The organism is Alishewanella jeotgali KCTC 22429 (assembly GCF_000245735.1).
GTDB lineage: Bacteria > Pseudomonadota > Gammaproteobacteria > Enterobacterales > Alteromonadaceae > Alishewanella > Alishewanella jeotgali.
Window position 1 is genome coordinate 1 of the sequence record NZ_AHTH01000047.1, and the last position, 47640, is coordinate 47640.

Consider the following 47640-nt stretch of genomic DNA (forward strand, 5'->3'; position numbering starts at 1 on the left):
ATAAAAAAGCGATAAAAAGGCCAGCAAGGCCATTTTCTTGATGTTTTGCGCTACCGCCGCCAGTAAACACTGCATCTGCACTTTCGCCAGACCACGGAACCGTGCATAGCGATGGCCATGATGCTGTTTTGCGTCTGCGAAGCTGCGTTCAACCGTCTCTTTTCGTCGGTTGTAAATCTTCTTACCCCACGGACAGCAGCCGCAAACCACTCACATGCTCTTTATCCTCTTCCCAGACATGCCGGGTTATCGTTTTCTTATACTGCTTGTTCTTCGTGCAGTCCTGACGTAGCGGGCAATCCTGACACACTTTAGGGTTAGATTGATAATGCCGGTAGCCCTGACGGTCTGTCGTGCTGTAAGTCAGGATTTCACCTTGGGGGCAACGATAGGTATCGGTTGTTTTATCGTAGGTAAATTGCTTCTTCTTAATCGGATTAGCGGTGACATTGGGACGACGGTAGGCAATAACCGGTGCAATTTGCCGCTCCCGGATTAAATGGCAAAGCGGTGCAGTAAAGTAGCCCGCATCCAAACCAACGGCTATCGGACTAAACTTAAAGCGCTCAAGCTGACGGTCTAATCTGGCCAGATAGGGCTGGCTATCATGCACATTCCCCGGCGTCACGAAGGTATCCGTGATGATGCCGTGGCGGCCATCCACGGTGCGATGGTCCAAGGTAGAAGAAGCCCTGTGGTTTGCCTTCCCGCGTCATAAAGCCACTGTCAGGGTCGGTTGTGCTGACCTTTTGATTTTTGGTTTCGGGCTCCTTCGAGTCATCTTGCTTCAGTGGCGCTTTGCCATGGGCTAACCGGTCCTCTTCAACCGCCTTGTTGAGCTCAGCGATATACGCCGATGCACTGACCGCCACCTCTTTGTTCACCGCCTTGCGCTTATTGGCATTGGCTTTTAAATGTGTGCTGTCAGTGTAAAGCGTGTGACCACCAATCAGACGCTGCTCATACGCCTGTTCAACTATCCGGTCGAAGATACGCTGAAACACATCCGTGCCGTTAAAACGACGAATACGATTCTGGCTCAGCGTGGAGGCATCAGGCACTTTCTCGGTTAATCCCATCCGCAAAAACCAGCGATAAGCCACATTAACCTGAATTTCCTGTACCAGACGACGCTCACTGGGAATGCCAAACAGATAGCCGAGGATCATCATCTTAAACAAACGGACAGGGTCAATCGGCGGACGGCCATTATCTTTGCAGTAGAGATGTTCGACTTCAGCACGAATGAACTCGAAATCAATGGCGGCATCGACCTTGCGAACCAAATGGTTCTTCGGTACCAGCTCTTCGAGCGTGACCATTTCTAACTGATATTGTTGAGGAGAGGGAGTTTTGAGCATGTTGGTTAGCCTTCAAATCAACTAACCCTATTAGATCAAAGTCCTGGATCGGCGTCCAGGACTTTGTCAGCAGTCTGAGCCGGGTAAACCCGGCTCTTAATCTGTACTTTGGTAACGAAAAAGCACTTAGACGTTAAAGCGGAAATGCATCACATCGCCATCTTTAACAATGTAATCTTTACCTTCCAGACGCCATTTCCCGGCTTCTTTGGCACCGGCTTCACCGTTGTACTGTACGAAGTCATCGTAAGACACCACTTCTGCACGGATAAAGCCTTTTTCAAAGTCAGTATGGATCACGCCAGCAGCTTGTGGTGCTGTGGCTCCGACAGCAACAGTCCAGGCCCGTACTTCTTTGACACCGGCCGTAAAGTAGGTGTGCAGGTTTAACAGTGAGTAACCACCGCGGATCACACGGTTCAGGCCTGGCTCTTCCAGCCCCATATCGGCCATAAACTCGGCTTTTTCTTCATCATCCAGCTCGGCGATTTCTGATTCGATAGCGGCGCAAACCGGTACTACGATGGCACCTTCTTTGGCTGCGATGCCGCGCACTACGTCCAGATGCGGGTTATTGTCAAAACCGTCTTCCAGTACGTTGGCGATATACATGGTTGGCTTAATGGTTAAGAAGTTCATATAGGCAATCAGCGCCTTTTCTTCTTTATCCAGCTCCAGCTGACGCAGCGTTAAACCGTTTTCCAGGTGGGCTTTTACTTTTTCCAGCACTGCCAGCTCGGCTTTGGCGTCTTTATCGCCGCCTTTGGCTTTTTTCTGTACCCGTAAAATCGCACGTTCGGCACTGTCCATATCCGACAGCACCAGTTCCATATTAATGGTATCGATATCGTCAGCCGGGTCAATTTTTCCGGCAACATGGATAATATTTTCATCGTCAAAGCAGCGCACCACATGGCCGATAGCATCGGTTTCGCGGATATTGGCCAGGAATTTATTGCCTAAACCCTCGCCTTTAGACGCGCCCTTTACCAGGCCGGCGATATCGACGAATTCCATGGTGGTGGGGATTACGCGTTGTGGGTTAACGATTTGCGCCAGTTTATCCAACCGCAGATCCGGTACCGGGACCACGCCGGTGTTTGGTTCAATGGTACAGAACGGGAAGTTAGCTGCTTCGATACCAGCCTTAGTTAAGGCGTTGAATAAAGTAGATTTGCCGACGTTAGGTAAACCTACGATGCCACATTTAAAACCCATGAATGTATCCTTTAATCTGCGGTGGGGCCAGCTTAGCTGGCCTGAAAGCTGTGTAAACGGCTCTGGGCTTTTACCAGACCGTCGCGTGCCAGTATAGCAAAGCAGGCAACAGCTTCCTCTATGCTCTGGTCGATCAGTTTTTGTTCGCTGGCAGGAGCCTTACCCAGTACAAAGCCAGTAACCTGATCTTTGTGGCCCGGATGGCCGATGCCTAAGCGCAAACGATAGAAATTCGGATTATTGCCCAGTTTGCTGGTGATATCGCGCAGGCCGTTATGGCCGGCATGGCCACCGGCGAACTTGAATTTAGCACTGCCCGGCGGTAACGCCAGTTCATCATGCACTACCAGAATTTGCTCCGGCGCCAGTTTATAAAACTGTGCCATAGCCAGTACGGCTTTGCCGCTTAAATTCATATAGGTAGTTGGCACCAGGAGTTTGTATTCCTGCCCGGCCAGCATAAATTTGCCGGTCAGACCAAAAAATTTGGCTTCGGGTTTCAGGTTACAGTGATAGGTGCGGGCAAGTTGCTCTACAAACCAGACACCGGCATTGTGCCGGGTGTATTGATATTCGGGGCCCGGATTACCCAGGCCCACGATTAACTGTACAGCAGGCTGAACAGTATCAGACATTACTCAGCGGCAGCGTCTTCAGCTTTACCAGCTGGCTTATTCACAGAAACCACTGGCAGGTCATGACCTTCGCCTTTGGTTAACTGAACAAACTTAACGCCTTTTGGTGCTTTGATATCAGACAGGTGCAGGGTAACGCCTACAGCGACATCAGCCAGGTCAACTTCGATAAACTCTGGCAGATCCTGTGGTAAACAGGTGATTTCAACTTCGTTCAGACCGTGAACAACAACACCGCCTTTCTTCGCAGCAGCATCTTCGTTCAGGAAGTGTACCGGAACAGTAGTGTGCAGCTCATGGCCAGCTTCTACGCGTTGGAAGTCAACGTGCAGAATTTTTGGCTTGAACGGGTGACGTTGCATTGCTTTCACGATAGCTTTAACTTCTTCACCGCCAACGCTGATAGTCAGGATGTGAGAGTAGAAAGCTTCGAAGCTTTGTGCTTTTAACAGCTTAGCGTGATCTAAAGTGATAGACAGTGCTGGCTTATGACCACCGTAGATGATCGCTGGCACTTGGTCAGCATGACGCAGGCGGCGGCTCGCACCTTTCCCCAAGTCGTTGCGGACTTCTGCATTTAACGTGAAAATTGCATCAGACATGATGTACTCCAAAAATTAGAATTTGTTACGGCTTGCGACCAGCCATAACCTGTTGCCCCTTTAAAAGGCGCGACATCTTACCACCAGCGTCGTTCTGCTGCAAACAAAAGTGTTTTGTCTACAATTTCTGAATTACTAATTTACTTAACAACTTGCTTACGTTACATTTGAGAAAAATAAGGAGGTTGTAGCAATGTGGAAAGCAATTTTGGGGTGTGTGGTGTTGGCTGTGATGTTCAATCTGCAAGCAGCAGCACCTGATATTGGCGAGATCCCGGAAAACCATTTGGGAGCCACCCTCGATGGGAAAGATGTACTGTTGGAAAATTATCAAGGTAAAGTCGTGGTGATCTCCTTTTGGGCGTCCTGGTGTGCACCTTGCTTAAAAGAATTGCCGGTATTAAATAGCATTCAGCAGGATGTTGGTCAGGATCTGATGCAAGTGATCGCCGTTAATCACAAGGAAGATCGTAAACGGTATCGCAGATTGCATAAAGTCATGTCAGAGAGTTTAACGTCTTTGGTGTTTACCCACGACCAACGAGGCCGTATTGGTGATGCTTATGGTGTGGAAGCTTTGCCGACATTATATGTAATAGATAAAACGGGTAAGGTGGCATACCATAAGGTTGGCTTTGGCGAATCTTCTATAGATTCTATCGTTGATATCTTGAATGTCGAATTAGTCAAATAAGCTTCGCTAAGGATGCAACGCCATACTTAGAGAAAACCAATAAAAAAGGCAGGATAACCTGCCTTTTTCAACTTTAGCTTGCGGCTTAATCAAACATCGCCGAAATCGATTCTTCGTTACTGATACGACGGATACACTCTGCGATTAGGTCACTTAACGTCAGCTGCCGTACTTTAGGAATGGCACGCATCGCCGCAGACAGTGGGATAGTATCGGTGACGATCAGCTCATCAATCACTGACTCACTGATAATTTCCGGCGCCCGGCCTGAGAAGACCGCGTGGGTAGCATAGGCAAATACCCGCTTGGCGCCTTGTTCTTTCAGCGCTTCCGCTGCTTTACACAGGGTACCGCCGGTATCAATCATATCGTCAACAATAATACAGTCACGGTCTTTGACGTCACCGATAATATGCATTACCTGGGATACGTTGGCTTTTGGCCGGCGCTTATCGATAATCGCTAAGTCGGCGTCATTCAGCAGTTTAGCTACCGCACGGGCGCGCACTACACCACCGATATCCGGCGATACGACCACCGGTGCTTCAAGGGCTTTTTTGCGCATATCGTCCAGCAGTACCGGCGTCGCGAATACATTGTCTACCGGCACATCAAAGAAGCCCTGAATTTGCTCAGCATGCAAGTCGACCGTTAATACCCGGTCCACGCCAACGCTGGATAAAAAGTCGGCGACTACTTTGGCGGTAATAGGTACCCGGGCTGAACGTACCCGACGATCCTGACGGGCATAACCAAAGTAAGGAATCACTGCTGTGATCCGGCCGGCTGACGCGCGACGTAAGGCGTCAACAATGACAATCAGTTCCATCAGATTGTCGTTAGTAGGGGCACAGGTAGACTGGATAATAAAGACGTCTGAACCGCGTACATTTTCGTTGATTTGCACACTGACTTCGCCATCACTGAAGCGACCGACAGCGGCATCTCCCAGTTTGATGTAAAGACGGCTGGCGATTTTGTTGGCAAGATCTGGTATGGCGTTACCAGCGAAAACCTTCATGTCGGGCACGGTAGGATCCTCAGGGCAGTTGTGAGTCCGGTTTAATCATAAAAGCCGCTGTCGAGTATAGTTGCTGCCGGAAAAAATACTCCGGCAACGGCTAAACTGAATGGCGGCTCGAGTTGCTGTAAACGGTATCAGTTAAGGCCGCAAATAAAGGCGACGTATTAACCCCTCTGGCGATAAAGCCCCGACAGTTTGCCGGCAGGTTCGCTAGGGCATGCTGAGCACTGGCCGCGTCCGGAAATTCGGCGAACACACTGGCGCCAGTACCCGTCATTCGACACGGCGCATATTCTAGCAACCACTGTAAGGTTATTGCAACAATCGGATACAGCCGTTCGACCAGCGGCTGGCAGTCATTCTGCCATGGGCTGCTAAGTAGCTCTGTCAGGCCGATCTTAGGTGTATCTCTTTTTAAATCAGGATGTTGGAATATTGCTGCCGTACTGATATGACAAGCAGGTGTGACGACCAAATAAGTCTTTTCCGGCAGTGAAACCGGCTGTAAGTGCTCACCAACCCCTTCGGCAAAGGCCGTTTGGCCGTGCACAAAGACCGGCACGTCGGCACCCAGTTTCAGACCCAGTGCCGCCAGTTCTGCGGTAGTTAATTGCAGCTGCCATAACAGGTTAAGTGCATGCAAGGTGGTAGCCGCATCCGACGAGCCACCGCCCAGGCCGCCGCCCATAGGCAGGTGTTTTTCCAGCCGGATCTGACAACCGGCCGAGGCGCCCGCCAAAGGTTTTAATAACATGGCTGCGCGGTATATCAGATTATCCTGCCCGGCCAGCTCGGCGATATCACAGGTTAAGCTAATTTCACCACTCTGGTTCGGGGTAAAGTGCAGTACATCGCCGGTATCGAGCATTTGAAACAGCGTTTGCAGATTATGATAGCCATCATCGCGGCGGTCGGTGATATGCAAAAATAAATTCAGCTTGGCCACAGCGGGTAAGGTCAGGGTCATAGCTGCCAGCTCCGGATCACCAACCTGACCTGGGTATCGGCACTGTGCAGCTGCAATTGCCGGGGTAAAGATAAGGCATCATCAAAAAAACTGCGGTAGGTCAGTTGCCAGCGAATGCCGGTGCTGTCAGTCAGGGTAAAACTTACCAGGCGGCCAGCAGCGTCGTATTTCAGGTCAGTTGCCGAGTCACCCGGCAGGCCGCGTAACCATAGCGCCATATCGTGCAGCGGAATCGACCAGCCAGCCAGTTGCCACAGTAAATTACTGGCATCAGCCGCCTGATAGCGCTCGCCACGCACCAACAGTTCGGTCAGCTCGCTACTGGCCGTCAATTCAAACAGGCTGATACCCAGCATATTGGCCAACCGTGCCTGATAAGCAGTGGCATCCTGTTGCTGCCAGCGCAAATTGCCATTGACGGTTTCGGCCGGAGATTTAATACCAACCGAGGCCTGTACGGTAAAATTCTCGAGTGCCGCTAATTGTTGCTGCCGCTGTGGCTGCGGTAATACTTCGGCTTTGCCGGCTAGCGACTTAGTGCTGCTACAGGCGCTGCTCAGCACTAATACGGCCAGCAATACCAGACTTTTCAGATATAAACTCAAGCTGTGATCCTTTGCTTATCTGCTTTTGCTTTTCTTAGTTCGGGCTTTTTCGTACAATTCGCCCCCTATCCCGATATGATACAGGTGAACACCATTTTTGCACTAGGCATTAATCACAAAACGGCACCGGTGGCGCTGCGCGAGAAACTCGCCTTTGCACCCGAGCAGGTGCCGGATGCATTGCACCAGCTTGCCAGCAAGCTGGAGATTAGCGATGCGGTGATTTTGTCCACCTGTAACCGTACCGAACTGTATTTTAGTGGTGCTGCCGAGCAGGCTGAGCAGGTACTGCACTGGCTGGCCGGCTTCCATCAGTTACAGCTGACAGAACTGCAACAGCATCTGTATCTGTATCAACAGCAGGACGCAGTGAATCATTTAATGCGGGTGGCTGCCGGCTTAGATTCACTGGTGTTAGGTGAGCCGCAGATCCTGGGGCAGGTGAAGCAGGCCTATAATCAGTCACGTCAGGCCGGCACCATTAACCCACAATTTGAACGGCTGTTTCAGAAAACCTTCGCCGTCGCCAAGGCCGTACGTACTGAAACGGAGATCGGCGCTAACGCCGTCTCAGTCGCTTTCGCTGCCGTCAGCCTGGCAAAACAGATTTTCGGTAAGTTAGAAAAGGTACGGGTGTTGCTGATTGGTGCCGGCGAGACCATTGAACTGGTGGCCCGGCATTTAACGGAGCAGGGGGCAACCAGTCTTAGTGTGGCTAACCGCACCTATGAACGTGCCGAAGCTCTGGCGCGACAATTTAATGCGCAGGTGTTAACCCTGTCGCAGGTACCGGCCCGCTTGCATGAAGCCGATATCGTGATTTCTTCTACCGCCAGCACCTTGCCGATTGTTGGTAAAGGTATGGTTGAGCAGGCATTGAAGCAGCGGAAGCATAAGCCGATGTTTCTGGTCGATTTGGCGGTACCGCGGGATATCGAAGAGCAGGTTACGGAGCTGGAAGATGCCTATCTTTATACCGTAGACGATCTGCAAACCATAGTGGCGGAAAACCTGAATAACCGCCAGCAGGCGGCAGAGCAGGCCGGGGTGCTGGTACAAAGTGGCAGCGCTGAATTTATGCAGTGGCTGCAGTTACAGGATAAGGCCGATTGGCTACGTGATTACCGGCAGCGCTGCGAAGAAGTAAAAACCGAGTTATTAAGCCGGGCGCAAAAGCAACTGGCCGCCGGCCAGGAACCGGAAAAAGTGATGGCGGAACTGGCGAATAAACTTAGCAACCGCCTGATGCACAGCCCCACCCGGACTATCCGGCATTTATTACAGTCTGAGCAGCCAGAGTCGACAGAGCTGGTCAAACTCCTTATTGATTTATAAACAGGTTTTAATCCTAAAATGAAAGAATCGGTATACCGCAAGCTGGAAGGTTTGGTTGAGCGTTACGAAGAGGTCCAGGCGCTGTTAAGCGACGCCTCGGTGATTAGCGATCAAAAGCGCTTTCGCGAATTGTCCAAAGAATTCAGCCAGCTGGAAGAGTTAAGCAAGGCATTCCGTAGTTATCAGCAAGCGCAGGAAGACTTGCTGATGGCCGAAGAAATGCAAAAAGACAGCGATCCTGAGATGCGCGAAATGGCGCAGGAAGAATATAAGCTGGCGAAAAGCCGCATTGAGCAGCTGGATACGGATTTGCAGATCCTGCTGCTGCCTAAGGATCCGAACGATAATAACAGCTGCTTTCTGGAGATCCGCGCCGGTGCCGGTGGTGACGAGGCGGCGATTTTTGCCGGCGATCTGTTCCGCATGTATAGCCGTTTTGCCGAGCGGCAGCGCTGGCGGGTGGAAATTGTCAGTGCCAATGAAGGCGAGCACGGTGGCTTTAAAGAGGTGATCGCCAGTGTGCAAGGCGAGGGCGTTTTCGGCACCCTGAAATTTGAATCCGGTGGTCACCGGGTGCAACGGGTACCCGCCACCGAATCGCAGGGCCGGGTACATACCTCGGCCTGTACTGTGGCCATTATGCCGGAAATCCCGGAAAGCGAAGCCATTGAGATCAATCCGGCCGATCTGAAAATTGATACCTACCGAGCCTCTGGCGCCGGTGGTCAGCACGTAAACCGTACCGACTCTGCTATCCGCATTACCCACTTACCCTCTGGCATAGTCGTTGAATGTCAGGATGAGCGCTCACAGCATAAAAACCGTGCCCGTGCGATGAGTGTGCTGGCGTCGCGCTTACAGGCGGCAGAAGATGAAAAGCGTCGGCTGGAAGAGCAAAGCACCCGCCGCTCATTAGTGGGCAGTGGCGACCGTTCAGAGCGGATCCGCACCTATAACTTCCCGCAAGGCCGTTTGACCGATCACCGGATCAACCTGACCATCTACCGCTTAAATGAAGTGATGGAAGGGGAGTTAGAGCAGGTGATTGAACCGCTGAAACACGAGCATCAGGCTGATCTGCTGGCGATGCTGGCTGATGAAAACCGCTGATGACCTTGCAGCAATGCGTGCAGCTACTGAGTCAGCAACTCGGGAGTCTGAGCGATAATCCGGCACAGGAAGCACGTTTATTGCTGTGCCATCTGCTGGGCTGCAAGCCCGGCTATCTGTATACCTACCCGGAGCGGGAAATCACTGCCGCTGAGCAGCAACAACTGCAACCGTTGGTGCAGCGGCGGCTGCAGGGAGAGCCTCTGGCCTATATCTTTGGGCATTGGCCCTTCTATGGTCTGGAGCTGGCTGTGGCACTCTGTACTCTGATCCCGCGGCCGGATACCGAAATATTGGTTGATCAGGCGCTGGCTCTGGATTTGCCACCACAGGCGCAGGTGTTAGATCTGGGTACCGGTACCGGCGCTATCGCTTTGGCACTGGCCGTCAACCGGCCACACTGGCAGCTAACCGGCGTTGATCTTAATCCGGATGCCGTTGCGCTGGCACAGCGTAATGCCGCTGCGCTGCAAAGCCGTAATAGTCGTTTTTTGCAAAGCAGCTGGTTTAGCGCCCTTAGCGGCCAGCGCTATGATCTTATCGTTAGTAATCCACCGTACATAGAAGCAGCCGATCCGCATCTGGCGGCACTGAGCTTTGAACCTCTGTCAGCCTTGGTGGCGGCAGAGCAGGGTCTGGCGGATCTGGCACAGATTATTGCCAGCGCGCCGGCATATTTACAGCCCGGTGGCTGGCTCTGGCTGGAGCACGGTTATAACCAGGCTGAGCAGGTACAGCAGTTACTCAGCGTTGGCGGATTCTCTCAGGTCAGTTCAGTGCGCGATTATGGTGGTAACTGGCGCATCAGTGGCGGTCAGTTCCTGCCTCGCGATAACTGAATAAAAATGTTAAATATTTTGACCTGACAAAAAATCCGGCTTATAACAGTAAGATAAGGTTGCCGGGAGCGTGTCATGTCCGATGAATTTTTGTTTGCTGCTGAGCCTGAAGAGCCGCATCAGGTCAGTAATGGTTGCTGGAAAGTCCTGATTGTTGACGATGAACCTGAGGTTCATGCCGTCACCCGGTTGGCGTTAAATGACTTTAGTTTTCAGCACAAAAAGCTGGAATTTATCAGCGCCTACTCCGGTGCCGAAGCCAAAAAAGTCCTGGCAGCTCAGCCCGATATCGCGGTGGTGCTGCTGGATGTGGTGATGGAAACCGACGATGCCGGTTTACTGGTCGCCAGCTATATCCGCGAAACCCTGCATAACCATTTTGTGCGCATTATTCTGCGTACCGGCCAACCTGGTCAGGCACCGGAACGGCAGGTGATTGTTAATTACGATATTAATGATTATAAATCCAAAACCGAGCTGACCGCACAAAAGCTGTTTACCGTGATGATGTCGAGCTTAAGGTCCTACCGCGATATTATTTCACTGGAGCAAAGCCGGCAGGGGCTGGAGAAAATTATTAAAGCCTCGGTCGACCTGTTCTCATCGCACTCAATGGAGCAGTTTATTGACGGTGTGCTACAACAGCTCACCTCAGTGCTCGGTTGTGATGAAGATGCCCTTATCGTTAGCTCGTCTCTGGTCGCCGGCAATATTCAAACTACCGACCCGCACGATCTGGTGGTGTTTGCCGGTCAGGGCGAGTTTGAAAGTAAAGAAGGAAAGCCCATTAAGGATGTGCTGGACCCAAGCTTACTGGAAGCCTTTGAGGCGGCGTTAACCACCAAGGATATTGTTTATCGCGATAACTATCTGGTGGCCTATTGCTGCAGTAAATTCACCCAGGGCTCTCTGCTTTATGTCTCAGGCTTGCCCGGCCCGGTTAATGAAACCCAGAAAAAGCTGATTGAACTGTTTGCGCAGAATGTCCAGGTGGCATATGAAAATGTGCAGCTGCAACATGAGGTGGAAGATACCCAGCGCGAAATCGTCTATCGCTTAAGTGAAGCGGTAGAAGTGCGTTCGGTCGAAACTGGCAATCATGTGCGGCGTATCGCCTTTATTTGTTACGAGCTGGCGAAAGCCTATGGCTTGTCAGAGCTGGATGCCGAAAAACTGATGTTTGCCTCGCCGTTGCATGATGTCGGTAAAGTTGGCATCCCGGATACTATTCTAAATAAGCCGGCACATCTGACTGACAAAGAGTGGCAGGTGATGCAAACTCACGCCAGTATTGGTTTTAATATTCTGAAAGATTCCAAGCGATCTATTGTACAAGCCGGCGCTATCATTGCCCGGGACCACCATGAAAAATGGGATGGCAGTGGTTATCCTGATGGCAAAAAAGGTGAAGAAATTCATATTTATGCCCGGATCGCCGCCCTGGCTGATGTTTATGATGCGCTGCGCCACCGCCGCTGTTATAAAAATGCATGGACATTGCAGCAGGTACTGGCCGAAATTGAGCAACAAGCTGGCAAGCAATTTGAACCCAAACTGGTGGAAGCGTTCAAGTCGATAGTGCCCAAGCTGGAAGCAATTTTACAAAAATACCCGGATGCGCATGACGCAGACGGGGTATAATCCGCAGCGAGTTAACCGAAACACGTGCAGCCGGTGCCGCTATCACTGGCCCGGCTGACACGCCGCATTTAGGATAGTTGTTATGTATATGGCGTTTAAACACCTGCATCTGTTACTGGTTGCGCTTAGCGTAGCCTTGCTTTGTCTGCGCTTTGCGCTGCGCGTCAGAGAGTCTGGTTTGTTACAGCAAAAATTCCTGAAAATTGCCCCGCATGTGGTGGATACGTTTTTATTATTATCAGCCGTCGCGCTGATGTTTACCATTCAGCAGTACCCCTTTGTTGATGCCTGGCTGACAGAAAAAGTACTGGCGCTGCTTGCCTATATCGCGCTGGGCTACTCGGCGTTAAAAGGCCGTACTGCGGCAATCCGCTGGTTGTCGTTCTTAGGTGCTTTAGGTTGGTTGGGGCTGATGGTGCGGGTTGCGCTGAGTAAAACACCGTTGTTTTTACCTCTTTAATGTTAATAGCGAACAGGTTGAATTATGTTGAATAAGGTGGTCCAGGTTGCCGGCATTGATGTCGCCAACGATAAGCCCTTTGTATTGTTTGGCGGTATGAATGTGCTGGAATCCCGTGACTTGGCACTGACCATTGCCGAGCATTATGTGCGGGTGTGCGAGAAATTACAGATCCCCTATGTGTTTAAAGCCTCCTTTGATAAGGCAAACCGCTCGTCGGTGCACTCTTATCGTGGTCCGGGTTTGGAAGAAGGGCTGCGGATTTTCGAAGAAATTAAGCACACCTTCAAGGTACCTTTGATTACCGATGTGCATGAGCCTTATCAGGCGGCGCCGGTGGCCGAGGTCGTCGATGTGATCCAGCTACCGGCTTTTCTGGCGCGGCAGACCGACTTAGTGGTCGCGATGGCAAAAACCGGTGCCGTGATTAACGTTAAAAAGCCACAATTTCTGGCACCGCATGAAATGCGGCATATTCTGAAAAAATTTCAGGAAGCCGGTAATGAGCAGGTCATTCTGTGTGAGCGTGGCTCTTGCTTTGGTTATAACAACCTGGTGGTCGATATGCTGGGTATGGACGAGATGAAGCAATATGCGCCGGTAATTTTTGACGCCACCCATGCGCTGCAAAAGCCGGGTGGTCGCGAAGATTCGGCTGATGGCCGGCGGGCGCAGGCAGCGCAGCTGGCACGCTCGGGTATGGCATTAGGCCTGGCCGGACTCTTTATTGAAGCGCATCCGGATCCAAATCAGGCAAAATGTGATGGCCCCTGTGCCTTGCCGTTGGCTAAGCTGGAGCCCTACCTGCAACAGATGCAGGCGCTGGATCAATTAGTAAAAGCTTTTGCCCCCCTCGATACTGCAGCGACAACATAACTCTCAGAAACATAGCGAACTGGGGCTTAAATCCCTTGTTCGCTATGTTTAATAAAAGCAACGACTTGTTCATAATCGCTCTGTAGTTGCAGTAAAACTTCACGAAGTGCACTCCAGTCTGCTGTTTCTGCAGCCTTTTCCAGCTGTAAGGCTTTTTCTGCCAGTTGCGTTGCCCCAACGCTCTTGGCCATTGCTTTTAACTGATGTGCCAGCGAGCGAGTTGCAGTGCGATCATGCTGCAACTGTTGCTGCTGTAAGTTAGCCATTAAGGGGGTGGCCTGGGCAAGAAAATAGTTTAAATACTCTCGATGCTTAATTGGGTCATCTCCAAGGAAACTGCTCAAAGTTGTGAGACAAATGGCTGGAGGTGACACCTTAGCCGATGCACCGGTCACTGTTGGTGTATCGACAGCGGTGATAGCCGGTAAAGGCAGCCAACGCTGCATAACACTCTGTAATGTAACCAGTTCCAACGGCTTTGTAATATAGGCGTCCATGCCGATGCTTAAACATTTTTGTTCTTCGCCCTTCAAGGCGTTAGCTGTAATAGCAATGATACGCGTGAAATCGGCGTCATCTGGCCGTTGTAAACCCTCTTTTCTAATCGCCTTTGCCAAATCATAACCACTGAGGTTAGGCATATGCAGATCGGTTAGTACCAGAGGGTAATGATACTGCCGCCACTTCTCCAAGGCTATTGCGCCATCATCTGCAACTTCAACGGCGTAACCTAAAGCATTTAGTTGTTCAACGATAACGCGTTGGTTCATCAAGTTATCTTCGGCCAGCAGTACCAGTTGTCGCGCCTGACGTGCAGTTTCAATAGCAGGGGCTCGGTGTGCTGTAGATTGATAGTGATGTTGTATCGGTTGCTGTTGAACTTTGCGCCCTGAGATTACCAATAAGGCATCAAGTAGCTGACTGCGGCACAGAGGTGAGCTATGCAAATAGAACAGATTATCGAAATGGGTATCTGATAGCTCAATTTGGTTGGTGATAACAACAAATTTAACCTGTTGTAGTTTCGGATGCGTAATCAGGCTACTCACGTCTTTCGGGGAAATCTGTTCGTAGGTTGCATCCAGTAACCACACTGCCTGTTGTTTGGCCGGCAAAGCTTTAAAATGCTCAGCTCTATTCAACAGAGCCTCAACACTGTTAGCAATATCCAGCTCAGCACCCGAATAAAGCAAATAATCGCACAGGTGTTGCTGATTATCACTGTCCTGAGTAAATAAACAAATGAAAATGCCACGCAGACTATCTTTACTAAGATAGCTGACTTCATCCGAGCGGCGCATCGGCAGTCGCACACTAAACTCGGTACCATGGCCCGGCTCACTATGAACATTGATTTCACCATACATTAGCGCGGTCAGACGCTGACATATCGACAAGCCAAGACCGGTACCACCGAATTTCCGGGTGACCGAGCCCTCAGCTTGATTAAATGGGTGAAATACATAATTAATCTGCCGTTGCGTCATGCCCCGGCCATTATCAGATACCCGCAGTTGTACCTGAGTAAACTCCAAATTCTCTTCAACCAGTTCCGCACTTACGATTACAACCCCTGTTTTCTCTGGTGTTGTTTCGGTAAATTTGATCGCGTTGCCAGCTAAATTATAGAGAATTTGCCGTAAGCGCACAGGATCGCCAATTAAGCCGTCAGGTAGCCGCGGGTCAATATAAAGTTTCAGATCGATCTGTTGTTGGTAGGCAACAGAAACCAAAATCCTGCCAACCGCTTCAATAATTTCAACTAGCGATACTGGTAGCTTTTCTAACTCGAGCTTACCGGCTTCAATCTTCGAAAAGTCTAAAATATCATCCAGAATTCGCAACAACGAGAACGACGACTCGCGAATGGTGTCTGTCATTCTGAATTGTGAGGTGGAGAGCTCAGTTTTACGCAACAAATCTACAGTACCGATGATACCATTCATTGGAGTACGAATTTCATGGCTCATCGTTGCCAAGAATGTAGACTTGGCTTCGTTGGCCTTTTCTGCCGTTAACTTAGCCGTTTCTAACGCATCGGTGCGCTCTTTAATGCGGTGTTCAACTTCCTGTTTGAGTTGTTCTATACTTTCCTCAGAGCTTTGCAGTGCTTGTCTGCTTTGCTGTAGCTTTCTAAATAAAATATTGATTTTATTTGCTAACAAGCCGATGTCGTCTTGTTGGTGACTATCAATGCTGCCAGTGTATTGATTACGCTCCAGAGCATCCTGACACCCTCTAAGCAAGGGTTGTAAGCGGTGCCTGATAGACTGTGAAACGGCATAGCTTATACCCAAGACTAAGAGTAAGCCGACAAACAAGCTGATGCCAAATGAAAAAATTAGGGGTATCAGATCCTGTTCAGGTAATTGCTGTACGTAGATCAATACTTTATTCGGGTGTTCTGGTAATACCCTGCTAACTTGTAGGATATCTTGTGTGATTAGCGCCTGATTCTGTAGCGTAGGGCTGGGTACAAAATTTGGTAAGTTGTCGGTGTTGTATAACAGCTCGAAACCCTGACTACTCTGCTGGTACAGATATAAGGCTCTATTAGGCTCATTATTACGGGTTTGCAGTAATAATTGCTGGATACTAGTTGGTTGTTCTTGATGCAACGCCGGCGTGATTGCTTGCACCAGAATCTGAGTATCTGCTGTTAAACGTTGTAACAGTTCTTGAGCACGTTGTTGTATCGGGATGCTAATCCAGTTAAACATTAATGCCTGAAGCAGCAAACAAAGCAGCAACACTGCGGATAAACGAAGATAAACTGGTTTAGTGAAACTATTTCTATCCATGTTCTTTCCGGAAAAATCTAAGCTCTTTGCAGGCTTATGTAAAGGGAACTCGCGCTATATTAACAATATTTCTAACCCAAAAGCAGTATTAATTTTTATTCGGAATGGTTGAAAAAGTTGCGCTTTGGCTAATGAATAAGCTGTCGGAGGGCTTTTCTAAAATATCTGTTGACTTGAGATCGCAAAATCCGTTTAATACGCGGCATTGCCCAGATAGCTCAGTCGGTAGAGCAGCGGATTGAAAATCCGCGTGTCGGTGGTTCGATTCCGCCTCTGGGCACCATCATTTTAGGATATGGTGCTAACGATATCCCAAAGCGTGTCGCAGCCGCTTTAGCTCAGTTGGTAGAGCAACTGACTTGTAATCAGTAGGTCATCCGTTCGACTCGGATAAGCGGCACCAACTTGTTTTGCCCAGATAGCTCAGTCGGTAGAGCAGCGGATTGAAAATCCGCGTGTCGGTGGTTCGATTCCGCCTCTGGGCACCACTAATGTAAAACGCCAGCCTAGAGCTGGCGTTTTGCTTTTTAACTCCCAAGGCGTCATCTTCGATTACTCGGCACATCCTGTGCCTCGCCCTGCGGGCCAGAGACTAAGAAGCAAAAATTCCCGTTCAGTGAAATAGGCAACAGGTTACTTCTTTGTTAAGCTCAGTGCGTTTTGCCAATAATCACAAGAATATCGGAGTCCACCTAAATGAAATATGCCGTTACCCTGCTGGCTGCTGCGGTACTGACCGCTTGCGGCGGCCCGAAGCAAGAAGTGAAACCGGAGCAAACCGTGACTGTTACCCAACAGCAACAACAGTTGAATTACCCTGTTACCGCCAAAGGCGACGTGGTAGACACCTATTTTGGTACTCAGGTGGCCGATCCATACCGCTGGCTGGAAGATGATCGCAGCAGCGAAACAGAAGCCTGGGTGAAGGCGCAAAACCAGACTACCTTTGATTATTTAAAGCAGATCCCGTTTCGTGACCAAATCCGCGACAAACTGCAACAAGCCTGGAACTATGAGCGGGTAGGGGCGCCGTTTAAAGAGGGCGATTACACCTACTTCTATAAAAACGACGGCCTGCAGAACCAATTTGTACTGTACCGCCAGAAAGACGGTGGTGAGGTAGAGGTATTCCTGGATCCGAACACCTTTAGCGCCGATGGCACAACGTCGCTGGCCGATATCCGCTTCTCGCGTGATGGCAAACTAGCGGCTTACGCTATTTCAGAAGGCGGTAGCGACTGGCGTAAAGTTATAGTAATCGACACCGAAACCAAGCAGCAAATTGGCGATACCCTGACCGATATTAAATTCTCCGGTATTGCCTGGGTCGGTAACGACGGCTTCTTCTACTCCAGCTATGACAAACCGGATGGTAGCGAGCTGTCAGCCATGACCGATCAGCATAAGCTGTACTACCATAAGCTGGGCACACCACAAAGCGCAGATAAAGTAATTTTTGGTGCTACTGACGAGCAGAAGCACCGTTATGTTGGCGCCAGTGTGACTGAGGATGACCGCTATTTGTTAGTGTCAGCGGCGGTATCAACCTCTGGCAACAAGCTGTTTATCAAAGATTTAACTCAGCCGGATAGTAGTTTTGTTACCATTTTGGACGATACCAGCTCAGATACCGATCTGGTGGACAATGTTGGTGATACGCTGATCCTGGTGACCAATCGCAATGCCCCTAACCGCAAGGTGGTAAAGGTATCGGCTAAGGCGCCACAGCCAGAAAACTGGCAGGATCTGATCCCGGAGACCGAACATGTACTGCGTATCAGCAGCGGTGCTGGCTTCCTGTTTGCCAACTATATCGTCGATGCCATTGCTAAGGTAAAACAGTATGACTACGACGGTAAGTTAGTGCGTGATATTGAGTTACCTGGTGTCGGTAGTGTCGGTGGTTTCGGCGGTAAAAAAGACGCCGATACGCTGTATTTTAGCTTTGCCAACTATATTACACCGGGCTCTATTTATGCCTTTGAGCCAAAGGCCGGCGCATCGAGCCTGTATAACCAGCCGAAAGTGAACTTCGACCCCAGCCGCTATGTATCAGAGCAGGTATTCTATACCTCGAAAGACGGCACCAGGGTACCGATGATTATCAGCTATCGCAAAGACTTAAAACGCGATGGCAGCAACCCAACCATTCTGTACGGCTATGGTGGCTTTAATATCAGCTTAACACCGTCATTCAGCGTGGCAAACGCCGTATGGATGGAGCTGGGCGGGATCTATGCCGTGGCCAATATCCGTGGCGGTGGCGAATACGGTAAAGAATGGCACCGTGCCGGTACCCAGCTGCAAAAGCAAAATGTATTTGATGACTTTATTGCCGCAGCCGAGTACCTGCAGACCGAAAAGTACACCTCACCGGCCAAAACCGCGGTACGCGGTGGCTCGAATGGCGGCTTACTGGTAGGTGCGGTAATGACTCAGCGGCCAGAGCTGTTTGGCGTCGCTATTCCGCAAGTTGGTGTACTGGATATGCTACGTTACCATACCTTTACTGCCGGCGCTGGTTGGGCATACGACTACGGTACCTCTGAGCAATCTGAGGACATGTTCAAATACTTACTGGGTTATTCACCGGTGCATAACGTGAAAGCTGGCGTTACCTATCCGGCTACGATGATCACGACGGCGGATCACGATGACCGCGTAGTGCCGGCGCACTCCTTTAAGTTTGCTGCCGAACTGCAGGACAAAGCCAGCAAGGCGACGCCGCAGTTGATCCGGATTGATGTCAAAGCCGGTCACGGTGCCGGTATGCCGGTATCGATGGTGATTGATCAGGCCGCCGATATTTACAGCTTTACGCTGTTTAATATGGGTTACAGCAGCCTGCCGCAATAAGTGGCAGTAAAAGTACAAGGGCGCCTGCGGGCGCCTTTTTTCGCGGCGAAAGAATTGCCAAAAAACGGCAGAAAGAGTAAGCTGCGTGCCCTTTTTAATTTATGGTTTCGCCACCACCTCTAATAGTGATCTAGCAGGTTTGGGAGTATCCAGATGGCAAAAGCAGTGATTTTAGTGCTCGACAGTTTCGGCATTGGCAGCGCGCCGGATGCGGATAAGTTTGGCGATAGCGGCGCCAATACCTTTGCCAGTATTGCCCGGGTGTTTGCAGAAAAAAAACAGCGCCCGTTGGCTATTCCTAACCTGACGGCACTGGGGCTGGCAAAGGCCGCCACCAGCGCTACACCCGGTTTATCGCTGGCAGTACCACCAGCTACCCGCATTAACGGCGCCTTTGGTTATGCCCGTGAACTCAGTAGCGGTAAAGATACGCCAAGCGGCCACTGGGAAATTGCCGGGGTACCGGTGTTATTCGACTGGGGCTATTTTACCGAGAAGACCAACAGTTTCCCGCCGCAGCTTATCGAGGAGCTGTGCCGCCGCACTGGTGTCAGCGGTATTCTGGGTAACTGCCATGCTTCGGGGACCGATATTCTGGTCAAACTCGGCGATGAGCATATAAAAACCGGCATGCCGATCTGCTATACGTCGGCTGACAGTGTGTTTCAGGTTGCCGCCCATGAAGAGCATTTTGGTTTAACCCGCTTGCTGGAGTTTTGCCAGGTCGCGCGTGAGCTGCTGGACCCCTACAACATTGGCCGGGTGATTGCCCGCCCCTTTACCGGTGACAGCGCCCAAAGCTATGCCCGCACCGGTAATCGCCGTGACTATTCGGTATTACCACCGGCCCCGACAGTACTGGATAAACTGGTTGCTGCCGGCGGCCAGGTAATCAGTATCGGCAAAATTGCTGATATCTATGCGCATCAGGGCATTAGTAAAAGCCTGAAAGCCACCGGCCTGCCAGCCTTAGTGGATACCACCTTAGCGCAGATGGCAACGCAAAGTGCGCAGAGTATTATTTTTACCAACCTGGTCGATTTTGACCAAAACTTTGGCCATCGCCGTGATCCCCTTGGTTATGGCGAAGCCTTAGAGTATTTCGACAGCCGCCTGCCGGAAATTTTACAGGCCTGCGACGATGACACCCTGGTATTACTGACTGCCGATCATGGTTGTGACCCAACCTGGCCGGGCACTGAGCACACCCGTGAATATGTACCTGTGCTGCTGTTCCGTAAGGGCATTGGCGAGGTGGATTTAGGCGAGCGACAAAGCTTTGCCGATATGGGCCAGACCCTGGCTGACTTTTTCGGGCTGGATGCACTGGCATACGGCGACTCCTTTTTAGCACAATTACAGTAAGAGAACTTATGGCTACTCCACATATTAATGCGCCGGAAGGCGCCTTTGCTGAAACCGTTTTAATGCCTGGCGACCCGCTGCGTGCCAAGCATATTGCCGATACGTTTTTGCAAGATGCGGTATGCGTTAATACCGTGCGCAATATGTTCGGTTACACCGGCACCTATCAGGGTAAAAAAGTCAGTGTGCTGGGCTCTGGCATGGGCGTGCCGTCAATGTCGATTTATGCCACTGAGTTAGTAAAATTCTACGGTGTAAAAAACATTATCCGCATTGGCTCCTGTGGTGCTTTGCCGCTGGATGTTAAAGTGCGGGATGTCGTCATTGGTATGGGGGCCAGCACCGACTCGATGGTTAACCGCAACCGCCTCGGTGGCCTGGACTTTGCGGCGATGGCCAGCTTTAGCCTGCTGGAAAAGGCGGTTGCCGCCGCCCGCGCTAAAGATATCAATGTGAAAGTGGGTAATGTGTTTACCTCTGATCTGTTCTACAACCCAAGTGAAACCCTGTTTGATACGCTGGAAAAATACGGCGTACTGGCGGTGGAAATGGAAGCCGCTGGTCTTTATGGCGTAGCCGCCGAATATGGCATTAATGCGTTAGCGATTTTCACGGTAAGCGACCATATCCGTACCGGCGAAGCGTTAAGCGCCGAGCTGCGCCAAACCAGCTTTAACGAGATGGTTGAAGTGGCACTGGGCTGTTTGTAATTCAAAGGGAATACGCGTTATGTCACTGACTACCAATAAAATGTTTTATGTGTCGTGGGAAGCCTTTCACCGCGCCACCAAAGAGCTGGCACGCCAGTTACTGGGCCAGAACTTTACCGCTATAGTGGCAGTAAGCCGCGGTGGCCTGGTACCGGCGGCGATTATCGCCCGCGAGCTGAATATCCGGGTGCTGGATAGCATCTGTGTGGCGAGTTACCAGCACGACAAGCAGGGCAGCCTGAGCGTGCTAAAAGATGCCTCGCTGGCAGACTCTGAGCAGCTGCTGATCGTCGATGATCTGGTCGATACCGGTGAAACGGCCAAAGCGCTGCGCGAGCGTTTTCCTAAAGCGCGCTTTGTGACGGTGTATGCCAAGCCGCAGGGTAAACCGCTGGTGGATAACTATGTTACCGATATCGAGCAAGATACCTGGATCCAGCTGCCATGGGATATGGAACTGGCCTACAGCAAGCCGCTGGCAGAGGAAGTATGAGCCCGCAAAGCGTAACGCTAACGCTGCCGGATTGGATTAACGACGTGGTCGACTGGCAGCGCAGCTATCAGCACGATGACGAGAAAATGGCGTTAGCCATTGAGCTGTCGCGGCAAAACGTACTGCGTGGCACTGGCGGCCCCTTTGGCAGCGCTATTTTTGACTGCGACAGCGGTAAGCTGTTAAGTGTTGGCGTAAATCGGGTGATGCCGCTGCATAACTCCAGCGCCCATGGTGAGATGGTCGCCATTATGCTGGCCGAGCAGGCGCTGCAAAGCTTTAGCCTGAATGCCGACGGCGTTAAACGCGAGCTGTTTACCTCTTGCGAGCCCTGCGCCATGTGCTTAGGCGGCACCCTGTGGAGCGGCGTAAAGCGTTTAGTTTGCGCCGCCACCGCCGAAGACGCCCGCGCTATTGGCTTTGACGAAGGCCCGGTATTTGAACCCAGCTATCAGTATCTGCGCGACGCCGGCGTCGAAGTCGTGCGCCAGGTACAACGCAGCGCCGCCGCCCAGGTACTAAAAGACTACCTAAACCACGGCGGCACCATCTACAACGGTTAACCGCTCTCCGTTTCAGCTCCCAGCTTCCCGTCTCCGGTACGCTCGCCGTACCGGAGACGCGATCTCAATTAGCACGCCAAGCTAGTATCGTTATAACAGCTGCGATAACGGGCTTTTTACCCCACCCGCACCACGATTAATGACATGCGTATAAATTTGGGTAGTACGCACATCGGCGTGACCTAGTTGCTCCTGTACAGTGCGGATATCTGCACCTGATTCTAATAAATGAGTGGCAAAGGAATGACGCAGCGTATGGCAGGTTACATTTTTAGAGATAGCGGCTTTACGAGAGGCTATTTTAATTTCCCGCCTTACGCAGCTCTCGTCCAAATGGTGACGGCGTAACAACTTTGAATCAGGATCAATACTCAGTTGCATGGAAGGAAACAAATACTGCCAGCCAAATTGCCTGGGAGCCGAAGGATTTTTGCGAGCTAACGCGAAAGGCAGCCAAACACCGGAATAGTCCGGATTGGCGAGATCTGCCTGAAAATATTGTAAGACAAACTGACTTTGCTGTTTAAGTGTTGGAACCAACTCTGGTGCCAAGGTTACGCGACGATTCTTATTGCCTTTACCTTGCCATACCATGACCGACAAGTAATCGTAATCAATATCCTGCACTCGTAACCTTACCGCCTCCATTAAACGTAAACCGCTACCATACATCAACTGGGCTAATAGTTTATAGCGCGGTTCAATAACTCTTAATAACGCTGTTACTTCAGATCGAGTGAGCACTACCGGCAATTTAGGGGAAATTTGTGAGCGATTAAAATTCAGGTTTAATGACAGTGGTTGCTGTAATACCTTGTTATATAAAAACTTAGTGCATTAAGTGCTGTGGCTTGTGTTCTGGGCGCAACATTACGCTGATTACTTAAGTATGACAGGAATTTCTCAACATCCTCATCACCAAGCTTAGACGGATGCTGCTTTTTGTTATAGAGGATATACATCTTAATCCAGTACAGGTAAGCCTCAACGGTCCTTTTGGCGTAGCGGTGGGTGTACATAAACTCAGCAATATATTGTAAAAAGGGAGAAGACATTTCCCGCTCCTTAAAATAAATTTAAATGTATTTATATACAGTGGTTGGTAAATTTATTGTTATCAAGTGAATCTCAAGGTTAAACCCTGCTTTCCCCAATACAATTTAATAGCGACAAAAAAAATCTGTTGATTTACGGTATGTTATTAGATAGGGTTAAATCATTTACAAAAGATAGAAGGGCGTTTACATGGCTGGAAAGCGTGGGCGTTCCAAACTACAAAGCTGTTGAACTTGCCGGGCGGAGCCCGGAGAAGCCCTTACTCCGTTCATTTTTTCAATCGTAGAACTGGATAAATAACCAGTGTCTGTCTACGCTTTTTTCTATGAGCAAATGGAGCATTCAACGCCTGCTGCAGGAGCACCTTGAGGGTTATCGGCAGCAATACGGCATGACGTTACATCAACATAAGGCAGCGCAAAGCCTGATGGCGTGTCGCACGGCGCGGATGGGCAGCCATGCCCAGTATTGCGAAGCCGGACACCTACAGGGCGTGTATTACAACAGCTGCCACCACAGAGCCTGCCCGCAATGTCAGGCGTTAAGCCGCGAGCGCTGGCTTGTATCCCGAGAGAGCATGCTGCTCGATAGCGTGCATCACCACTGGATTTTCACCTTACCGCACCAGCTAAACCCGTTATGGCAATTCAACCGAGACTGGTTTCAAGATGCGTTGTTTAGCGTGGTGAGTGCCACATTAAAGCAGCTGACAGCCGATCCGGTCTATCTTGGTGCGAAACCCGCCTTCCTGCTGGCACTGCACAGTTGGGGCCGTAAACTGGATTTGCATGTTCGGCGTCAACTATCTTGGCCGGTTCGCGTCAATTATGATGGCCGGTTAGGTTTTCGCATTTTATCTGGCTCCAGCCTGTTTTAACTGATGTTGTTTTCGATAGCTTTCCCCTTCTAATTCTATAATTGTCGCGTGGTGGATCAGCCGATCTATGGCCGCTACCGTCATCATGCTGTCCGGGAAGATCTGATCCCATGCACTAAACGGCTGATTGGCTGTAATGATCAGGCTGCCGCTTTCATATCGATGCGCGATAAACTCAAACAGCACCTGAGTTTCTGCATCGGTTTTTTTCACATAACCAATGTCATCAATGATGATCACCTGATACTTATCCAGCTTGCTCATCTCGCTCATCAGATCCAATTCGCGCTTGGCTTGTTGTAACTGCTGTACCAGACCGATAGCCGGAAACAGTTTGCAGCGTATGCCTTGTTCTATCAGCCGGTAACCCAGTGCATTGGCCAAGTGGGTTTTGCCGGTGCCACTGGGGCCTATCAGCAGGATGTTATCGGCATGATGCGCCCAGGACAGCTCTTGATGCAACTTAGCGATCAGCGCTTGATTTGCCCGGCTGAGCACGCTGTTATCCAGAGTGCTTAAGGTTTTTCCCGGTGCCAGCCTCCCTTCGCGTACCCAGCTTTGTGTACGCCGTGTAAAGCGCTCAGAGAGCTCGTATTCGCATAATGCCGCAAGGTAGTCACTGTGCGACCAGCCTTTTTCTACCGCGGTTTGCCAGAGTTTTTCATAGTGTCTGACGAACGCCGGCAGCCGTAATTCTTTGAGCAGTAATGCAACGGAGGAAGTCAAAATGGCACCTCCACATCGTGTTTCGCCTGGGCCTTCAATGACGTTAGCAGCGCATCATAACTTTGCAGGCTGTGCTGCTGACTCTTCAACTCAGGCGCACGTTGTGGTGTAAAGAAGCGCGCCTGGATAGCCTGGGTACTCTCAAATTGCCCCGCTCTGGCCTGCTGCAGCAGGGCTTCACCCAGCGCGTGTTCGCTATCATATTCACAGGCCAACCGTAGTACCGTGACGATCCATTTACAGGCCTCCTGTGCCGGTAAGGCATCATCCACTAACTGCCACAGCTCACGGTAATTGTCGTCAGGTAAGATGTTATCCCGCAGCTGCGAGAAACGAAACGCCTGCGGTTTAGCGGCCAGTGAGCGGATAATATGCCGGTAGTTGATACAACGTGCACGGCTTTGGCCGGGGGCCGGGTAAATTCGTGGCAAGGTCAGCGCCACTTGCTGGCCCACATAGAGCACCAGTTTGTCATGATACAGTCGTACCTGCAGGCGCTCGCCAATCAGTCGTGATGGCACGCTGTACACCACCCGGCGCACTTCAATGGTGGCACTACGGGTGACTTTAATGCTCAGTAAGGTGTAATCAGCAGCACCATACTCTGGTAAGGCCTGCAGGGCTTGCTGCTCTTCTAAAAAGCGGCTGCGTGAGCGCTGGTTTAGCTTGCCGACGATTTGATCAATAAAGGCCTGGTAGGCTTCGATACTGTCAAAGTCACTGTGGCCGCGAAGGAGCAGGTGCTGCGCCAGACGGCGTTTAAATGAGCCATTAGCGCATTCCACCACGCCATTCTCATGCGATTGCCCTAAATTATTCCTTGTCGGCGTCATGTTGTAATGCTCGCACAAGTCCTGATAGGCATCTGTCCAAACGTTTTGTGTATTGTTTCTGGCGGCACTGAGGCTATCGGTGCGGTGCTCCACCGGACAGCCACCGGCCTGCGTCAGCGCACGCTGTAAGCCGGTAGATAAGGCAGAATAACTCTCACCCCCCTGAACCACCGTCACTGAACGCCAGCCGCTATAAGCGAGTCGGAACTGATACAGTAAATGGGCAAAGGGCTGCTGCTTAATGGTAACCGGGCTATCAGGATGAGTGAAATCGGAGAAACCCTGTAAACCGGCTGGGGCTTGCTGGCGGAAGATAACCTCTTTCTCCGGGCCATGTAGCGCTTTCCACTGCTTAACCCGCCGCTGCAGGGTGCGCAAAATGCGCTGGTCATATTGGTCTGGGTAGTGCGCCTGCAAATGCTCCAGCAAAGTAATGGGCGTGAGCTCGGGCTTGGCGTTTAACAGCACAACCAATTCGGTTTCCCATACAGCTTCCAGTAGATCTTCGCGGGTGCGCCAATCTCTATCAGCTTTAACGCGGGGTAAGGTGTTGGACTGCTCAATACGTCGGGCAGTTCGGGTGGAAATGGCAGACTTCGCAGCAGCGATTTCTTGAGTCATGCCTTGTTGGCGATGCTGCATATACAGCTCCTCTTGTCGGTGGGTGATGTGTTGTCCAGGCACCTTGAACTCCGAACAGAAAACAAGGTACCTATTGTGACACCCAACCGGCCAAGATAATTGTCGTCAACCGGTCATCCTAATTGTCGCCGAACACATCCGCATCTCCATTGCCTGATAGCAGATGGAGGCCTGGATGAGGCAGGTAGCTGGCGTAAGCCCAAACGAGCGCGTTTTCTGCCCGCGCGGGTGATGGCGCAACAGGTACGGGGAAAGTTATTGGCACGACTTCGACAGGCTTTGCTCTCAGGGCAACTGCGCTTACCGGGCAGTGATGGCATGCAACACTGGCAAAACTTGTGTAACAAGCTGGGCCGGATAAATTGGGTAGTGCATTGCTGCAAGCCGTATGAGCATGGTCATGGTGTTGCCAAATATCTGGCACGTTATGTCAGTGGAGGCGCCTTTCAGAACAGCCAGTTACTCCGTGTTGGGAAAGGGAATGTGTGGTTTGGGTACCGCAATCATCGGACACAACAGCGCGAAACGACGTATTGCACAGTAAATGAATTTATCCGGCGTTTGTTGTTGCACCTGCCGGCGCCAGGTAAGCCGATGTTGCGTTATTACGGGTTGTATCATGGAAGTTGTTTGCCGTTGCTGAACCGGGCTAGAGAGCATTTGGGTCAAGCCGTGGTGATTAAGCCGCCGGCTTTAGACTGGTTAACGTTTATCAGTAAGTTTGCGGAGCTGCCGCGATGTTCACAATGCGATAGCATTTTACAGAGCGCGGTGGCGCTGAAAAAAATGGTGCATTAAATAAGGTAGGTATGATCTGAGCCTTTAACCGGGAGGATAAAGTGCGGCCGCAAATCAGTTTATGGTACAAAAGCTAGAGATATAATGATTGCCGTATTGTAATAAAAACGTTTAAATGGGTAGAGTGAAACGACTTTAATGACAGAACAGACGGCGTGATCCCCACAGGCAGGAGAACGGCAAGTTCAACAAGACGATGAATCAGGCGCTGGCTGGCATTTGTGTAGCATCCTCAGTTCAGGATGTTTTTTTAACGCCGATGTGGCGCCTATTATCTAAGCGTTAGCTGTGCAAGAGGAGCTATTTATGCTGGCGAATAGGCAAGAGTTAAACGCAAACTATGAACAATCCTTGTTTAGTGCGTTCACAAATTACCAGTTTGTCGAGTCATTACTTCGAGACTATATTGTAACTGCTTACGCGATTATAAAAATTAAAGTTTCCTTCTCAAATGTTATGGCTTTCGAATACAGTAAAAAAGATATTGAAACATTTGGGCTTGATAGGTTAAACAGTACATTCAAAAAGCTATGCCATAATAAAGCGCTTAGTGCGGCAATTAAGGAAGTTAGCCAGATAAGAAATGAATTAGCTCATGAAGCATTTTTTCAAAAATTCAAGGATCAGCTCAGCGAGGTCAGTGATGAACAGCTTTTTGAAAAAACATGCAAATTTTTAGACTGCAGAAGTAAGCTAGAGCCAATAATTACTAAATTGCTTAGAGAGTTAAGTCTAATCCAAGCAGAACTAAAATCTCTGTCTGGTTAATGTGATTACCAGTATCTAGTTCAACGTAAAGTGCCCAAAGTGCAAGCGAATATCTGTGTTAGCTCGCGTTGTGCGTTGAAATCAACTAAGGAAAGTTTCATGAAAAAGTTAGTGTCAATAATTGAGAATACTAGACCAGCTTACACAGCTGAACCGGTTACCAATGCAAAAGGTGTGATCGTAGAAATCTTGCTGGAGTCTATTGTTGCGTGGAGGGTTTCATATGATGAGTCAGATGATAGTGATTCGTCGTTTGCTGAGCCAATAACAATTCAATGTGGCTTGCCTTCGGAATACGCGATCTACTATTCCGATTCGGAACGTTGGTCAATTCCAGGAATAACTTCTGATAAAGGCTTAGATAAACTACTTATCTACTTCAGTCAAAATGCAAAAAAGAAAATGTAAATGCTAACAAGTTGCTAAATTTCGTTCCGGCCACAAACAGCGTGGCCTCCACTGGACTGCCTACGCTATGCTGCGGCAGCCAATTAGCAAAGCGTTAAGCAACGCGCATACAAGGGAGTGAAGTTTGGAAATCGTTTTATTCTTTATTTTAGATGTCGTGGTCAGCGGTTTCTTTTTATGGATTGCGGGTAAAGTCACGACTGTTCAAATCGGTTTTAAAGAGGGCTTGATTTGTATAGGAGCTTCATCAATTCTTGCTTTAATCCCTGGTGTAGGTTGGATTTTATCGATCATTGCCTTTTTCTATCTGCTTAAAGACTTTACAGGTGCAAATGTATGGCCTGATTTAATTTTACTGGTGCTAGTGACAAAACTTTTTAGCTTTATTGCATTCGTTGCTTTGGGGGTGATGTGAGGCTGCTTAACAAACGCCATCAAAACGCCACTGCGTGGCTCGATTCGCAACAAGTTGCTCGCGTTTTTGGCGGGCGTTAAATTTCAAGGAAACATCATGCAAGAGTCGAGGAAGCTAGAAGACTATCTGGTACAGAGGCCGAAGCCGAAGGGTATAGACGTGCTCTGTGGTCTGAAGCATTTCGCTATCATAACCTACGCTGTTCCAGCGGATAGGTTCAAAGGGATATTCCCAGACCGATTTCGACTCGATGTTGTAGAAATAGACGGCCAAGATATGGGGTTAATATCAGTAGTGCCTTTTATTGATGTTGATTTCACTTCAGCCGTGTTCCCCTTCCCGAAATTCAAAATGGGGCAAACAAACTATCGTATTTATATAATCGATACTGAAACTGGTGAGCGTTGCGTATGGTTCCTTGGCACAACGCTTGATTCGTGGACTTTGATGGTTCCTAGATACCTATGGAATTTGCCATGGCATGCAGGAAGGATAAGCTTTGATTGCTCCCTGAACGAATCAACCGGATTGTATGAAAAGTACCGGATGGAAACATCATCCAGTTGGGCTGAGGCTTCAGTTGAATTGGTACAATCAGAATCTGACGAACTAGATTTTCCTGGATTCCCTGATGTTGAGTCAGCATTAGTTTATCTTACACACCCTCTTGCTGGCTTTTATTATCGAAGAGACAACAAGCTAGGTACATATCGGGTGTGGCACAAAGAGCTGGAGGTTAAACCAGCCAAACTAAAGTCGGCTAATTTCAGGCTTTTGTCTGATTTGGGTATAGTTAAGGAACTAGAGCAAAGCGCCCCTTATAGCGTGTTAATAGAGCCAATAAATGAATTTACCATCTATTTGCCACCTACCGTTATAGGGTGAAAATTTAACAAGGCCAGGCACGGCGACGTCTTTTTCGTTGCGGCTTCGCCTTCACTACAAAGCCGCGTGTGCTGGCTGCGTTATAAGCCCTAACTTTTTGGTAATGCGATGAAAAAATATATTATTGGTTTCCTTGCTGGCTTTTTTATTACGACTTCAGCATGCTTTGTTGTGTTGCCAGTTGTACTAGAAGACAAATTTAAATTTGGACATGGGACAGGTTTTGCTGATGGACTAAGTGCTGTAGCAGATGAACTGGAACAGCATTATGGTTTATATACAGAAGCTGATGGACCATATGAAATAGTGTATGACATAAAAACTACAAGAGTTGTCATTATTGATGTTAGTGGCGTTAAATCTATAAAAGTTATCAAGTAGGCTGCTTATAACAATCGCCATCAAAAACGCGCCCGCTGGGCGACTCGCAACAAGTTGCTCGCGTTTGTGGCGGGCCTTATGCGCCAAGTATCGGATTAACATCCATACTTTTATTAAGAATACGGATGATTTTAATTTGTTGGCTGCCGATCTGTTGATAAAAGATGATGTAGCTACCTTGAGGGAATTTACGATATCCGATTCTGATATCATCGCATGTTTTACCGATGTAGGGGTTTTCTGCTAAAAGCCAAAATGAATCATCAAATTGTTTTAAATAGATATTTCGTTGCTCTTTTCCCCAGCGACGCTCGGTAAATAATGCGATATCTCGCAAATCAGTTTTAGCAGCAACGGTGAGATTAAATGGCTTCATCGAAAGTTTTTACTATCAAGTTCATTGATAAAACTATCGAGGTCATATTCTGCGTCACCGCTCTGTTCGCCTTCGACAAGTAGTTGACGCAGTGAGTTAAGTTTGGTTTCTTGGTTTTCGAGTAAGCGTAGCGCTGAGCGAATGACTTCACTCGCTGAGCCGTAACGCCCACTTTGGATCTGGCTTGCAATAAAGCTCTCAAAGTGTTCTCCAATAGTAATACTTGTGTTCTTGGCCATGTGTAGTTCTCCGGATACCAAAAGATACCTAATTATGGTATTGAGTGGGATTGTGAGCAAGACGCATAACAAACAAATTTTATCGCCAGCAAAAAACGTTGGCTGCGACGTCAACCCGTTGCGCAGCAAATCTGGGCGTTAACTTTCAAGAGGTTTGGATGCAGTTGAGAGACTACTATGACAGCATTCGACAGAAAACACTTAAAGAGTTGACGTTGAGCGGGCTAGCTTTCATTCACCTTAACGGGCGTGATTCAAATGAAATTTAGGGTGGAAGGCTTCTGTCAGCGTTGCCAGTTGTTATCGGGGAAATCCATATTTGCGAGTTGTTATCGCTCGTGTGCTATTTATTGGGGAACATTGATGACATCAAGATATCTTAGATTACTTATTACATTATTTTTTTTCGTTAGCGGTTATAGTTGGAGTAATGAGATTTATACCACAAAAGCTACGATTGAAGAGTTTTATACTGATGATGTAATTAACGACCACACTTGCAAGAGAGTGAAAGAGCTTGGTAATTCGACAGTCTCTGAGCAAGAATGTCGTGCGGCTTTAAGTAAGGTTTATGATAAATGCGCAGAACTTGCACTTACTTATTTTGGTGAAGTGCCGAATTCACCTGATCAAGCCGAGGAGCTTGTAAAAACCTTGATGTTGTGTCCAATTGCCTTGCAGCTGAATCATGAGGCCTATATAACTGATGCAGGTGTTCGCTACCGTTCATTGAAAAAATAATGGAACAGAATCACAGGCCTGTCTGGAAAAAGACCAATCCAAAGTTGATTTTGCAAGTGCGCTTTAACAAGACTAGTCAGGAAAGTTTTTTCACCGCGGCTTCGCCTTCATTGCAAAGCTACGCGTGTAGAAAGCGATAGAGGGCCATTTATGCACCCAGTTTTATTCGGCGTTTTCATCATAGGGACACTGCTTTTCTTATGCTATGTTGTCTACATTACTATAATGAGAATGGTTCAAGACAAGGTAGAGAGAGAAGCCGCAATAATTGACGGAATGGATATTGAACTCTCCCCAGGGGTTGTTGATGATGAACTGATACAAAAGCCCGGTTTGTATATTTTTTCAGGTGACAGTGATAGAACCAAATTGGTCTGCGAGAGCCCGACTTTAGAAATTATCGAAATACTCGTGAAATCGAATGACTGGACTGATATATCTTTTGTCATCTTAGCGTTTGGGCAAGGAAATTATATTGAGGTGAGTGGGTCGCTAGATGAAGGCTTTTCATCGTGCTACAAAGATGGTGACCATGAACTGTTCGCAAACACCTCTCCAGAATCTATTCAGGAGATGACAGATATATTTTGCGATTTTCTTCAAAATAAAAAAACTGCGGTTAAGAAATATGGCTTTTCTTAATATTGCCTTTAACAAGATGCATCACTCAAGGTCTGAGACCTCACTCTAACACGTTCGCATGCAGGCGCGGAGCACCAGGAATATCAAAGGTACTTAAACTCGAAATTAGTATTGAAAATTGCTCGCGCGGAACGATGTTAGATACAGTGGTAAAAATTGCTGAATTTGAACTATTTGCTAACGACGCTATTCCTGGATTATTTAGATTGGTGTCTGGTAAAGAAACACCAACTTACCTAAAATATATTTAAAATATATCAGAGCATTGCATGTAGTAAACTCCTGGCAAATGGCTCAAGTCGCTTGCTTCAAAATAAGCCGATTGCGTCGTGTCGCCGACAACCCGCGGCGAGACCGTGCTGCTGACATCAAATAATAAATCTTTATAAGGACGTAAAAATGAAATGGGTAGTTTTAGCTGGTGTTTTCATGCTGACTGGCTGCAGTGTCACCTCTAACCAACCTGCGACTGGGCACGCTGTTACAGCATCAGATACCATGGAGATTATCAGACATGCGGCTGCCTCTGCGCCAGTGGGAGTGACGGGCGAATATGTATTAAATATTAAAGCCGCCGGCAAACAAGGCCCTGTTGTGTATCTGAATACAGAACTCGACTATCGTGACCAACGCAACGTCACAGTTGCTTTGCACCCCAATATTATCCCGTTATTAAAAGCGCAGTACGGTGTGACGCCGGAAGAGTTTTTTATCGGTAAAACAATACGGGTAAAAGGGGATGCACAACGCGTCAGAATTGACTTTATCAATGCTCAGCGCCAACCGTCAGGTAAATATTACTTTCAGACTCATATCCGGGTAGCAGATATTTCGCAAATCGAGGCGGTTAAGGAAGGCGTTTGATAAGGCGTATTACTCGCTGCTGGGGGCAACTCAGATGGTTAGTTGCGAACTGGCAGGCTTATCGGTTATCTCATTGCAATTCGGTCTACATGCAATGGCGCGACGGTTCAATTCGCGGTGTTATGGCATTTTCTTGCAAAACGCAGTTAACTAAGCAAAGAAGTCATGACATCTGGAAAAACTTCCTAAGCTATATGGATGGCACGCCAGCTATCTTACCGGAGCCCGACACATCACTTTAATTTTTATAAAGCGATTTAAATGGATTTTAATGGTTTTATCTCAGAACAGACGATATCGCCTTTATCCAGCGCTACAATATTAGTATCCGTTACTTTATAAAATAGCAGGAGCTAATTATGTCTTGGTTGGAGCGCAAGTGGTGGTTTATGTCTATCACCTCTTTCCTCGGTTTTATTGCTACATTGCTGCTATTCAAAACAGCGGAATATTCGCTGCCGTTTTACAGCGGCAGCGCTTTATCGCAGTATGCGGTATTCTTTGCAACGTTCTTTTGCCTCCAACGCGCGCTCTCGCTGGGGATTTGGCTTGCAGTGCTGGTGTTTAACCCAAAGATCGCAATGCGTGAGGATTAATCATTTTTTGCGTAAAACGTTGCCGTATGGCACTGTGCAAATTCAGTGAACCGTCTAATTTGTGATTAGACATTCCGGATAAAGAGGCATTCTGCTGCTAATAAATACAGGGTGGCGGCAATATGTGGTGTTGTAGCCGCACTTGCCCATCCTGGCTGTATTGTATTGGGGCGCTTTATTTCAATCTGAGGTATGGCATTACGCAAATAGCGTGTCGCTAACCAGGCATTAGAGTAAATCTGTAAAAATATCTATAGTTATTGAAACTAATGTGTTGATTGGAAGGAGGAACACAACGTGGCCACAACTGCGCAAACAACAACGGCTCCACCAAATATCAATATTACGGCAGAATACTTGCGGCTGATAGAGGGGGCCGGTAGATTACTTAATTATGCAATACATAGCCTTCAGCAGCGTAATAAATCCGGCACCGACGATTTGCAAATTTCAGCCGACTTAACCATTGCAAACTTAGTGTCTGTGCAGGCACAGACAGCTGTGTCCTATGCGGCGTCAAGGCTTGACCCTGTTTCAGTAGCGGCACTCGGATATGAGCTGCGCTATATTAACGCCAATCTTCCGAGTGACCACACGTTCCTCCTTACCGACGAAGCAAACCTGGACGCTGCAGAAGATGCAAAAACGGGAAAAGACAGTTTGGAAGACCTGCTCGGCAAGTGGTTACCGAAATGGCTAAAAAACTTGCTTAAGGTGCTCAATGAGCTGCTTTCTATCGCCTTCAAGGCTTAATAACCGGCTTATGCACGGGCGCTGTTCTGTCGGTTTTTTTGTGGTGATGACCACGAAAAATTCCGTCTGTACTCTGTTGCCCTGGCGTTACATTATGCAGTATGGAGACTAAAGCTTTGAAGCCTCGGATTTCTGTTATCACACTCGGCGTAGATAACCTGGAGAACGCGGTCAGGTTTTACCGCGACGGTCTCGGGTTGCCGACAGCAGGCATTGTTGGAAAGGAATTCGAGTATGGGGCTGTTGCGTTTTTCGATCTCAGTGCTGGTCTTAAACTGGCACTTTGGCCGAGACAGAGCCTTGCGCATGACTCGGGATTACCACTGCAACGTCAGAGTGCAACAGCATTTTCTATCGGGCACAATGTGATGTCTAAAGCCGAGGTTGATGCTGTCATGGTGCAAGCTGAACATGCAGGCGCCAACATTGTTAAACCTGCAGCGGTAACGTTTTGGGGCGGTTACGCTGGCTATTTTCAGGATCTTGATGGCCATTTGTGGGAGGTTGTTTGGAATCCGCAGCTCCTGCCGGAGCAAGATGCCTAACCATCGGCTGTTATTGTCACAACAGCGCGCAGTTTATTCTTGGAGGAAAGTTGAAAAAAAGTTTTAAATTATCCCTGGCTGTCTTTTTAATCGTTGCATTGACTGCCTGTTCTCATAAAACGAAAAATGCCGTTGACTGGGATGTACTCCGACACGATATCGAGGCTTTAGCAACAGTGGCAACACGCTGTCTTGAGCAACAAACGACAAAATCTGATGCCTGCATTGATTTCGTCAGGCAGTACAAAGCTGGTGGTGCTGACAACATTAAAATATTTAGTGAAAATGCAACTGAGTTTCTGAAGCAAGATTTGGAAGCAGGGCTTGTCACCACGCAACATTTCATCGAGATTAGTAATGCATTTTTGTTCGTAGGTGGGTATCAACGACCACAATAATTGGTTTTGGTGTTCCCAAAACCAAAATATCGCGTTAACGTTTTTGCGGTCATGCCTGGCATGGTTTCAGCATGATTGCTGCAGCCAATATCACTTCATAACCCGCTAGAGAAGAAACCAGATGCTCACCAGACGAGATTTTCTACTTAGCTGCGCCGCCTCAACAACCTTGCTGGCTATACCGGCAATGGCGGCTACGACTGCCGCCAATGTCTCCGCCACCGGCCTGCCTTCCCGCCGTTTTGATGCTGCCCAAAGGTTACAGGCGCTTGAAGTAGGCCATGCCCGGCTGGGTGTATGCTTGCTTGATACCGCAACCGGCGAAGTTAGCGGTAATCGCATGGATGAATACTTTGCTATGTGCTCAACCTTTAAGCTGGCACTCGCCGCGGCCTATTTGCGCGAGGCGGATCAGGGCAGGCTAGATCTGGACGAAATGTTGCCATACTCTGAAGCTGACCTGTTACCCTGGGCACCGGTAACGCGTGAGCATCTGGCCAAAGGTGGTATGACTATCATAGCTTTGTTGCAAGCCGCCCAGCAGTTCAGCGATGGCGTTGCCGCCAATCTGATGGTGAAACGCTTGGGGGGCCCCGCTATGGTTACCGCTAAGTTTCGCGAAATGGGCGACAATATCACCCGGCTTGATCGCTATGAACCTGATCTTGGCTTAGTACTGTCGGCAGATCTGCGTGATACCACAACGCCGCGGGCGATGGCGCAGCTGGTGCAGCGGATAACCTGCGGTGAGCTGCTGCAACAAGACTCGCGACAGCGCCTGCTGCAATGGATGGAAAGCACCAATACTGGCTCGAAACGGCTGCGTGCCGGCCTTCCTGCCACCTGGCGTAGCGGTAATAAAACCGGAACCGGGCGGACCGAGGGCACGACCAATAAATATAATGATATCGCCATTACCTTTCCGCCGGGTCGCAGCCCAATTATTATCGCGGCGTATTTTGATAGTGGCGAATATACCGGGCAAATTGAAGATCGACATCAGGCTGTTCTGGCTGATGTGGGCCGGATCGCCGCTGAGTGGGCTTTGGCCTAGCTTGCTATACCAAACTAAGCAGGAGTGTGTATGCGGTACTTTGTAGGGTGGGGCAGCTTGCTGCTTATTGTCAGTATGCAGGCGGGCTGTAGCAGCATTCCTGTGTGCCGCACTGTTACTCCTATTATTCAGGCCGGCGATCCTGTGATCACGGCGCTGGCTGCTGAATTGCAGCGTGAGCATCTGGCCGGTACTTTCGATGGCCTGATATTGGTTGTGCAGGGCGAACAGGTGGTTTTTAAAACTGCCTATGGCTGCGCTGATCGGGGCGGAGTTATCGCAAATCAGTCGGCCGTGATCTCCGATATGGGCTCTATCGCAAAAACCTTTACCGCAGCGGCGGTGTTGCAGCTGGCGCAGAGCGGGCAGCTTAGCTTGTCTGATACCCTTGCACACTATTACCCCACGGCGCCTGATGCCTTAAAGCCCATTACTATCCAACAACTGCTAGGGCATAGTAGCGGTTTAGATAATTTCCATAACGATTCTGACTTTGAGGTAATGGACAAGGCGCAAGCCGAAGCCCGTATCTTAGCATTACCGCTGCTTGCCAGGCCGGGTGAAAAAGTTGCTTACTCTAACGCTGGCTATACCTTGTTAGCGGCTATTGTTGAAACAGTAAGCGGGCAGCCGTTTCAAACCTATATTCAGCAGCAGCTGCTAACACCACTCCAGTTAGATAACACCGGTTTTTATCAGGATCGCCGGCTGGCGCAGGCTAACCTTGCCCGCGGTTACGGTGGTGATGCGCAGGGTAGCACCACCTATGAAAAAGGTCTTACCTGGGCACTGGTGGGGGCCGGGGGGATGGTTAGCTCCATCGATGATTTGCAGCGCTGGTCGATGGCCCTTAAACAAGGCAGTCTCTTTGCTGCCGGGGCACCTAATTTGGTATTTAGCCCGGCAAATGAACGCTGGCTGCTCGGTAGCCTGGCGCAGACAAGCAGCGGCGACGAAGTGATTATCCAGATGGGCGGCAGCACTGACTATGGCTACACTGCCCTGATCCAGTTTATACCCGAACGGGATTTACTGCTGGTGCTGCTACTTAATGCGCATAACAACAAATATGCTAATGCTACCCATCATCGGCTAAGCAGAGAGCATATGCTACCAATTCTGCTTAGTCAGGCTGCACCTTTCACTGATATTTAAGTCGACAAGTTTTACGCTTTAACAGGAGCACAGGTTTGATGGATAGAATAACCGAGGCAGAAATAGCGACTAGCGTTAAAAAACATTACGGTATGACGCTACTGATAGCAATGGCGCCACTTATGATCTCACACTGATACTTAGCATCTGCAGGAGGATAAATCTACGATGACAGACGCCGCTAACACTGTGGCTGGTTCAGCCACAGGCAGACGCTGGTTGTGGCAGCTGGTTGCCTTGTTGTCATTAGGCCTGTCAGCCGTGGTTTTGCTGGTAGTGATAGGAACCTGGCGTGATCCAACGGCTAGTCTGCATGCAGCCGTCAGTGCAGCGCTCTGGACAACCTTTGGGCCGCAACTGCTGTTGCTGAGCCTGATATGCATAGTATTAAGTAGCTTTGGCTATCGCTTTGGTGCACGACGCGCCGGCATTCTGGCCTTGACTGCTGCGCTGTTATCTTCTGCCGGCTGCGGCTATATTGTCGCCCGGATAGTGGCGGCAACCTATGCGGCCGGTGGTTCGGTGAACCTGGTTTCCGCTTTGTGGTTAAAGCCAATGCAAACAACCGGGCCTGATCAGAGCAGGCTGTTGTCAGAGCGCGATGGCCAGCAATTGCGGGTTGCTATTTATCAGGCAAAAGCAGAGCACAACAAGGCTCCTGTTATGCTCTATATTCATGGTGGCGGCTTTATGACTGGTTCCAATATCGAAACCGATGCCGATCTACGCTGGTTCGCCGATCGCGGTTGGCTGGTGTTTAGCGTTGACTATCGTTTGTGGCAGCAAAATTTGGCAACCTGGGATCTGGCCGCGCAGGATATTAGTTGTGCCGCCGCCTGGGTCGCACAGCATGCAGCCGGTTTTGGCGGCAATATCGAACGGCTGGCGCTACTTGGTGACTCGGCAGGAGGCAATCTGGCGATTAATTATGCCTATGCGGCGGCGCAGGGGCGGCTGCGTTCGCCGTGTGGCGACGAGTTGCCTGTGCCACAGGCGGTGATCGTGCAGTATCCGGCTGTCGATCCGCTTGCAATCTATGAGCATGGCTTTGCGGTTCCCGGCTTTGAGCCAAAGATGCTGCTTCGTGGCTATCTGGGCGGTGATCCTTACCAGTATCCTGAGCGGGTACAGAGTGTCAGCTCGTATAGCTACCTTTCAGCGCTGGCTCCGGCGACGCTCATCATCGCGCCTGAGCAAGATGGGCTGGTTCCGGCATGGTCAGTGTACCGCTTTGCCGATTATGCCCGACTGGCGGGTGTCGATATTGAATTGGTGCGGTTACCTTTTGCCAGCCATGTTTATAATCAACTGGCAGCAAACTCGCTGGGTAATCAGGCCCGATTGACGATTACGGCGAGGTTTCTTGCTGAACAAGGCTTGGCGCCACAGGGCCAACGCTGAGTCGGACGGGCCAGGGGGCCGGGTTTGATTGCGGAGCGGCGCGAACTATTTAGCTTGCAGCTTAGTGGCAATAAACAGGGCTTCGACTTTTTCCCGCGCCCAGGGGGTTTTACGCAGAAATTTCAGGCTGCTTTTTACCGAGGGATCTTTTTTAAAGCAATTTAGATCAATCTGTCGGGCTAAGCCATCCCAACCATAGTGTGCGGCCAGTGCCGTGACAATCTGTTCCAGTGTTATGCCGTGTAGCGGATTATTGGCCTGGGTCATATTCGTTCCAAAAAAATAGCCACTCAAGGTGGCTATCTTAACAGTTCAGGTGGTATTACCAAAGCGCTGTTACAGCCGCTCTAATACGGCCTGGGTAAAGTCGGTGGTACCGAAGCTGCCGCCCAGATCGCGGGTAGTGCGGTCGCCGGAGGCAATCACATCCCGCAGTGCGGTCAGGATTTTCTCGGCTTTATCTTTCATTTCCAGATATTCCAGCATCTGAATTGACGCCAGGATCACTGAGCTGGGGTTAGCCAGATTTTTACCGGCGATATCTGGCGCACTGCCGTGCACAGCTTCAAAAATAGCACAATCTTTGCCGATATTGGCGCCCGGTGCCATACCTAAGCCACCGACTAAGCCAGCGCAAAGATCGGATAAAATATCGCCGAACAGATTGGTTGTCACGATAACATCAAACTGCTGCGGGTTCATCACCAGCTGCATACAGGTATTATCAACGATCATTTCCTGGGCTTCGATATCCGGATACTGCTGTGCCACTTCGAGCGCCGTTTTCAGGAATAAACCTGAGGTCGATTTCAGGATATTCGCCTTGTGTACTATGGTGACTTTTTTGCGCTTTTCACGGCGGGCCGTTTCAAAGGCAAATTCGGCGATGCGGCGTGCACCTTCTTTGGTGACAATGCTGGACGCCATCGCCGTTTGACCGTCTTCTGACAGGGTCTGACCGTGACCTGAGTACATCCCCTCGGTATTTTCCCGGATGGTGATAATGTCGATATTCTCGTAACGCGCCTTGGTGCCTTTAAAGGAAATTACCGGCCGTACGTTGGCGTACAGGTTGAATTTTTTGCGCAGCGTAACGTTAATTGAGGTAAAACCTTCGCCTACCGGCGTAGTTAACGGGCCTTTTAAGGTGATTTTATTGCGGGCAATCGCATCCAGTGTCGCCTGTGGTAATAACTCACCGGTTTTTTCCAGTGCGGTTAAACCGGCATCGACATACTCGTAGTTAAAATCACAACCGGCCTTCTCTAATACCTGAATGGCGGCTTCAACAATACTTGGGCCAATGCCATCACCTTTGATGACGGTAATCGTTTGCTTACTCATGGGGATCCTTAGCTGCAACATTTTTTTAATTTATGGCCAGGCTGGCTGGCGCTGAACGGCAGGATTATAGCAAAATCGTGGCCTGCAAGCCAGTTTGGCGGTCAGTCTGACTAGTCAAATCATTAATAAGCATTATTCATTTAATGAATAGTGCGACTTAGTCTAACGGACAGACAGGTTCTGCCAGCGTTACCAGCTGTTGTTGCCATTCTGCCAGGGTTTGAGGGGGTAGCTGTAATACCGGTGTGACGCGCTGGAGCAGAGTGGCCGTTACCGTTTGACTTACCGGGTAAAGGTAAAGACTAAATGTTAACTGCCAACACAGGCGCAATACCAGGCCGTAATGCTCCCGTGTATTGGTGTGGGGCAATTCTGCCGGTCGATATTGCTGCAATACTGCCTCTGCCCAAAGAGGCAGTTGATAATGCTGCAGTAAGGCAGCGCTGAGCCGTTGGCTGCGAACTGGTTCTAGCAAGTATTGCTGTGCTAATTCGGGTAGTAACCAACATTGTGCGGTGCTGCGACTAACAGGCACAGCGTTAAGACTAGGGTGGTGCCAAAGAGGTGCACTGCAGCAAGCGGCGATAACCCCAGCCTGCTGCGAGTTGATTGGCTGAGGTAGAAAGTGGCCGAGCAACAATAGGCTCTGTTTGAACACCTCTTGCAAGGCAGATAAAAAGGGGTGCTGACTATTAGCTTGCAGCTGTAAATACTGCATTAGCTCGGCATGGGCAACAGCCAGCGGCAGCTGGTTCTGCCCAAAAATAGCCAGCGCATGACGTATGCGGTTAACTAAGGTCTGTTTTCTGTTGCTATTACTGGCGTTGTCCAGCAAGTACTGCACCAAAATCGGTTGCTTTTCCAGTAACCTCACTTGAGCGTCCAGATCCTGATAATCGAGTTTCTGCAAAAGAGAATGCTCTAGCAGGTCTTTCGGTGTTGGGATTGCTCGATTGGGTAAGGCTTGGATTTGTATGCGATCCAGCCAGTGTTGTGGTAATAATCGGGCTGGTGCTAACAGCTGCAGCTCAGTGACAGCGAGTCGGTGTCCTTCAGTAGCAAAGCGTTGCTGTTCAGGCCAATATTGCAGGGCCAGGCAGTCATGGGCATCGCGCTGAAAAATCAACCAGTGACGTCCCACGCTGTCTAGCGCCAGGCGGCCGCAATAAAACAGAGCAGGCCCCAGCTGCACGAGTTGGTTGAGCTCGGCGAGTACGGTTTCATCTGTCGAATGCAGGATGAGCTCAACAACAATCTGATCCAGCGCTTTACCCAGTTGCTCAGACTGTTGTAATTGTTGGCCCAGTTGTAAGGCTAATGTCAGCAGAGGACTATCGTGGTGTACTTGCCAAGGGCGGCGTTTTTGAGTTGTGTGATAGCAACCTGCCAGCAGATTAGTTGTTAAACCGCCGATGTGGAGCTTTTTAAGTTTGGCGGCCAGGCGTAACGCTGCAGGGATCTTATGTGCTTCGTCACTACAGCCAGCCAACAGGGCTGACACTGCGATGGCATCACGACGTGCGGCAGGCCAGTGTTTCAATTTGCTCCATAAGGTTAACAAGACCCAACTTTTCAGTGCTCTGGACGGCGCTAAAGCCAGGTCGGCAGGTAGTATGGCTAATTGCGCCATAGCTGCGCCAAGTTGTTGCGTTGCAAGCTGTTGCAGCTCAGTATTGAGTTCAAAGGTAAGTTTAATACAACTCTGCAGCGCAGCTGCATCCTGGGCCTGAGCCAGTAATTGCGACAGGCGTTGCAGTTGTTGGTAAGCGCGTAGCCAGTTAACGGAGATCGGGGACATCAGACTTTTTCGCCCGATACTGACGCACGGCCTCTTCACCAATTGCTGCTAACTGTCGCTCAATAAACAGGAGTGCAGTGCATTCGTCTGTGGTGGTGATGCCATCGGCTGCTTTGCGATGGGTGCGGTAATACAGCAATTGATATACTTGATCTTGGTGGCGAAAAGCCTCGGTAATATCCGGGCTTCCCAGGCGGCTAATAAGATGCTCCTGTTGCACCGGGGCTTGGTCCTGAAGTCGGGCGATGAAGCGAGCATTAAAAGCTTCGCGATCCATCCAATTCATTTTTGACGGGTCATCAGGGTAAAAGCGGACTACCAGATACGTTACCAGCAGGTACAGCAGGATGCCCGTGAGCAGTAATAGCAGCAGTTTGAATATTTTCATCAAGTTGGCTCCGGCAATCTGATATCTTGCAAATTTAACCCCAATTCTAAATTGGTTTGTAATGCCAGTACTTGAGTGTAAATTAAAATATCGTGCTTTTGGTCGAGGATTTTTTGCTTTAGTTTTTTAGGACAATCCGGATGTAGTAATGCCTGATTTAAACTGGCACCCAATTGCATCAGTTCTTCCGCACTTTTGGGGCCGACACCGCTCACGCCTGGGATATTATTGGTGCTGTCGCCCACCAAAGCCCACCAGCTAAGTAACTTATCAGGCGCAACGCCGAATTTTTGCGTGACCTGATTGGCATCAATAAAATGGCGGGCAAAGGCGTCATAGATCAGGACGCCTTGCGTTAGCAGTGGTAAGTAGCCTTTATCAGTAGAAACGATAATGGCTTCCTGCTGGTGTAGCCTGACTTTGTTGGCAATAGTGGCAATAACATCATCAGCTTCAAATTCAGCCTGAAGAAAACACCGCATACCGTGCTGTTCGGTATCTTCCATGAGCAAAGGTAAAGCGGCGGCCAAAATAGCCGGCATAGGTTTGCGATTAGCCTTGTACAGTGGACATAGTTGTTGTCGCCAGCTGCTATGTCCACCGTCAAAGACCAGCAGCGCATGGCTTGGTTGTAAATCTTGGCGTAGCCTTTTCAGCGCTTGGCTCAGAACCTGGCGAGTATTACTGATGATTTGTTGTCGGGTGGTTTCTGCAATTTCTTCCGCTAACGGCAGGTATGGTCTCTCCTGCACCGCATATAAGCGGCGGATCAAGTTTAATGCATCAATCAGTACCACCCGTGCCATTTTTAACGCTCGATCCGATAACAGGGCTCATATTTGCTACCTGGCAATTTCATACGCCCTTGTTCTACAAATGCCTGAAGCAATTTATCCATCATTTGCATCAGCCGCGGTTCACCACTGAGCACAAAGGGACCATGTTGACGGATAGCCCGGATACCCTCATCTTTTACATTACCAGCGACGATACCAGAAAATGCCCGGCGTAAGTTTGCCGCCAGTCTGGCTTTATCTTGATCCAGGTGCAAGTCCAGTGCGGCCATATTCTGATGATTTGGGATAAAGGGTTGCTGAAATTCCGGCTGGATTTGCAAGGTCCAGTTAAAGTGATAGGCATCACCGACCGTCTTGCGATAGGTTCGCACCTCCTGACAGCCGGTTTTTAACCGCTTCGCTACGGCTGCCGGATCGTCGATAATGATTTCGAACAGATCTAAAGCGGCTTTACCCAGCGTTTGCTCCACAAAGTGGGCGATTTCAGTAAAGTAGGCCGCACTACTAGCCGGACCGGTTAGGATCACTGGTAACTGCTGTGCCTGATTGCGCTCATCCAGCATAATCCCCAGCAGGTATAACAGTTCTTCAGCGGTGCCGACGCCACCTGGGAAAATAATGATACCGTGCGCCACCCGGACAAAGGCTTCCAGCCGTTTTTCAATATCCGGCAGGATCACCAACTCGTTGACAATGGGGTTCGGCGGTTCGGCAGCGATGATACTTGGCTCAGTAAGGCCCAGGTAACGACCGTTACGGATCCGTTGTTTGCTATGGCCGATAGTGGCACCTTTCATCGGACCTTTCATGGCGCCAGGGCCGCAACCGGTACAGATGTTCAGACCACGCAAGCCCAGTTGATAGCCAACCTCTTTTGTATAATCGTATTCGATTTCTTTAATAGAGTGGCCGCCCCAGCATACGATCATGTTTGGCTCACATGTCGCATCTATGGCACGGGCATTACGCAAAATGTCGAATACGCTATGGGTTAGATGAGCGGCGTTGTTTAAATCTAACGGATTAGCCGCAGCGCTGTGGCGCGTATGATAAAACAAAATATCCCGTAGCACGGCAAACAGATGCTCATGAATACCTTTGATAATTTGGCCATCGACAAAGGCACTGGCTGGTGGATTGTTCAACTCAATTTTGATACCACGTTCGCGGCTGAGTAAGTTGATGGAAAAATCCTGATACTGCTCATAGATTTCTGCTGAACTGTCCGTTTCACTGCCAACGTTTAGTACGGCCAGTGCACAATTTCTAAATAGCTGAAAGGTCTCCCGTTCAGTATTCTGTTGCAGGCGTTCGACTTCCAGTTGTGAGAGTAAATCCATGGCCCCGAGAGGGTTTAAATGCACTTGCATCAGCTTGCTCCTGTTATTTTGGCCGATAGTCAACGGGTAACTACCCGATCCCGGCCAGCCTTTTTGGCTTGATAAAGTGCCTGATCTGCTCGTTCAAACGCAGTTTGTAACGAGTCCCCATGCTTAAGTTGGGTTGCACCTAAGGATATGGTGATAGGGACACTTTTATTTTTGAACTTAAAGGGTATCGTTTTAATTTTTTCCCGGATCAGATTCAAGGGCTCTGCCAGGTTGCTCAGTTCGGTATCGGGTAACAGAATAACAAATTCCTCGCCACCATAGCGGGCGATAAAGTCGGTTTTCCTGATGGCTTGTTGTAAGGTTTTTGCGATAACTTTTAAGGTTTTATCCCCAGCGCTATGGCCATAGTTGTCGTTTATAGTTTTAAAGTGATCAACGTCAGCTAATACAATGCACAAAGGTGTGCCAAAGCGTTGCCAGCGTTTAAATTCTAACTGCAGACGCTCGTCATAAGCCGCCCGGTTAGCGATTCCGGTGAGGCTGTCTCGCAAACTCCGAAAGTTTTGTTCGGCGATGCGTTGCCTGAAACCTTGGGCTTCTTGCTCCAGCTCTTTGACTTTTTGCTCCAGCGCCGAGAGGATTTGCTGGATCTGGGTACGTTGTTGCTGCTCGAGAGCTTCACGTTCCTGTAATGATTGTGTTAGCTCGGTCATGCGTGAGACAACCAGTTGTTTTAGTTGCTCAAGTGATTCGGCCTGCTGGCTTTGTGTGCCTAAATGGTCAATTTGGGCCTCGATTTTCTGATTAAGCTGCGCCAGCTTAGCCGCCAAATGTCCGGAGTTTTGTAGGGAAGACTCAACAGCTTGTTGCACACTGGCCAGTGCATCATTCAGGCGTAATAAAAAGTTTTCAGCTGACAGACGTTCCTGATTAATGCCCCGAACAATAATCTGAATAGTACGGATACAGGCGTCCAGTAACGCTTCTATTGATAACTGTGTTAACAGGCTACTTTTCAGCTCGGCAATCTCGGTTGCACTGTTGCCACTAAAAGACAGTTCGCTGAGTAAATTAGTTAAATCATGGGTGATCTGGCGACACAGATGCGCCAGGCGTTGTGGTTCAAGGTCCTGCTGCTCCGATTGTTGTCTGGTAGCCAGAGTGTGCTGGTACAGTTGTGTCAGTTGAGTGAGGTGCGGTAAATAAGTATGGATAGTCGGCGCCGGTTGCTCAAGCTGGCTCAGCAGTTGCCGGAGATCTCTGCGCAGTTGATCAGGCAGCCCCTTTTGTTGTTGTAATAAGCGTCCTGCCTGAGTTAATTCAGATTGTACTTGCCGCAGCGCTTGTTGCTGACGTTGCTCAAGGTGTTTGATATGGTCGCTGGTCTCGTCAATAAACGGCAGCAACTTCTCCAGATCCGCATTGCGGCCTAATTCAACTCGGAGCTTTGCCAAGCGGTTGTCCAATTCAAGGTCTACACCTTTACTTAGAAAGGATAAGCGATGGACAAATTGTGCCAGGAGTTTAAATTGCTTTTCGTAGGTATATTCCAGAGCTTTACGTGCGCTAATGGCTTCACTAAGTTGTTGTTTCAGATCTTGCTCTGACATATTCATCTGAATTCTGCTTTCCCGACAACAGCTGCTGATACTGCAGTATATCTTGCTTGATATTAATACGATAGTTGTTCCTGCTGTCAGCGCAAGGCAGTATCGCATCTAAATTATCTGGCGGTCGGTTGCGTTGGTTGCTGTTGATGAGGTTATTAATCTGATGAGGAGTGCGAAATAACGTCAGCTTAACGTAGATAAGAAAAACAGCGCCATTGGCGCTGTTTTCAGACTGCTGACAAAGTCCTGGACGCCGATCCAGGACTTTGATCTAATAAGGTTAGTTGATTTGAAGGCTAACCATCATGCTCAAAACTCCCTCTCCTCAACAATATCAGTTAGAAATGGTCACGCTCGAAGAGCTGGTACCGAAGAACCATTTGGTTCGCAAGGTCGATGCCGCCATTGATTTCGAGTTCATTCGTGCTGAAGTCGAACATCTCTACTGCAAAGATAATGGCCGTCCGCCGATTGACCCTGTCCGTTTGTTTAAGATGATGATCCTCGGCTATCTGTTTGGCATTCCCAGTGAGCGTCGTCTGGTACAGGAAATTCAGGTTAATGTGGCTTATCGCTGGTTTTTGCGGATGGGATTAACCGAGAAAGTGCCTGATGCCTCCACGCTGAGCCAGAATCGTATTCGTCGTTTTAACGGCACGGATGTGTTTCAGCGTATCTTCGACCGGATAGTTGAACAGGCGTATGAGCAGCGTCTGATTGGTGGTCACACGCTTTACACTGACAGCACACATTTAAAAGCCAATGCCAATAAGCGCAAGGCGGTGAACAAAGAGGTGGCGGTCAGTGCATCGGCGTATATCGCTGAGCTCAACAAGGCGGTTGAAGAGGACCGGTTAGCCCATGGCAAAGCGCCACTGAAGCAAGATGACTCGAAGGAGCCCGAAACCAAAAATCAAAAGGTCAGCACAACCGACCCTGACAGTGGCTTTATGACGCGGGAAGGCAAACCACAGGGCTTCTTCTACCTTGACCATCGCACCGTGGATGGCCGCCACGGCATCATCACGGATACCTTCGTGACGCCGGGGAATGTGCATGATAGCCAGCCCTATCTGGCCAGATTAGACCGTCAGCTTGAGCGCTTTAAGTTTAGTCCGATAGCCGTTGGTTTGGATGCGGGCTACTTTACTGCACCGCTTTGCCATTTAATCCGGGAGCGGCAAATTGCACCGGTTATTGCCTACCGTCGTCCCAATGTCACCGCTAATCCGATTAAGAAGAAGCAATTTACCTACGATAAAACAACCGATACCTATCGTTGCCCCCAAGGTGAAATCCTGACTTACAGCACGACAGACCGTCAGGGCTACCGGCATTATCAATCTAACCCTAAAGTGTGTCAGGATTGCCCGCTACGTCAGGACTGCACGAAGAACAAGCAGTATAAGAAAACGATAACCCGGCATGTCTGGGAAGAGGATAAAGAGCATGTGAGTGGTTTGCGGCTGCTGTCGTGGGGTAAGAAGATTTACAACCGACGAAAAGAGACGGTTGAACGCAGCTTCGCAGACGCAAAACAGCATCATGGCCATCGCTATGCACGGTTCCGTGGTCTGGCGAAAGTGCAGATGCAGTGTTTACTGGCGGCGGTAGCGCAAAACATCAAGAAAATGGCCTTGCTGGCCTTTTTATCGCTTTTTTAT

General features: G+C 49.4%; 49 protein-coding genes, 3 tRNA genes and 2 pseudogenes. 34 read left to right on the top strand and 20 right to left on the bottom strand.

Annotated features, from left to right (window positions below):
* The 4 genes and pseudogenes from AJE_RS13665 to AJE_RS13680 form a co-directional block, all read right to left on the bottom strand.
* Positions 1-1361: pseudogene (locus AJE_RS13665) on the bottom strand (IS1182 family transposase); the annotation flags it as partial.
* A gap of 126 nt (positions 1362-1487) precedes the next feature.
* On the bottom strand, positions 1488-2579 hold the full coding sequence (gene ychF / locus AJE_RS13670) for a redox-regulated ATPase YchF (RefSeq protein ID WP_008607321.1): 1092 nt from the start codon (positions 2577-2579) through the stop codon (positions 1488-1490).
* Between the two features lie 32 nt (positions 2580-2611).
* A complete protein-coding gene (gene pth / locus AJE_RS13675) occupies positions 2612-3214 on the bottom strand; it encodes an aminoacyl-tRNA hydrolase (protein WP_008607322.1) in 603 nt (200 codons plus the stop codon).
* A complete protein-coding gene (locus AJE_RS13680; RefSeq protein WP_008951341.1) occupies positions 3214-3816 on the bottom strand; it encodes a 50S ribosomal protein L25/general stress protein Ctc in 603 nt (200 codons plus the stop codon). Before AJE_RS13680 ends, pth begins: the two co-directional genes overlap by 1 nt.
* A 193-nt stretch (positions 3817-4009) precedes the next feature.
* Here AJE_RS13680 and AJE_RS13685 point away from each other — a divergent pair, with 193 nt between their 5' ends.
* Entirely contained in the window at positions 4010-4510 is a 501-nt protein-coding gene (locus AJE_RS13685; protein WP_008951342.1) for a TlpA family protein disulfide reductase, read from the top strand.
* An 85-nt stretch (positions 4511-4595) separates the two neighbouring features.
* Here AJE_RS13685 and AJE_RS13690 read toward each other — a convergent pair whose 3' ends face one another.
* From AJE_RS13690 to lolB, 3 genes are all read right to left on the bottom strand, one after another.
* On the bottom strand, positions 4596-5540 hold the full coding sequence (locus AJE_RS13690; protein WP_008951343.1) for a ribose-phosphate pyrophosphokinase: 945 nt from the start codon (positions 5538-5540) through the stop codon (positions 4596-4598).
* 91 nt (positions 5541-5631) lie between these two features.
* A complete protein-coding gene (gene ispE / locus AJE_RS13695) occupies positions 5632-6501 on the bottom strand; it encodes a 4-(cytidine 5'-diphospho)-2-C-methyl-D-erythritol kinase (RefSeq protein ID WP_008951344.1) in 870 nt (289 codons plus the stop codon).
* A complete protein-coding gene (gene lolB, locus AJE_RS13700) occupies positions 6498-7106 on the bottom strand; it encodes a lipoprotein insertase outer membrane protein LolB (RefSeq protein ID WP_008951345.1) in 609 nt (202 codons plus the stop codon). The genes ispE and lolB overlap by 4 nt, the downstream gene beginning before the upstream one ends.
* Before the next feature lie 75 nt (positions 7107-7181).
* Here lolB and hemA point away from each other — a divergent pair, with 75 nt between their 5' ends.
* The 6 genes from hemA (at position 7182) to kdsA (ending at position 13367) form a co-directional block, all read left to right on the top strand.
* Positions 7182-8441: a glutamyl-tRNA reductase gene (gene hemA / locus AJE_RS13705; protein WP_008951346.1), complete on the top strand. Its 1260-nt coding sequence runs from the start codon at positions 7182-7184 to the stop codon at positions 8439-8441.
* Positions 8442-8459: 18 nt separating this feature from the next.
* Positions 8460-9551, top strand: a complete 1092-nt coding sequence (prfA, locus tag AJE_RS13710) for a peptide chain release factor 1 (protein WP_008607334.1) — start codon at positions 8460-8462, stop codon at positions 9549-9551.
* Positions 9551-10390, top strand: coding sequence for a peptide chain release factor N(5)-glutamine methyltransferase (prmC, locus tag AJE_RS13715; RefSeq protein ID WP_008951347.1), 840 nt, complete (start codon positions 9551-9553; stop codon positions 10388-10390). The genes prfA and prmC overlap by 1 nt, the downstream gene beginning before the upstream one ends.
* A 75-nt stretch (positions 10391-10465) precedes the next feature.
* Positions 10466-12031, top strand: a complete 1566-nt coding sequence (locus AJE_RS13720) for a DUF3369 domain-containing protein (RefSeq protein ID WP_008951348.1) — start codon at positions 10466-10468, stop codon at positions 12029-12031.
* 82 nt (positions 12032-12113) lie between these two features.
* Entirely contained in the window at positions 12114-12491 is a 378-nt protein-coding gene (locus AJE_RS13725) for a SirB2 family protein (protein ID WP_008607337.1), read from the top strand.
* Between the two features lie 24 nt (positions 12492-12515).
* Positions 12516-13367: a 3-deoxy-8-phosphooctulonate synthase gene (gene kdsA, locus AJE_RS13730; protein WP_008951349.1), complete on the top strand. Its 852-nt coding sequence runs from the start codon at positions 12516-12518 to the stop codon at positions 13365-13367.
* 26 nt (positions 13368-13393) lie between these two features.
* Here the strand turns inward: kdsA and AJE_RS13735 are convergent, their stop codons facing one another.
* A complete protein-coding gene (locus tag AJE_RS13735) occupies positions 13394-16087 on the bottom strand; it encodes a hybrid sensor histidine kinase/response regulator (protein WP_237709362.1) in 2694 nt (897 codons plus the stop codon).
* A 288-nt stretch (positions 16088-16375) separates the two neighbouring features.
* Between AJE_RS13735 and AJE_RS13740 the strand changes: the two genes are divergently transcribed.
* The 8 genes from AJE_RS13740 to AJE_RS13775 all read left to right on the top strand — a co-directional run bounded on the left by AJE_RS13740 (position 16376) and on the right by AJE_RS13775 (position 22155).
* Positions 16376-16451 (top strand) — tRNA-Phe (locus tag AJE_RS13740).
* Positions 16452-16495: 44 nt separating this feature from the next.
* A tRNA-Thr gene (locus AJE_RS13745) sits at positions 16496-16571 on the top strand.
* Positions 16572-16580: 9 nt separating this feature from the next.
* A tRNA-Phe gene (locus AJE_RS13750) sits at positions 16581-16656 on the top strand.
* Positions 16657-16864: 208 nt separating this feature from the next.
* On the top strand, positions 16865-19024 hold the full coding sequence (locus AJE_RS13755; protein ID WP_039928814.1) for a prolyl oligopeptidase family serine peptidase: 2160 nt from the start codon (positions 16865-16867) through the stop codon (positions 19022-19024).
* A gap of 153 nt (positions 19025-19177) precedes the next feature.
* Complete coding sequence (locus tag AJE_RS13760) at positions 19178-20389, top strand: phosphopentomutase (protein WP_008951352.1); 1212 nt, start codon at positions 19178-19180, stop codon at positions 20387-20389.
* Between the two features lie 8 nt (positions 20390-20397).
* Positions 20398-21099, top strand: a complete 702-nt coding sequence (gene deoD / locus AJE_RS13765; RefSeq protein ID WP_008607345.1) for a purine-nucleoside phosphorylase — start codon at positions 20398-20400, stop codon at positions 21097-21099.
* A gap of 19 nt (positions 21100-21118) precedes the next feature.
* A complete protein-coding gene (gene gpt / locus AJE_RS13770; protein ID WP_008607347.1) occupies positions 21119-21592 on the top strand; it encodes a xanthine phosphoribosyltransferase in 474 nt (157 codons plus the stop codon).
* Positions 21589-22155, top strand: a complete 567-nt coding sequence (locus tag AJE_RS13775; protein WP_008607349.1) for a nucleoside deaminase — start codon at positions 21589-21591, stop codon at positions 22153-22155. Before gpt ends, AJE_RS13775 begins: the two co-directional genes overlap by 4 nt.
* Positions 22156-22245: 90 nt before the next feature.
* On the opposite strand, the pseudogene AJE_RS13780 reads toward AJE_RS13775, so the two are convergent.
* A pseudogene (locus tag AJE_RS13780) lies at positions 22246-23210 on the bottom strand (integron integrase).
* A gap of 326 nt (positions 23211-23536) precedes the next feature.
* On the opposite strand from AJE_RS13780, the gene AJE_RS13785 reads away from it, so the two are divergent.
* Entirely contained in the window at positions 23537-24088 is a 552-nt protein-coding gene (locus AJE_RS13785) for an IS91 family transposase (protein ID WP_008951353.1), read from the top strand.
* On the opposite strand, the gene istB is transcribed toward AJE_RS13785, so the two are convergent.
* Positions 24065-24814 carry an IS21-like element helper ATPase IstB gene (gene istB, locus AJE_RS13790; RefSeq protein WP_008950844.1) on the bottom strand — a complete coding sequence of 250 codons (750 nt, stop codon included), beginning with the start codon at positions 24812-24814 and terminating at the stop codon, positions 24065-24067. The genes AJE_RS13785 and istB overlap by 24 nt on opposite strands.
* On the bottom strand, positions 24811-26331 hold the full coding sequence (gene istA, locus AJE_RS13795) for an IS21 family transposase (protein WP_193353312.1): 1521 nt from the start codon (positions 26329-26331) through the stop codon (positions 24811-24813). Before istA ends, istB begins: the two co-directional genes overlap by 4 nt.
* Before the next feature lie 57 nt (positions 26332-26388).
* On the opposite strand from istA, the gene AJE_RS13800 reads away from it, so the two are divergent.
* The 6 genes from AJE_RS13800 to AJE_RS13825 all read left to right on the top strand — a co-directional run bounded on the left by AJE_RS13800 (position 26389) and on the right by AJE_RS13825 (position 29944).
* Positions 26389-27087 carry an IS91 family transposase gene (locus tag AJE_RS13800; RefSeq protein ID WP_083835116.1) on the top strand — a complete coding sequence of 233 codons (699 nt, stop codon included), beginning with the start codon at positions 26389-26391 and terminating at the stop codon, positions 27085-27087.
* A gap of 306 nt (positions 27088-27393) precedes the next feature.
* The gene (locus AJE_RS13805) at positions 27394-27855 is read left to right on the top strand and encodes a hypothetical protein (protein WP_008951355.1); all 462 of its coding nucleotides are present in this window, start codon (positions 27394-27396) and stop codon (positions 27853-27855) included.
* A 99-nt stretch (positions 27856-27954) separates the two neighbouring features.
* Complete coding sequence (locus AJE_RS13810; protein WP_008951356.1) at positions 27955-28263, top strand: hypothetical protein; 309 nt, start codon at positions 27955-27957, stop codon at positions 28261-28263.
* Between the two features lie 124 nt (positions 28264-28387).
* Positions 28388-28678 (top strand): hypothetical protein, encoded by a 291-nt coding sequence (locus tag AJE_RS13815; RefSeq protein ID WP_008951357.1) that lies wholly within the window; start codon positions 28388-28390, stop codon positions 28676-28678.
* Between the two features lie 96 nt (positions 28679-28774).
* Entirely contained in the window at positions 28775-29563 is a 789-nt protein-coding gene (locus AJE_RS13820; RefSeq protein ID WP_008951358.1) for a DUF2071 domain-containing protein, read from the top strand.
* Positions 29564-29671: 108 nt separating this feature from the next.
* A complete protein-coding gene (locus tag AJE_RS13825) occupies positions 29672-29944 on the top strand; it encodes a hypothetical protein (RefSeq protein ID WP_008951359.1) in 273 nt (90 codons plus the stop codon).
* 76 nt (positions 29945-30020) lie between these two features.
* Here the strand turns inward: AJE_RS13825 and AJE_RS13830 are convergent, their stop codons facing one another.
* Positions 30021-30320, bottom strand: a complete 300-nt coding sequence (locus tag AJE_RS13830; RefSeq protein WP_008951360.1) for a type II toxin-antitoxin system RelE/ParE family toxin — start codon at positions 30318-30320, stop codon at positions 30021-30023.
* Positions 30317-30559, bottom strand: coding sequence for a type II toxin-antitoxin system ParD family antitoxin (locus AJE_RS13835; RefSeq protein ID WP_008951361.1), 243 nt, complete (start codon positions 30557-30559; stop codon positions 30317-30319). Before AJE_RS13835 ends, AJE_RS13830 begins: the two co-directional genes overlap by 4 nt.
* Before the next feature lie 363 nt (positions 30560-30922).
* Between AJE_RS13835 and AJE_RS18485 the strand changes: the two genes are divergently transcribed.
* From AJE_RS18485 to AJE_RS13885, 11 genes are all read left to right on the top strand, one after another.
* Complete coding sequence (locus AJE_RS18485) at positions 30923-31300, top strand: hypothetical protein (RefSeq protein WP_138984244.1); 378 nt, start codon at positions 30923-30925, stop codon at positions 31298-31300.
* A 150-nt stretch (positions 31301-31450) separates the two neighbouring features.
* Complete coding sequence (locus AJE_RS13845) at positions 31451-31942, top strand: hypothetical protein (RefSeq protein ID WP_008951363.1); 492 nt, start codon at positions 31451-31453, stop codon at positions 31940-31942.
* Between the two features lie 399 nt (positions 31943-32341).
* Positions 32342-32806, top strand: a complete 465-nt coding sequence (locus AJE_RS13850) for a hypothetical protein (RefSeq protein ID WP_008951364.1) — start codon at positions 32342-32344, stop codon at positions 32804-32806.
* Positions 32803-33048: a lysozyme inhibitor LprI family protein gene (locus AJE_RS18910; protein WP_083835117.1), complete on the top strand. Its 246-nt coding sequence runs from the start codon at positions 32803-32805 to the stop codon at positions 33046-33048. Before AJE_RS13850 ends, AJE_RS18910 begins: the two co-directional genes overlap by 4 nt.
* Before the next feature lie 117 nt (positions 33049-33165).
* Positions 33166-33402: a hypothetical protein gene (locus tag AJE_RS13855; protein WP_008951365.1), complete on the top strand. Its 237-nt coding sequence runs from the start codon at positions 33166-33168 to the stop codon at positions 33400-33402.
* 297 nt (positions 33403-33699) lie between these two features.
* The gene (locus AJE_RS13860; protein ID WP_008951366.1) at positions 33700-34155 is read left to right on the top strand and encodes a hypothetical protein; all 456 of its coding nucleotides are present in this window, start codon (positions 33700-33702) and stop codon (positions 34153-34155) included.
* A gap of 116 nt (positions 34156-34271) precedes the next feature.
* Positions 34272-34700, top strand: coding sequence for a VOC family protein (locus tag AJE_RS13865; protein ID WP_008951367.1), 429 nt, complete (start codon positions 34272-34274; stop codon positions 34698-34700).
* A complete protein-coding gene (locus AJE_RS13870) occupies positions 34664-35098 on the top strand; it encodes a hypothetical protein (protein WP_237709364.1) in 435 nt (144 codons plus the stop codon). The genes AJE_RS13865 and AJE_RS13870 overlap by 37 nt, the downstream gene beginning before the upstream one ends.
* A gap of 121 nt (positions 35099-35219) precedes the next feature.
* A complete protein-coding gene (gene bla / locus AJE_RS13875; protein ID WP_008951369.1) occupies positions 35220-36152 on the top strand; it encodes a class A beta-lactamase in 933 nt (310 codons plus the stop codon).
* Positions 36153-36182: 30 nt separating this feature from the next.
* Complete coding sequence (locus tag AJE_RS13880; protein WP_008951370.1) at positions 36183-37307, top strand: serine hydrolase domain-containing protein; 1125 nt, start codon at positions 36183-36185, stop codon at positions 37305-37307.
* A 168-nt stretch (positions 37308-37475) separates the two neighbouring features.
* A complete protein-coding gene (locus AJE_RS13885; protein ID WP_008951371.1) occupies positions 37476-38708 on the top strand; it encodes an alpha/beta hydrolase in 1233 nt (410 codons plus the stop codon).
* Positions 38709-38753: 45 nt separating this feature from the next.
* Here AJE_RS13885 and AJE_RS13890 read toward each other — a convergent pair whose 3' ends face one another.
* The 7 genes from AJE_RS13890 to AJE_RS13920 form a co-directional block, all read right to left on the bottom strand.
* Entirely contained in the window at positions 38754-38975 is a 222-nt protein-coding gene (locus AJE_RS13890) for a VF530 family protein (protein WP_008951372.1), read from the bottom strand.
* Between the two features lie 69 nt (positions 38976-39044).
* Positions 39045-40052: an isocitrate dehydrogenase gene (locus tag AJE_RS13895; protein ID WP_008951373.1), complete on the bottom strand. Its 1008-nt coding sequence runs from the start codon at positions 40050-40052 to the stop codon at positions 39045-39047.
* A 157-nt stretch (positions 40053-40209) separates the two neighbouring features.
* Complete coding sequence (locus tag AJE_RS13900; protein ID WP_008951374.1) at positions 40210-41850, bottom strand: hypothetical protein; 1641 nt, start codon at positions 41848-41850, stop codon at positions 40210-40212.
* Positions 41831-42238: a DUF3192 domain-containing protein gene (locus tag AJE_RS13905; protein WP_008951375.1), complete on the bottom strand. Its 408-nt coding sequence runs from the start codon at positions 42236-42238 to the stop codon at positions 41831-41833. The genes AJE_RS13900 and AJE_RS13905 overlap by 20 nt, the downstream gene beginning before the upstream one ends.
* Complete coding sequence (gene xni, locus AJE_RS13910; protein ID WP_008951376.1) at positions 42238-43044, bottom strand: flap endonuclease Xni; 807 nt, start codon at positions 43042-43044, stop codon at positions 42238-42240. The genes AJE_RS13905 and xni overlap by 1 nt, the downstream gene beginning before the upstream one ends.
* Positions 43045-43046: 2 nt before the next feature.
* The gene (gene ppnN, locus AJE_RS13915) at positions 43047-44405 is read right to left on the bottom strand and encodes a nucleotide 5'-monophosphate nucleosidase PpnN (RefSeq protein WP_008951377.1); all 1359 of its coding nucleotides are present in this window, start codon (positions 44403-44405) and stop codon (positions 43047-43049) included.
* Positions 44406-44434: 29 nt separating this feature from the next.
* The gene (locus AJE_RS13920) at positions 44435-45982 is read right to left on the bottom strand and encodes a sensor domain-containing diguanylate cyclase (protein ID WP_008951378.1); all 1548 of its coding nucleotides are present in this window, start codon (positions 45980-45982) and stop codon (positions 44435-44437) included.
* Positions 45983-46281: 299 nt separating this feature from the next.
* Between AJE_RS13920 and AJE_RS13925 the strand changes: the two genes are divergently transcribed.
* Positions 46282-47640 (top strand): IS1182 family transposase (locus tag AJE_RS13925; protein WP_008950654.1); only part of this gene is annotated, 1359 nt, incomplete at its 3' end.

Coding starts and splice junctions, on each gene's coding strand:
- AJE_RS18485 (WP_138984244.1), top strand. CDS start 30,923: ATGACATCAAGATATCTTAGATTACTTATTACATTATTTTTTTTCGTT.
- AJE_RS13725 (WP_008607337.1), top strand. CDS start 12,114: ATGTATATGGCGTTTAAACACCTGCATCTGTTACTGGTTGCGCTTAGC.
- prmC (WP_008951347.1), top strand. CDS start 9,551: ATGACCTTGCAGCAATGCGTGCAGCTACTGAGTCAGCAACTCGGGAGT.
- AJE_RS13760 (WP_008951352.1), top strand. CDS start 19,178: ATGGCAAAAGCAGTGATTTTAGTGCTCGACAGTTTCGGCATTGGCAGC.
- AJE_RS13755 (WP_039928814.1), top strand. CDS start 16,865: ATGAAATATGCCGTTACCCTGCTGGCTGCTGCGGTACTGACCGCTTGC.
- kdsA (WP_008951349.1), top strand. CDS start 12,516: ATGTTGAATAAGGTGGTCCAGGTTGCCGGCATTGATGTCGCCAACGAT.
- prfA (WP_008607334.1), top strand. CDS start 8,460: ATGAAAGAATCGGTATACCGCAAGCTGGAAGGTTTGGTTGAGCGTTAC.
- AJE_RS13785 (WP_008951353.1), top strand. CDS start 23,537: ATGAGCAAATGGAGCATTCAACGCCTGCTGCAGGAGCACCTTGAGGGT.
- hemA (WP_008951346.1), top strand. CDS start 7,182: ATGATACAGGTGAACACCATTTTTGCACTAGGCATTAATCACAAAACG.
- ppnN (WP_008951377.1), bottom strand. CDS start 44,405: ATGCAAGTGCATTTAAACCCTCTCGGGGCCATGGATTTACTCTCACAA.
- AJE_RS13735 (WP_237709362.1), bottom strand. CDS start 16,087: ATGTTTAACTGGATTAGCATCCCGATACAACAACGTGCTCAAGAACTG.
- ychF (WP_008607321.1), bottom strand. CDS start 2,579: ATGGGTTTTAAATGTGGCATCGTAGGTTTACCTAACGTCGGCAAATCT.
- deoD (WP_008607345.1), top strand. CDS start 20,398: ATGGCTACTCCACATATTAATGCGCCGGAAGGCGCCTTTGCTGAAACC.
- AJE_RS13880 (WP_008951370.1), top strand. CDS start 36,183: ATGCGGTACTTTGTAGGGTGGGGCAGCTTGCTGCTTATTGTCAGTATG.
- gpt (WP_008607347.1), top strand. CDS start 21,119: ATGTCACTGACTACCAATAAAATGTTTTATGTGTCGTGGGAAGCCTTT.
- AJE_RS13900 (WP_008951374.1), bottom strand. CDS start 41,850: ATGTCCCCGATCTCCGTTAACTGGCTACGCGCTTACCAACAACTGCAA.
- AJE_RS13885 (WP_008951371.1), top strand. CDS start 37,476: ATGACAGACGCCGCTAACACTGTGGCTGGTTCAGCCACAGGCAGACGC.
- AJE_RS13905 (WP_008951375.1), bottom strand. CDS start 42,238: ATGAAAATATTCAAACTGCTGCTATTACTGCTCACGGGCATCCTGCTG.
- bla (WP_008951369.1), top strand. CDS start 35,220: ATGCTCACCAGACGAGATTTTCTACTTAGCTGCGCCGCCTCAACAACC.
- AJE_RS13850 (WP_008951364.1), top strand. CDS start 32,342: ATGAAATGGGTAGTTTTAGCTGGTGTTTTCATGCTGACTGGCTGCAGT.
- AJE_RS13810 (WP_008951356.1), top strand. CDS start 27,955: ATGAAAAAGTTAGTGTCAATAATTGAGAATACTAGACCAGCTTACACA.
- pth (WP_008607322.1), bottom strand. CDS start 3,214: ATGTCTGATACTGTTCAGCCTGCTGTACAGTTAATCGTGGGCCTGGGT.
- AJE_RS13685 (WP_008951342.1), top strand. CDS start 4,010: ATGTGGAAAGCAATTTTGGGGTGTGTGGTGTTGGCTGTGATGTTCAAT.
- AJE_RS13775 (WP_008607349.1), top strand. CDS start 21,589: ATGAGCCCGCAAAGCGTAACGCTAACGCTGCCGGATTGGATTAACGAC.
- AJE_RS13895 (WP_008951373.1), bottom strand. CDS start 40,052: ATGAGTAAGCAAACGATTACCGTCATCAAAGGTGATGGCATTGGCCCA.
- AJE_RS13845 (WP_008951363.1), top strand. CDS start 31,451: ATGCACCCAGTTTTATTCGGCGTTTTCATCATAGGGACACTGCTTTTC.
- AJE_RS13920 (WP_008951378.1), bottom strand. CDS start 45,982: ATGAATATGTCAGAGCAAGATCTGAAACAACAACTTAGTGAAGCCATT.
- xni (WP_008951376.1), bottom strand. CDS start 43,044: ATGGCACGGGTGGTACTGATTGATGCATTAAACTTGATCCGCCGCTTA.
- AJE_RS13830 (WP_008951360.1), bottom strand. CDS start 30,320: ATGAAGCCATTTAATCTCACCGTTGCTGCTAAAACTGATTTGCGAGAT.
- AJE_RS13720 (WP_008951348.1), top strand. CDS start 10,466: ATGTCCGATGAATTTTTGTTTGCTGCTGAGCCTGAAGAGCCGCATCAG.
- AJE_RS13835 (WP_008951361.1), bottom strand. CDS start 30,559: ATGGCCAAGAACACAAGTATTACTATTGGAGAACACTTTGAGAGCTTT.
- AJE_RS13680 (WP_008951341.1), bottom strand. CDS start 3,816: ATGTCTGATGCAATTTTCACGTTAAATGCAGAAGTCCGCAACGACTTG.
- AJE_RS13890 (WP_008951372.1), bottom strand. CDS start 38,975: ATGACCCAGGCCAATAATCCGCTACACGGCATAACACTGGAACAGATT.
- AJE_RS13855 (WP_008951365.1), top strand. CDS start 33,166: ATGTCTTGGTTGGAGCGCAAGTGGTGGTTTATGTCTATCACCTCTTTC.
- AJE_RS13820 (WP_008951358.1), top strand. CDS start 28,775: ATGCAAGAGTCGAGGAAGCTAGAAGACTATCTGGTACAGAGGCCGAAG.
- ispE (WP_008951344.1), bottom strand. CDS start 6,501: ATGACCCTGACCTTACCCGCTGTGGCCAAGCTGAATTTATTTTTGCAT.
- AJE_RS13805 (WP_008951355.1), top strand. CDS start 27,394: ATGCTGGCGAATAGGCAAGAGTTAAACGCAAACTATGAACAATCCTTG.
- AJE_RS13825 (WP_008951359.1), top strand. CDS start 29,672: ATGAAAAAATATATTATTGGTTTCCTTGCTGGCTTTTTTATTACGACT.